The sequence below is a fragment of the Streptomyces sp. PT12 genome, from assembly GCF_003311645.1.
Classification (GTDB): Bacteria; Actinomycetota; Actinomycetes; order Streptomycetales; family Streptomycetaceae; genus Streptomyces.
In genome coordinates this window covers 55760-98559 of sequence record NZ_QEST01000141.1, presented here as the reverse complement: position 1 = coordinate 98559, position 42800 = coordinate 55760, and the positions used below count along the sequence as shown (strand labels likewise).

Sequence of the window (42800 nt, the reverse complement as noted above, 5' to 3'; positions counted from 1 at the left end):
GGGTCGGGAGCCAGCACAGCGCCAGCTGTTCGAACACCGGGGTGCCGAGATGGAGGCGGGCGCGCCTGGGGCGTCAGACGCCCGCGGGCTCGCGCTGCCGGTCGACGGCGTCGCGGCCCTTGCCGTTGGCCTCCAGGTAGCGCTCAAGGGACTCGCCCTCGACGTCGACGTTGGGCAGGATCCGGTCAAGCCACTTGGGCAGCCACCAGGCCCGCTCGCCGACAAGGCCCATCACCGCGGGAACGATGATCATGCGGACCACGAAGGCGTCGAGCAGGACGGCGATCCCGAGGCCGAAGCCCATCATCTTGATCATGGCCTCGGTGCTGGTGACCGCGAACCCGGCGAAGACGCTGATCATGATGACCGCGGCCGCCGTGACCACGCGGGCGTTCAGGTTGAAGCCGGTGACCACGGACTGGCTCGGGCCCTCGCCGTGGACGTGGGCCTCCCGCATGCGGGTCACCAGGAACACCTCGTAGTCCATCGCGAGGCCGAAGATCACGCCGACCATGAAGATCGGCATCAGGCTCATGATCGGCCCGGTCTCCTCGACGCCGATCAGCTCGGCCGCCCAGCCCCACTGGAAGACCGCCACGACGGAGCCGAGCGCGGCCAGCACCGAGAGCAGGAAGCCAAGGGCGGCCTTGAGCGGCACCAGGATGGAGCGGAAGACCAGGATCAGCAGGATGAACGCCAGACCGACCACGAGGGCCAGATACGGGACGAGCGCGTCGTTCATCACGTCGGAGAAGTCGATGTTGGCCGCGGCGGCACCGCTGACCAGCATCTCCGCGCCGCTCTGGCTCTCGATCTGCGGGGCGAGCTCGTCCCGCAGCTGGTGGACCAGCTCGGTGGTGTCGTGGTCGGAGGGCCCCGTGGTCGGGAAGGCGAGCAGCGTCGCCATGGTCCCGTCCTCGTTGTACATCGCCGGGGCCGAGGCCGCGATCCCCTCGATCTGCTCCAGCTCGCCGGTGACGGTCCCCGCGGTGGCCTCGAGGTCCGCGCCGTCGCGGCCGTCGAGGATGAGCATCAGCGGACCGTTGAACCCGGGCCCGAAGCCCTCGCTCAGCATGTCGTACGCCTTGCGCAGGGTGGTGTCCTCGGGCTGCGTGCCGTTGTCGGGCAGGCCGAGCTCCATGCTGGCCACGGGCACCGCGAGGACGCCGAGGCCGATGACGGAGGCGCCGAGGGCGAGGGCGGGGCGGCGCAGGAGGCCACGGGCCCACCGCGTGCCGCCGTTCTCCTTGCCTGGCTTGGTGAGCGAGGCGGGGACGCCGGTCTCGGGGTTCTGCTTGCGCAGGCGGCGGCCGAAGATCCGCTTGCCGACGATGCCGAGCGCCGCGGGCACCAGGGTGAGCGCCACCAGGACGGCGACCGCGACGTTCGCGGAGGCGGCCAGGCCCATCTTGGTCAGGACCGGGATGTTGACCACGGCGAGGCCCGCGAGGGCGATGATCACGGTGAGGCCCGCGAAGACGACGGCCGAGCCCGCGGTGCCGGTGGCCCGGCCCGCCGCCTCCTCGTGGCTGTGGCCCGCGATCAGCTCGGCGCGGTACCGGGAGACGATGAACAGCGCGTAGTCGATGCCGACCGCGAGGCCGATCATCATGGCGAGGATGCCGGTGGTCTCCGAGAGGCCGAGGGTGGTGCTCAGGGCCGCGATGCCGAGCACGCCGACCATCACGCCGATGAGCGCGGTGAGCAGCGGGAGCCCGGCGGCGATCAGCGAGCCGAAGGTGATGACGAGGACGATGGCGGCCACGACGATGCCGATGACCTCGCCACCGCCCATCTCGATCTCGCCCATGGCGACCTCGCCGCTGGCCTCGACGGCAAGACCGGCCTCACGCCCGCCCTCCATGGCGGCGATCAGCTCGTCGTGCATCTCGGTGGAGACGTCACCGCTCGCGATGTCGTAGTCCACCGTGGTGTACGCCGTCGAGCCGCTGACCGCGCCGCTCTGCTCGGCGAACGGGTCGGTGACCGAGAGCACCTTGTCGGCGCCCTCGAGCTCGGCCAGCACCCCGCCGACGGCCTGCCGCCACTCGGCGGCGGTGATGTCCTGGCCGTCGGGGGCCTGGAAGACGACGGTGGTCTCGACGGAGTCGGCGTTCGCCTCGGGGAACTCCTCTTCCATGAGGTCGAGGGCTTCCTGCGACTCCGTGCCTGGCAGCGAGAAGTCATCGGGGACCGCCCCGCTGGACGAGGCGGCGCCAGCCCCGATGCCGAAGAGCAGCGCCACCCACAGCAGCACAGCCCACCAGCGGCGCCGGAAACTCAGGCGTCCTAGCTTGTACAGAAACGTAGCCACGGGGCAGGTTCTCCTGTCCGGGTATCAGGGATCGTCAAAGTGTCAAGTCAGCTCATGGGACGAGACGCGCCCTCCGGCACGACAGGGTGAGCCCCGGACTGAAAAGTGATTCAGATCACAAAGACGGGCTCTTTGTGACTTGCCGGGACAATCCGCGAGCCGAAGCATGGAACCGTGAGCGACGAACTCAACTCTTCCGCCGTAACCCCGGGTGAACCACGGGAGTTTGACGGCTATCTGCGATTTCCGCATCTGCACGGTGATCTGCTGTGCTTTGTCGCCGAGGACGATCTCTGGCTGGCGCCTTTGCCCACCGGTGGCCGTCAGGCCGGACGAGCCTGGCGGCTCACCGTCGATCGTACCCGGACCGGCCCGCCCCGGTTTTCCCCCGACGGCCGACACATCGCGTTCACCAGCTGGCGCACCCTCGACCCCGAGATCCACCTCGCCCCGGTGGACGGCGGGCCGGTGCGGCAGCTGAGCCACTGGGGCTCCTACGACACGCGCGTGTGCGGCTGGGCGCCCGCGGACGGGGCGGGCGAGAGCCGGATCCTCGCGCTCGGCTCGCACCACCAGCCGTTCTCGCACTTCACCTGGGCCTACAACGTTCCCCTTGACGGGGGTCCTGGCGAACAGCTGCCCTGGGGTCCGGTTTCGGACATCGCCGTCACCGGGTGCGGGGCCGAGCGGCGCACGCTGCTGCTGACCGGGAAGGCGCCGCACGAGCCCGCGGCGTGGAAGCGGTACCGGGGCGGCGCGATGGGCAAGCTGTGGCTGCACGGGAAGCGGCTGCTGCCCGACCTCAACGGCCACATCGACAGCCCCATGTTTGTCGGCGACCGGATCGCATTCCTTTCCGACCACGAGGGGATTGGAAATCTCTATTCCTGTCGCCCGGATGGCTCCGAGCTGTGGCGCCACAGCGACCATGACGCGTTCTACGCCCGCCATGCCGCGACCGACGGCCGCCGGGTGGTCTACCAGTGCGGGGGCGATCTCTGGCTGGCCGACGGCCTCGGCCCGGGGTCCGTACCCCGTCGCCTCGACGTGCGGCTCGGGGGCCCGCGCACCGGGCGGCGCCCCTACCAGGTCCGCACCTCCCGCCATGTGGACGCGCTCTCCGTGGACGCCACGGGGCGGGCGAGCGCGGTGTGCGTGCGCGGCGCGCTGTACTGGCTCACCCACCGCGACGGCCCGGCCAGGGCCCTGGCGGCCACGCCGGGGGTGCGCGTCCGCGAGCCCGAGATGCTCGGCGACACCGGGCGGATCGCGTATGTCACGGACGCGGCGGGCGAGGACGCGATCGAGGTGATGCACCTGCCGAGGGCCAGCGGAGGCCGCGAGCCGCTGCGGCTCGCGCCGGGGGCGCTCGGGCGGGTCAGGGAGATGGCGTCGTCCCCCGACGGGCAGTTGCTGGCCGTGGCCACCCACGACGGGCGGCTGCTGGTGATCGCGGTGCCGGACGCGGCGGGGGGAACGGACGCCCCGGGCGCTGGTAGAACGGAGGGCGCGGAGGGGGAGGGCGCGCCACCGGACGAGAAGGCCGAGGAGGCCCAGGGAGGGGAGGCGGAGGCCGGAGAGGCCGAGACCGAGACCGAGGCCGAGACCGAGACCGACGGGGCGGCCGGGGCGGCCGAGACGCCAGGGGAAGCGCCCGAGCCGCCGAGCCCCGGTGATGTGGTCGAGGTGGTCCGCTCGCTCAACGGCCCGGTTCGCGACCTCGCCTTCTCCCCCGACTCCGCCTGGCTGGCCTGGGCCCACCCGGGCATCGGCCGCTCCCTCAGCCAGATCAGGATCGCCCATCTGACGGCCCCCGAGCGCCCCATCCTCGACGTCACCGACGGCAGGTTCGAGGACGAGGAGCCGGTGTTCACGCGGGACGGGCGCTATCTGGCGTTTCTGTCGTGGCGCGGCTTCGACCCGGTCTACGACGTGCACACCGGCGATCTGTCGTTCCCGCTGGGCAGCCGCCCCTATCTGGTGCCGCTGTCGTCGGCGACCAGGTCGCCGTTCGCGATCACGCCCGAGGGGCGCCCGGCGGCCGGAGGTCTTGACCCCGACGACGCGGGCGGCGACGAGGGCAGGGTCACGGTGGAGGCGGAGGGCCTCGCCAGCCGTGTCACGCCGTTCCCCGTGTCGGCGTCGAAGTACTCCTCGCTCCACCCGGTGAGCGGCGGCGGCCTGGTCTGGCTGCGCTGGCCGATTTCGGGCGCGCTCGGCGAGACGTTCGTCAACCCCGACGACACCTCGGGCAAGCCCACCCTCGAGCACTTCGACCTGGCCAAGGCCAAGCGCACCGAACTCACCACGCACGTCGACTGGTTCGCGCCGAGCGGCGACGGAACGCGCCTCGTGGTGTGCGAGGACGGCCAGTTCCGCGCGATGTCGGCCACGGAGAGCGGGGACGGCGACGACGGCGGCTATGTGGACCTGCGGCGCATCGTGCACGTGGCCGACCCGGGGGCGGAGTGGCGGCAGTCGTTCGACGAGGCGGGGCGGCTGATCAGGGACTACTTCTGGGAGCCCACGATGTGCGGCGTGGACTGGGAGGCGATCCTCGCCCAGTACCGGCCGCTGGTCGAACGGGTCGCCAGCCCCGACGAGTTCGCCGACCTGCTCTGGGAGACGCTGGGCGAGCTGGGCACGTCGCACGCCTATGTCACCCCCGCGCGGCGCAACGAGGGCCCGCCGCAGTACCAGCGCGCGCATGGCCTCCTGGGCGCCAACTTCACCCGCACGAAGGAGGGTTCATGGCAGCTTTCGCGCATCCTGCCCGGTGACTCGTCGGATTCCAGGGCGCGTTCGCCGCTCGCGGGCACCGGGGTGCGCGAGGGGGCGCTGCTGACCCATGTGGGCGGGCGGCCCGTCGACCCGGTGGCGGGGCCGTGGCCGCTGCTCGCCGGAACGGGCGGCACCAGCGTGGAGTTGACGTTCACCGACGAGGGGGACGGCAAGCAGCGGAGGGTGGCCGTCGTCCCACTGGTGGACGACCGGTCGCTGCGCTACCAGGACTGGGTGGCCCGACGCCGGGACCTGGTACGGGAGTTGAGCGAAGGGCGGTGCGGCTATGTGCACATCCCCGACATGGGCGGCTCGGGCTGGGCGCAGTTCAACCGGGATCTGCGCCTTGAGTTCTCGCGCGAGGCGCTGATCGTGGACGTGCGGGGCAACGCGGGCGGCCACATCAGCGAGCTGGTCGTCGAAAAGCTCAGCCGCACCATCCTCGGCTGGGACCTCACGCGCAACGCCCAGCCCGTGAGCTACGCCTCCAACGCGCCACGCGGCCCCGTCGTGGCCCTGGCCGACGAGGCGACGTCGTCGGACGGCGACATGATCACCGCCGCGTTCCGGCTGCTCGGCCTCGGCCCCGTGGTCGGCTGCCGCACGTGGGGCGGGGTGGTGGGGATCACCGGGGGGCACGACCTCGGCGACGGCACGGGCATCACCGTGCCGATGAACGCCGCGTGGTTCGACGCGTACGGCTGGGATGTCGAGAACCACGGCGTGATCCCCGACATCGAGGCGCTGCGCACGCCGCTCGACTGGGCGGAGGGGCGTTCCGTGGTGCTCGACACGGCGGTGCGCGTCGCGTTGGACCTGCTGGAGCGCCACCCCGCGAGCGCGCCGCCCGGCTATCGCGACCTCCCCGACCGCAGCCGCCCCCCGCTGCCGCCGCGCACGGTGGGCTATGGCGCGGCCGAGGCCGCCGGGCCCGCTGGCAAACCTGGGAAAAATGCCCCGGAATGCGAGGAAAGCGAGGCCGTGTAACGCTGGTCACAGCTCACCCGTTCACCCGTCTCACACTCCGAGGAGTACGCATGGGCATGTCGGACCAGTTCAGGGATAAGGCCCAGGAGCTCCAGCAGCGCGCCAAGGACGCCATGAACCAGCAGAAGGATGCGCAGCAGGACGACGAGGAAGGGCAGCAGGGACAGCAGCAGGGCAGCATGACCCAGCGGGCCAAGCGGGCCGGTAGGCAGGTCATCGACGAGACGAAGCGGCAGCGCGACCAGCAGGACTGACCGCGCGCCGGGGGGCGCGCGCCCCCCGGCCGCCGCCACGGCCCGCCCGTCCGGCCCGCCCGTCAACTCGGTGCGGGCTGTTCGGCGTTGAGCGGGGCAGTTGGGGTGCGGCAGTTGGGGTGCGGCGATCACTCCAGGGGTACGGTCGACACCGTGAGCGAGACGCGACCCCTGGATCCGGAGGCCCGCCGCGTGCGGGACCGCATCGCCGAGGTCTGCCGGGACCTCTCGGCCATCCGCGCGCTGCTGACGGCGCACGGCGACCTGGCCGCGCTCGACGCCCTGCTGGACGCCCTGCGCGAACGGGCCGACCCGGCGCGCCCGTTGGAACGCCTCGACGGGGCGGTGCGCGAGGCGGAGATCGCCCGCTCGCAGTACCAGGACACCGGCGCGCCCTCCGGGTACCGCCCCTCGGTGCCCGCGGGCTGGAGCGAGCTGCCGGTCCAGGGGCGGCGCGCCGAGGCCGTCTTCCTGTGCCCGGCTGGCGCGTGCTCGCGCAGCTGGCTGCCCACCACGCACGACACGGCGCCGCCCGTGTGCTCGGCCACGGGCGCGCCGCTGCGCTGGGAGCGCATCTGACGTGGGCAGCCTGCTGGGGGAGCTGGGCAAGCAGCTGGCCGAGCGCTGGATGGCGCTCCTCGTGCTGCCGGGGGCGCTGCTCGTCGCCGCGCTGACCGCGGCGCGGGAGCTGGGGCACGCGCACGCGCTCGACGCCGCCCGCCTCGGGGACCGGCTCGACGCGTGGGCCGCGTCGCCGCGCCTCGACTCCCCCGGCGGGGTGGCGCTCGTGCTGCTCGCGGTGGGCCTGGCAGCGGCGGGCGCGGGGCTGGCCGCGCAGGGGCTCGGCTCGGCGATCGAACGCGCCTGGCTCACCACGGGCACCAGGCCGCGGCGGCTCACCGAGGCGCGCGGGCGGCGCTGGGAGCGCGCGAACGAGGCGTACGAGCGGCGGCGCGAGGAGCTGGCCCAGGCGCGCGCCAGGGGCGAGGCGCCCCCGCCAGGGCCCGCGCTCGGGGAGGCGCGCGCCGCGCTCGAGGCGGTCTCGGCCGAGCGCCCCGAGCGGCCCACGTGGATGGCCGACCGGCTCAACGCCCCGGCCGTGCGCCTCGACCGCGAGTACGACCTGGACCTGGGCACGGTGTGGCCGCATCTGTGGCTGGTCCTGCCGGAGACCGCACGGCTCGAACTGTCCGCCGCGCGCGAGACGTTGACCCGCGCGGTCACCCTCGCCGGGTGGGGCCTGCTGCACGCGGCGGTGGGCGCGCTGTGGTGGCCGGGGCTGCTGGTCGGGGCGGTCACGGTGGCCACGGGCTGGCGCAGGGCGCGGGCCGCGACGGCCACCTACGCCCAGCTGATCGAGGCGGCGGCCCGCCTGCACACCGTCCGCCTCGCCCGCCACCACGGCCTCCCGACCACGGCACGCCTGACGCGCGCGACGGGCTGGCAGCTGACATGCCTGCTCCAGGGCCAGGGCCACCTGATCCCCCTCACTGACCCTCCGGGCGCGCGCCCTCCTGGCGGGTAGGCCGACGTTTCCCGCGCGTCGGTGGCACGTCGGATCGCCCTCCGGGCGGGGCGGGGCCATCGTGGCCGCGGCGGCGTTGATCGGCATCGCCCTGGGCGGGCTGGCTTTGGCCCGCCACCGCCACGCCGACCCGGCAGGAGCGCCGCGCCCCTACGACCGGAACTCGGCGGCGGCGCGGCGCAGGAACGTTCGCCACGGCCCGGCCGAGAAAACGGCGACCGGCCCGCCATCCCCCACACACTTGCTGTCCCGCGCAGCGAAACCGCGCCCAACACGGGCAACTTCGACGCACTCTCCGCCATTCGACCCGCTGTACGACGACGTGACCCAGCGGACGGCCGAGGGATCGAACTCGGTCATCATCTCTGCTCCTTCAGAACAATGTTGATCAGGTCCAGTGAGTCATCAGGTGATAGCGCATGTGCCCGCGAACGATCGTAAGCCGCTGACGCTCCGGCGACGACGCGCGCCGATTGGTGCAGGCTGCCACCGGTCGATCCGTCCGCCCAGACCACCGGAGATGAGTCGGTGAACTGCAACAGGGTGAAGGTCCACCGTCGCGGGGGCGTTGACCGTTCGAGCCGACAACACCGGGCTCGCCTACCGCGACGAGCGGTCCGAGGACCGGGACCAGCAGGGCGTGTTGTGGGCCCGCACGCGGCACGCGCCAGGGCGGGGGCGGCCCAACTTCCGCGCCATGCAGTCGGTTCGCCAGCGCACCACCCTGCTGAACAAGCTCTGTCAGGTCTGCGGTGGCCCGGCCAGCCGCACGGCGCAGGGCTGGCTGTTCCTGGTCCAACGCTCCGACGTGCCGAACATCCTGCGCGACGGACCCGAGGGCGCGCTGTGCGCCAAGCCGCCGGTGTGCCGCCCCTGCGCGGCCCTGGCCACCCGGCACTGCCCGCACCTGCGCGAGCCGCTCGCGCAAGCCGCGCATCTGGGGCGTCTTCGGCGGCTTCGTCACGCCCGACCCTGCCACGGGGAAGCCCGTGGCCCACCCCGAGGACCACCACCTCCCCCATGGGCACCCGGCCGCGCGGTGGTTCCTGGTGTCGCAGCTCGTCGTCGAACTGACCCGCTGCACGGTCGATACGGGCCTCACCGGCCGCCTCGCGGCATAGCCCGTAGGGCCCGTAGGATCGCCGGAAGAGGCGGAGACGGGCGGGAGCCGGAGCGGGGGAACGGATGAACGTCGGGCGATACCGGGACTTCGACGTCGCGGACATGCCGCCCGCGCTCGCCGCCGTGTTGGGCATCGGGCTGATCGCGCTGTTCGTCGTGCTGATCTGGACCCTGATGCGCCTCGATCACACCAAGCTCAGGGATCCCCGCGCCCGGGCGCGGGCGAAGCGGCGCGAGGCCAGCCAGAAGCGGCAGGGCGCGTTGCGGGCGCGGCGTGAGGCGCTGCAACGCAAGGCCGCCAGGCGGGGCCGAGCCGACAGCTAGGGCCTTGTCCGCCCGGCGTTCGACGCGCCGCGCGGGCCTCACGTCGGCTCGGGGGCCGAGAATGACGTCAGGGCGCGGACGCCCGCGCTGATCTTCTCGTGGTCAAGCGGGCCGAGCAGGGCGCGCTGGACCATGAAGCCCTGGGCGCACGCCGTCAGCACACGGGCCACCGCCTCGGCGTCGGAGCCGGGCGGGATCAGGCCGCGTTCGATGTATCCGCTCACCACCTCGCGCCAGGCGCCGAGCAGGCTGCTCACCACGTCTCTGAGCACCGCGGCCAGCCGTTCGTCGCGGAACGACTCGGCCCACACCTGGACCACCAGGGGCGGCGGGAACCTCAGCACCGACTCGACCCGCCGCAGCGCCTCGGACAGGATCTCGTCGGGGTGCGGCAGCCGCGACGAGGCGAGGGCGTCGGCGAACGCGCCGCGCACCGTGTCGATCACTTCGTGGGCCAGCGCGCCGATGATCGCCTCCTTGGCCGGGAAGTAGCGGTAGACCGCCCCGGCCGACAGCCCGGTCTCCTTGAACACGTCCTGCATCGACGTGCCGTGGAAGCCGTCCCTCGCGAAGCAGCGGGCGGCGCCCTGGAGGATCTGGCGTCGGCGGGCTTCGAGGTGTTCCTGGGATACGCGGGCCATGCCACGAAGCGTAAAACGAACGTTCCCTCTTGACAATCCGCGGGACCGAGGTCCACGGTGGGCGATGGAAAAACGAACGATCCTTCTCTGAGGAGTCTCGATGCCCTCCCCTCCCCCCGCGTCGCGCGCCGCCGTGATCGTGGTGCTCGCCGTCCCGGCGATCGTGGCGTTCGCGCTGTGGGCCTTCGCGTGGCCCGCGGCCAGGACGGGCCCCAACGACCTGCCGGTGGGCGTCGCGGGCCAGGGCGCGGCCGCGGAGCAGGTCGCCGAGCAACTGCGGGCGCGGGAAGGGGCGTTCGATGTCACCAGGTACGACGGCGCGGACGAGGCGGCCGAGGCCGTGCGCGACCGCGAGGTCTACGGCGCGTTCGTGGTGGGCGGGGACGGCGGTCCCGAGGTGCTCACGGCGAGCGCGGGCGGTCCCGCGGTGGCACAGCTGCTGACGGAGCTGGCGTCGGCGCAGGCCCCCGAGGGGGCGCCCGTCACGGTGACCGATGTGGTGCCCGCGCCCGAGGGGGATCCGCGCGGCGCGGCGTTCAACGCGAGCGTGCTGCCGATGGCGCTCGCGGGGATGGCGACGGGCGTGCTGGTGACGCGGCTGCGGCTCGGCCGGGTCCCGGCGCTGCTCGCCATGGTGGGCGCCTCGGTCACGGTCGGCCTTGTCGCGGCGGCGATCGGCCACGGGTGGCTGGACGTGCTGGGCGGCTCCTGGCTCGCGGTGACCGCGGCCCTCGCGCTGATCGTGCTCGCGGGCGCCGGTCTTGTGGCGGGCTCGGCCAAGCTGCTGGGGCCCGGGGGCATCGCGGTGGGGGCGCTCATCCTGATACTGCTCGGCAACCCCTGGTCGGGCGCGGGCTCGGCGCCGCAGATGCTGCCCGACCCGATCCCGGTGATCGGGCCCTGGCTGCCCACGGGCGCGGGGGCGACGCTGCTGCGGTCGGTGGCGTTCTTCGACGGGGCGGGCGCGGCGTTCCCCGCCGCGGTGCTCGGCGGCTGGGCGGCGCTCGGGACGGCGGCCCTGCTGCTGGCCCGCCGCCGCGCGCCCGCTCCTTCGGGGCCGCCCGACGCGGACGCCAGGATCCCGGCAACGGTGTGAGGCGGGCCGTTCAAGGGTCGTTCAACGGTCGCTCAACGGCCCGGTGGCACGGTGGCCCGGCAGGCGCGCGTCAGAGCGGCTTCGCGAAGCACCTGCTGTTCGGATACTCGCGGTAATAGCCGAACTTCCGCTCGACCGGGAGGAGTTCGTAGCCCGAGCTCTCATAGAGCGCGATGGCCTCGGGCTGCGCCACCCCGGTCTCGAGCACCATCCGTATCCGGCCCGCCTCGCGGGCGGTCTCCTCAAGGCGGGCCAGGATCCGGCGCGCGAGCCCCCGCCCTCGCGCCTCGCGGACGACGAACATCCGCTTGATCTCCGCGTCGCCCTCCTCGTACCCGTTCCCGGCGCCATGCGCCCGCCAGGCGCCCGTGCCGACGGGCCGCCGCGCGGGGTCGTAGGCCAGCAGGAAGAGGCCGGACGGCGGGTCGAACATCGCCGGGTCGAGCGGCGTCAGATCGCCCTCCCCGTAGCGCTCCACATACTCGGCCTGCACGAGGTCGTTGAGCTTGCGGGCGTCGGGGTGGTCGAACCGGCCGGGGACGATGTTCATGCGGTCATCCTACGATCGCCCCGTGATCAGCTATGTGTGGCGGGACGCCTTCGAGAACGACGAGGTGGAGGCACTTCACGCCGAGGGCTTCGGGCATGAGCCGCTCGCCTCCGACGACTGGTGGGGCCGTGTCCGACGTCACAGCCTCGGCTGGGTCTGCGCCCGGCACGCGGGCACGGGCGCGCTGGTCGGGTTCGTCAACGCGGTGTGGGACGGCGGCGGGCACGCGTTCCTCGTGGACACCGTGGTGGCCGGGTCGGCGCGCCACGAGGGCGTGGGAACGCGGCTGGTCGCGCTCGCCGCGGAGCGGGCCCGCGAGGCCGGGTGCGAGTGGCTGCACGTGGACTTCGATGAGCGCCTTCGCCCGTTCTACGTCGACGCCTGCGGCTTCACCCCGACCCCCGCTGGCCTGATCGCGCTGCGCACCTGAACGAGGCGCGGACCCGAACGAGGAGTTGGCGGCCCACCGGGCGAGGGGGCGCCACTTCACGGCCCCGGCCTCCTGTGGAAGCATTCCTGTCCTACAAAGCCTAGGGGGGCCAGGGCACATGAGTGGTGAGGAGCCATGGGGCGCCGAGGAAACGCCCGATCTGAGCGTGCGGCCGGACACCCTGCGGACGGTGTCGGGCGCGGGTGACGCGTTGGTAGGACATCTGGACGGCGCCGTGACGGGGTTACGGGCGGAGACGGTCTTCGCCGTGAACGGCGCCATGACGTTGCTCAGCCTGACCGCACTTGAGCGGGTGAGGACAAGCTGGGAGGAGCGGCTGACCGGCGTGCGCGAGGCGTGCGCCCGCCTGCGCGACGGGCTGGACGCCGCGGCGGACGACTTCGAAGGCGTGGAGGCGGACACCGAACGCGACCTGCATCAGACCCGGCGGGGCCTGAGCGATCTCACGGGTCAGGGGGAGCCGCGGTGACGCCCACGGTTTCCCAGCTCAGGGAGTTGGACCCGCCCGCGCTGCTGAGCCTGGCCGTTCCCTGGAACAGGGCCGCGCGGGAGGCGGCGGACGCCAAGGAGCTGATCGACAGGCAGATGCTCCCACCGATGCGCGGCCAGCGCGGGGAAACGGCCACCGCGTCCGAGGCGCAGCTCACACTGGTCGCGGAGAACTGCGAATACGCCCGGATCCAGTGCGGCCTGGTGGAGACGGCAATCAACGGCCTGGTCGAGGAGCTGAGCGAGGCCAAGAGCCGTTTACAGGCGGCGCTCGACGAGGCGGCCGAGTACGGCTTCACGGTCGACGAGGACGGTGCCGTCACCTACCCCGCGATGACCGGGGACGATGGATCGGTCCTGCGGGACGGTGGCACGGCTCTGCGCTCGGATGGCCTCTTCGAGCGCATGCTCGACTCCAGCGCCGCGGCCATCGGGGAGCATGTCGACTCGCACCGGGCGGCGGCCCAGGATCTCGCCAACCGCATCGGGCGAGCGCTGCGTTCCGCCGAGGAAGTGGACGCCGAGTACCATCGCGCCCTGTCCGAGCTTGACACCGTTCCCGGCCTCGAGGTCACGACGGACATGTGGGTGGACGCCAGCGCCGACACCGCCCGGGTGGGCGAGGCCGCGCTGGGGGCGCTGAGCCCCTGGGACATCCCGGGGGGCGGATCGCCCGAGCGGAACAGGGAGTGGTGGGACGGCCTGTCCCAGCGGGACCGCGACGCCTATCTCGCCCTCCACCCCGAGCGGATCGGCGCGTTGGACGGGCTCCCCGCCGAGATCAGGGACATGGCCAACCGAGGGGTCCTCCAGATGGAACAGGGCCGCCTCACCGAGGAGTTGGCGGCCCACCGGGCGAACGGGCCCGAGGAGTCGGGCTTCTTCGGATACCAGAGCTGGCTCGACGAGGAGGAGCGCCTGCTCGGGCAGCTCCGCGGAATGGAGGCGATCGAGTCGCGCTTCGACCAGACGGGGATCGACGGGCTGCCCGACGCCTACCTCCTCGGCTTCGACGCCGAGGGCAACGGCCGGGCGATCATCGCCAACGGGAACCCGGACACCGCGGACCACACCGCCGTCTATGTCCCGGGGACCGGGTCCCGACTGGCCGGGGCGGAGGGGGACATCAACCGGATGTCGGACATGTGGAGAACGAGCGCGGCCCTGGTTCCCGACCAGAGCGTCTCCACCATCACCTGGATCGGCTATGACGCGCCCCAGGAGATCGTCACGGAGGCCTCGCGCCGCGCCTACGCCTACGATGGGGCGCCCCTGCTGGGCTCGTTCACCGAGGGCCTCGAGGTCGCCCAAGGCGGCCCCGACGCCAGCCATACGACGCTGCTGGGCCACAGCTATGGCAGCACCGTGATCGGTGCGGTCGCCAAGGAGGGCAGCGTGACGGCCGACGACATCATCGCGGTGGGCAGCCCCGGCATGCTCGTGCCCTATGCGTCGGACCTCGACGTGGGCGCCGACCACGTGTGGTCGCTCGCCGCGGGCGCGACGGAGGATGTGGTGCCCAACGCGGGGCGCATGTTCCTCGGTGAGAACGACGTCGGCCTGGACCTCGGCCGGTTCGGCATCCCGCACTTCGACACGGACGTGGTGCCCAATGTCCCCTCCGACCGGGAGTTCGGCGGCCATCTCGTGGAGAACGACTCCACCGACCACAGCGCGTACTTCGACCACGATTCGCTGAGCCAGCGGAATCAGGCACGGATCATCACGGGGTTGCACGACAAGGTCGGTCTTGAATGAGGAGGAGCACATGCATGCGAGGGAGCGAGCGGGCCTTGGCCGGGCTTCTGGCGCTGGGCGCCACCGCCCTGCTGGGAGGCTGCGGGATCATGTCTGACGGCTCCGCCGCCGAGAACACCCCCAGGACGATCAGGTCGGTCGACGACGCCCGCCAGATGACCAGAGACATCTCCAGCGGCCTCCTCGACACCATCGCCGTACAGGGCCGCACCTCCGAACCAGGCCCCGGAGTCAGCCTCTGCGAGGAGGACCCGGAGCGGGAACGGCTCTTCAAGATGGGGCACACCTGGTCCCTCTCCCGCGCGTCCCTTGCCGACCTGGAGCGGGGGATGGACCGGCTCAGGCAGGAACTCCCGAGGCAGGGCTGGGAACTCGTCGGGGACGGCGTCGAGAACAACGCCGCCCAGACTCCCTATCTCACCTTCGACAACACGGACATCGAGTACTCCGTGAACGTCAGCCTCTCGACCACTCCCGTCGACGATCCCATGCTGGTCGTCACCGTGGTCTCGGCCTGCTTCAGCACCCCCGAGGGCGAGAGCCCCCGCGGCCAGCACTGAGGCGGTCTCGAATGGGGAGGGGCACATGGATGCGAGGGAGCGAGCGGGCCTTGGCCGGGCTCCTGGCGCTGGGCGCCGTCACCCTGCTGGGAGGCTGCGGGATCATGTCTGACGGCTCCGCCGCAGAGAACACCCCCAGGACCATCAGGTCGGTCCACGACGCCCGCCAGATGACCAGAGACATCTCCAGCGGCCTCCTCGACACCATCGCCGTACAGGGCCGCACCTCCGAACCAGGCCCCGGAGTCAGCCTCTGCGAGGAGGACCCCGAACGGGAACGGCTCTACAAGATGAAACACACCTGGTCCCTCTCCCAGGTGTCCCGCGCCGACCTCGAACAAGGAATGGACCGGCTCAGGCAGGAACTCCCGAGGCAGGGCTGGGAACTCGTCGGGGATGGCGTGGTGAACAACGCCAACCAGTCCCCCTACGTCACCTTCGACAACACGGACATCGAATACTCCGTGAACGTCCGACTCGCCACCACCCCGGACGACGATCCCATGCTGGTCGTCACCGTGGTCTCGGCCTGCTTCAGCACCCCCGAGGGCGAGAGCCCTCGCGGCCAGCACTGAGGCGGGGGCGCGGGTGGTCAGCGCCCGCGCCCCACCACGCGCGTCGGCGCGTCGGCGTGTCGCCGAACGCGAACGGGTGCGGTTCGCACTCGGCGATGAAGTCCCCGGAAAAGCCGAGCGAGAACTCCACCGCGCCCCCAAGGCGTTCGATCGCCTCATCCGGCAGGGTGAGATCCCAGGCCCTCGACGTTCTCGGCGGCTTGATCGACGCTGCTCATGCCACATAGCGGGATCACCGCGGAGGACCTGGCGCGGATCCAGGCGAGCGCCACCTGCGCGGGGCGCGCGCCGAGGTCGTTCGCCACCTCGCGCACGGCGCGCGCGGCGGCGCGTTCGCGCTCGGTGAGCGCCGCCTGGTCCACGCGGGACGAGCCGCCCCCGGCGAGCACGCCCGAGGCCAGCGGCGCCCACGCGGCCACGGTCAGTCCCAACTCCTCGGCCACGGGCAGCAGTTCGCGTTCCATGTCCCGGTTGAGCAGGCTGTAGGGCGCCTGGAGGCCCGCGAACGGCGTCCAGCCGCGCCACTCGGCGAGGGTGTTGGCGCGGGCGACGACCCAGGCGGGGGCGTCGGAGATGCCGACATAGAGCACCTTGCACCCGCGCGCACCGCGTCGTCGAGCGCGCGCATCGTCTCCTCGACGGGGGTGTGCCGGTCCCACAGGTGCACCCAGAAGATGTCGATGTGGTCGGTGCGCAGCCGCCGCAGGCTCCGTTCGAGCGACGACCGCGGGTTCTTGCGGTGGTTGCCAGAGGCGTTGGGGTCGGCCGCGTCGTGCGACAGCGTGTACTTGGTGGCGATGACGAAGCGGTCGCGCCGCTCGACGACCGCGCCGAGCAGGCTCTCGCCCTCGCCGTAGGCCGAGGCGGTGTCGAGGACGTTGCCGCCCGCGTCGGCGTAGGCGTTGATCACGCGCCGGGCCTCCGCCTCGTCGTCGAGGCCCATCGTGCCGAGGAACAGCTCCGAGACGCGCAGCCCGGTCCGCCCGAACAGCCGGTAGCGCAGTGGGTGAATCGATGTGCTCATGCGCACCAGCGTGGGCCGCCCGCGCGAGGGGAGGGAGTCCCCGAGAGGGTCCCTTTCGCGAACGAAGGACCCTAGACTCGCGGCCATGGCCGACAACGCTCTTGGCAGGTTCCTGCGGGCCAGGCGGGAGGCGATCGGCCCCGCCGACGTGGGGCTTCCGCCGGGGAGCGCCGCCGCACGCCCGGGCTGCGGCGGGCCGAGCTGGCCGCGTTGGCCGGGGTCAGCGTCGAGTATCTGACGCGCCTGGAGCGCGGCTCCGACCGCCACCCCTCGGGACAGGTGCTCGGCGCGCTGGCCGACGCCCTCCGCCTCACGCCCGACGAACGCGTCCATCTGCACCGGCTGGTCAAGGCCGCGAGCGGCGGGCCCTGCCCTCGTCGGTCCCCGCCGTGCGGACGGTGCGCCCCACCGTGCGCGCCCTGCTCGAACGCCTCGACCCCGCGCCCGCGTTCGTGGCCGAACCGTGGGGCGACGTGCTCGCGCACACCGAGGGGTTCGGGCTGCTCGCCGGGCCCCTGGGCCTGCTCGACGCCGACCCGCCGAACATCCACCGCTATGTGTTCACCGACGCGCGGGCGCGCGAGGCGTTCCCCCAGTGGGAGCGCGTCGCGGAAGAGCGGGCGGCGGCGCTGCGGGCCGCGGCCGACCTGGGGGACGCGGCGGTGGCCGCGTTCGTCGACGAGCTGTCCATCACGGCGGGCGGGGAGTTTGCGCGCCGCTTCGCCGCGTCCGCCGTCCTGCCCGCCTGGACGGGAGTCGAACGATGGCGGCACCCGGTGGTGGGGGCGCTGCGGCTCGCGTTCGAGAGCCTGGCGCTGCCGGGGACGGAGGAGCACCGCCTCGTGGTGCACCTCCCCGCCGACGCCGCCACCGCGGACGCGCTGGCCTCGCTGGCCTCGCTGGCCGCACAGGGCGTTCCGGGCGCGGAACGGGAAGCGGGTACGGTCGTGCGGTGCTGACCGTGACCACCGTGAACGTCAACGGCCTGCGGGCCGCCTCCCGCAAGGGCTACCTGAAGTGGCTCGCCACCTCGCGCGCGGACGTCGTCTGCCTCCAGGAGGTGCGGGCCGAGGAACACCAACTGCCCGACGACGTCCGCGTGCCCGAGGGCTGGCACGCGGTGTACGCCCCGGCGGACACGCCGGGGCGCGCGGGGGTGGCCGTGCTGACCCGGCGCGCGCCCGAGGCGGTTCGAGTGGGCTTCGGCGCCCCGGAGTTCGCCCACGCGGGCCGCTATCTTGAGGTGGACCTGCCGGGGGTGACGATCGGCAGCCTCTATCTGCCGACCGGCGAGGCGGGAACCCCCAAGCAGGAGATGAAGGAACGCTTCATGGCCGCGTTCCTCCCCTACCTGACCGAGCTGCGCGGCAAGGCGGCGGCCGATGGCCGCGAGGCGCTGGTGTGCGGTGACTGGAACATCGCCCATCGCGAGGCCGACATCAAGAACTGGCGCGGCAACCGCGACAAGTCGGGCTTCCTCCCCGAGGAACGCGCCTGGCTGGGCCGGGTCCTGGCGCCCGAGGACGGCGGCTGGACCGATGTGGTCCGCGCCCTGCACCCCGACCGTGAGGGGCCCTACAGCTGGTGGACCTACCGGGGGCGGGCGTTCGACAACGACACGGGCTGGCGCATCGACATGATCATGGCCACCCGGGGGCTCGCGGGGCGCGCGTCCGAGGCGTTCGTGGAACGCGCGCCCAGCCATGGCGAGCGCTGGAGCGACCACGCGCCCGTGACGGCGGCGTTCACGGGCTGGTGACGCGGGGGCGCGGGGCGGGCGGGGGCGCGGCGCGGCTCAGCCGCTGCCCGGCGCGTCGCCCGCCGACGTGAGGGCCGCGCGCGCCGCGAACTCCAGGGCGGCGGCGACAACGTCGGGATCGGGCCGCTCGGGCGCCGTGCAGGCGCCGAGCAGCGTGGTGACCGCGCGTTCGTCCACCGTGCGCCCCTCGGCGTGGTCGAGGAACGCGAACACCGCCGCGCTCAGGTCGGGCCCGCGCCCGGCCACCTCCCCCAGCTGGTCGACCAGCCGCCCGTCGTCGCCGACCCAGCCAGCCGCGGGCTCAAGCCCGTCGTCCACGAGGTCGTCGGGGTAGGGCGCGCGGCCCCAGCCGCCGTCCTGCCACCAGTACACATACCCGAGCGCGCAGCCGTCCTGCTCGTGGCGCAGCTCGCGCCACGGCAGCCAGTCGGGCCCGCCCGCGAGGAAGTCGACCGGCACGCGCCGCAGATGGCCATGGCTGCCGTCCACGTCCTGGCCGCGGAAGACGGTGCGCCCGCCCGGGTGCCGCGTCAGCCGCCACCAGTGGGTGCCGCCCGCGCCGTCGCACCGCAGGCCGCCCGCGCGCAGCTGGTACGCGTCCCCGTCGAAGCCCGCGGTGGCCAGCAGCGCAAGGGTGGCGGCGCGGGCCCACAGCCGCCGTGGATGGTCCAAGTCCCCTGGCACGCTCGGTCGGTGCGCCATGTCGTTCCCCGTTCGGTCCCACAGGAGCGAGTGGCGGCACCCTACGCCCTCCCCCGGGCCCCGGACAGCCACCCTCGCCCCGCACTCCCCGAACGGCCCAGTCCCCCGGCCCCTGGCCCACTCCGCGGCGGGGTCACTCCGCGGCAGGGTCACTCCGCGGCGGCGCCCGGCAACGCGTAGGCGTCCGCGATCAGTTCATAGCTGGCGAGGCGGAACGCGGGGGTGTGGGCGGTGGTGGTAAGCATCAACTCGTCGGCGCCCGTGCGCTTCGCGAGCGCGTCAAGCCCTTCGCGCACCGCGTCGGGCGTGCCGTAGACCACGTTGGCCAGCCACTCGTCGACGAACTCGCGCTCCATCGGGCTGAACGCGTAGGTCTCCGCCTCTTCTGGTGTCGGGATCAGGCCAGGGCGGCCCGTGCGCAGCCGGATCATCGAGAGCGCGCCGGTGAGCACCTGGCGGTGGGCCTCGCGTTCGTCCTCGGCAGCGAACGCGGAGACGCCGATGAGGGCGTAGGGCCGCTCAAGCACCTCGGATGGGCGGAACACGCGCCGGTAGAGGTCGAGCGCCGGGATGGTGTTGACGGCCGAGAAGTGGTGGGCGAACGCGAACGGCAGGCCGAGCCGCCCCGCCAGCTCCGCGCTGAAGCCCGACGAGCCGAGCAGCCACACGGGCGGCCTGCCGGGGGACGGCACGCCGCCCGGCACGGTGCCCTGGATGGGGCCGGGCACGGCGTGCACACGCGTGTACGGGTGGGCGTCGGGGAAGTCGTCATCGAGGAATCGGATCAGCTCCGACACCTGCGAGGGGAACTCCTCGGCCCCGTCCGCCCTGCCGCGCCGCAGCGCGGCCATCGTGGCGCCGTCGGTGCCGGGCGCGCGGCCGAGGCCCAGGTCGACACGCCCCGGGGCCAGCGCCTCAAGGGTGCCGAACTGCTCGGCGACGACCAGGGGTTGGTGGTTGGGCAGCATGACGCCGCCCGAGCCGAGCCTGATCCGCTCGGTCTGCCCGGCCAGGTGGCCGAGGATCACGGGCGGCGACGAGCTGGCCACGCCGGGCATCGAGTGGTGCTCGGCGACCCAGAACCTGTGGTACCCGCGCCGCTCGGCCAGGCGCGCCAGCGCGGTGGTCGCCCGCAGCGCCTCGGTGGCGGTCAGCCCGCTCCCCACGGTCGCGAGGTCGAGCACGGACAGCGGAACGGGCGCCCGCCCGTGCCGCACCCCGCGGATGTCGTCGCCACTTCCCGCTCCCGCTGCCGCCGCGTCGGCCACGTCCGCCCGCCTCCCTGATCGTCCTGTGTCGTACCTGGAGGGCAACCAGGGAGATCAGCGGTTCATTCCGGAACGGGCGGGGTCCCCGGGCGGCCTGGCCTCAGGGCAGGTAGCGCTCCGCCGCGGCGGGGCCCTCCTCCTCCAGGCGGCGCCTGGCCTCCTCGACCAGCTCGGGGGTCGGCTCCCGGCCGCTGAGCCGCACCAGGTCCTCGGGGTCGATCGGCCCCTCGGTCCCGGTGTGCAGCAGGTGGTCGGGCGTGGGCTGGCTGTCGTCGGGCGCGGACGAGGACGCGGATGAATCGGACATGACGGCACCTCCCTCACCTCAGCGTAGGCGCGCGCCACCGGGCCCGCACACGGACGGGGAAAGGCCGGGCGGGGCGGGCAGGGGCGGTGGCATGCTGGCGGGGTGAAAGGACCGCGGATCCATGTCACCCTCGCCCCCGAGCTGAGGCGTTTCGCGTCCGCCGAGCGCCGCGCGCCACGCGCCCCCGTGGTCACCGACGGCTCCTCCACCCTGGGCCATGTCGTGGAATCCCTCGGGGTGCCGCTGACCGAGGTGGGCCGCCTCCTGGTGAACGGCCACGAGGTCCCCTCGTCGCTGGTGCCGGGCGAGGGCGACGCCGTCGACGTGGGCCCGGTGGCCAGGCCGCAGCGGGTGCCGGGGGCGCCGCTGCGCTTCCTCCTGGACGTCCACCTCGGGCGGCTGGCCAGGCGGCTGCGGCTGCTCGGCGTCGACGCCGCCTACCAGAGCGCCGACCCGGGCGACCCGGCTCTCGCCGCACGCTCCGCGCGCGAGCGGCGCGTGATGCTGTCCCGGGACCGCGGGCTGCTGCGCAGGCGCGAGCTGTGGGCGGGCGCCTATGTCTACAGCGACAGGCCCGAGGAGCAACTACGCGATGTCCTCGGGAGGTTCGCCCCCGACCTGGCGCCCTGGACGCGGTGCACGGCGTGCAACGGGCCGCTGCGCCCCGCCGACAAGGAGACCGTCAGGTCCCGCCTCGAGGCGGGCACGCTCTCCACCCAGGATGTCTTCGCGCAGTGCGCCGACTGCGGCCGCGTCTACTGGCGCGGCGCCCACCACGCCCGCCTCAAGGGGATCGTCGAGAACGCCCTCGCGGAGTTCGGCGAGAGGACCCCGGCGGCCGGACGCGACTGAGCACGAGGCCCTGAGCACTGGGCACTGAGCACTGAGCACCGGGCACCGGGCACCGGGCACGGCGGTCGCGTCTAGCGATCGGCCTCACCTCCCCGCCGGGGCTGCCGGGGGACGCGGGCCACCAGCGCGTACCGCTCGTCGTCGACCGGCTTGCCCCACAGGTCGGGGTCGTCGTCAAGCTCCTCGACGCTGATGTCCTCCACCAGCGGCGTGACCGCGAGCGCGAGCTCCGTCGCGGTCACCCCGCCGTGCCACGGAAGCGCCGCGGCCTCGGGCACATACGGCCTGGCCGTCGCCGACTGCCGCCACCGCCCCTCCACCAGCACCAGCCGCCCACCGGGCCGCAGCCTGCCCGCCCAGGCCCGCAGCGCCGCCGTCGGGTCGGGCAGCGTCCACAGCAGGTGCCTGGCCAGCACGGCGTCGAACCGGCCCGCCCCCACCGGCGGGGCCGCCGCGTCGCCCACGACGAACGTCACCGCGACCCCGGCCGCCTCCGCCTTCTCCTCCGCCGCGGCCACCATGCGCGGCGCCACGTCCACGCCGGTGACGCGGTGGCCCCGCTCGGCCAGCAGGACCGAGAGCGTGCCGGTCCCGCAGCCGACGTCGAGCACGTCGGCTCCCCCGGGCGCGCCTGATGGGATCCAGTCGTCGAGGCGCCGCGCCCACGCGGCCCTGACCCGGGCGTCGCGCAGCCCGTGGTCAGGCTCGTCATCGAAGGCGGACACGGCGGCGTCCCAGTAAGCGGCGATCTCGTTCATGCCGACCATGCTCGCACCCGCCACTGACAGTCGCCCCTCGTTCGACAGAAGGTGAACGTCAGCGGGGTGAACGTCAGCGGGTGAACGCCTTGTCGTCGAGCACGGCGAGGAACGCCGACCACGAACCGGCCCCAAAGCCGAGTCTCGGCCCGGCGGGGGCCTTGGAGTCGCGGACCGCCAGCCCGTCGCGTACCGGGATCAGCACCTCGAGACAGGCGCCGGTACCCCCCGAGTAGGACGACTTCCTCCATGTGCGCGTCATGCCTTGCCGCATTGCCATGTTCACTCCGGCTCCTGACCGGTCGGTGTGTGGTGCGGCGAACGTACTAGCCGGGAGGCGACCCCGAGGGCGGGCTTCACCCGTCCGGGTGGCGCACCCGCTACTTCGGTGCGTGGCAAGGGAGTTGGGCGGTATCCTCTGCCCCGCGCCCCGGGCCTCCCCGCCTCAGCGGAGCGCGCTCCTGTACTCCTGGGCGAGCTGTCCGAGGACGCCGCGCGTCTGCTCGGGACTGAGCGCCTGCGCGCGCAGGTGCTCGTACATCACGCTGTAGTGCTGCACGTCGTGCGGCTTCTCCAGATAGAAGTCGTTCGTGCCGCCCTCCAGGTAGATCACCGTGGAGTCGCTCGCCTCGGGGAACTCCAGGATCGTGTATTGCCCGTTGACCGCGGGGTGCGCGCCCGCGGAGAAGGGCAGCACCTGGAGCGTCACATGGGGCAGCCGCGAGCACTCGGTCAGGCGGTGGATCTGCTCGAGCATCGTCGAGGGCCCGCCGACCTGCCGCCGCAGCGCCGCCTCGTCCACGACGGCCCACAGGCGTAACGGCGTCCGCTCGTCGTACAGCCGCTGCTGGCGCCGAAGGCGCACCTGGACGCGGCTGTTGACCTCGTCGGGGCCGACCTCGGGCAGCGCCCCCGATATGAGCGCGGTGGCGTACTCCTGCGTCTGGAGCAGCCCCGGCACCACCTGCGGCTCGTAGACCCGCAGCGACGAGGCGTCCGTCTCGAGGCCGATGTAGACGCTGTAGGTCGGCGACAGCTCGGCGAACGCGTGCCACCAGCCCTGCTGGCGCGACTCGCGCGCCATCTGCATCAGCGACTCGACGAGCTTCTTGTCCTCGATGCCGTAGACCTCGCACAGGTCCCGCACATCGCGCGGGCTGATGCTGCGGCGGCCGTTCTCCAGCCTGCTGATCTTGGACTGGGAGACAAGCAGCCGCTCGGCGACGCCCTCGGCCGTCATGTTGCGGTCCTCGCGCAGCCGTCTCAGCTCCTGGCCGAGCCTGCGTCGCCTGACGGTGGGATTGACGTTGCCGGTCACGGGACTTGCGCACCTCCGTCGATGTGGCCGGTCACAGACGACGGCCGCCTTTCAGCAGAGTGCCACCCGGCATGGTGCGCCCGCTCGGGATTCACGGGACGTGTCCCGGCGGATACGCGGCAGCGCGTGGCCGGGCACAAGCATGGGGTGCGGCGACGGCCGTCGTCTGTGGCCGCCGCCACACCCCGTGCTCGCATGCGGCTCCCGGGTTGGTCGGTCGGGTGCGCGGGCCACGACCCGCGGCGCGCACCTAGTGCGAGAGCGAAGGACGAACGACTGCGGCTCGCGTCCCTCCTCTCCGTCTGGGCTCGTCGGTGAGCTGCTGCGACTGGCCGACCACAGCCATGGCCGCCGCCGGCGCCGGTGCGCGCCCCGCCTTGCGGGTGCCGCCCTGCGCGGGCCGACGAGCCGCGGCCGCCTGACCGGCCACGCCGTTCTGCACATCCATGACGGCGTGCGCCACGAGGCCGCCCATCGGGTCGTGCCTGATCAGATCCCGGAGTCTGGAGCGGGACGACCGCCCCTCGTTCCCGGGATAGAGGTGCTTGCCGAGGCCCACCGCGTGGGCCAGGGCCGCCAGCGCCGCGGTCCGTGCGTCCGGTGGCGTGCCGGTGCGGATCGCGGTGTCGAGCCGAGCCCGGATCTGCCTGCTGACCGCGGTATCCGTCGCCTGGTACCTGGTCGTCGGCAGAACTCCGCACATCTGGTTCTCCACCGCGTGCACCATGCCGCAGCGCTCCAGATGCGAGAGATACGTTTGGCGAAGCCCGAGACGGGGCCCGCCGATCCAGTGGACCGCGCGTACTGGGCTGCCGCGTCTGCGCAACAGCTCCAGTGCGGAGTCCAGCGTGGGATCTCCGGTCGGCCGTGGCAGCACCACGGCTATTCGGTCCCCATCTGGGGCTATCCGTCCCGCCAAGGCCAGCTCGACGAGCTGTGCCCCGGCGAGGCCGAGGTCGAGCGACTGCGGCTGCGCGGTGGTACCCGTGGCCGGGTCCAGAGCGAGCAGCAGCAGCTCCTCCGGAATGGTTCTACGACTCCTGCCCATCCATGCCTCCCCGCGTGGATGACAGACAGGGTGACGCCTCTCACATTGTTCTGTCGAGGGTGCGTGGTTGTTTTGTAAGGGAACCCGTAGATATGTCGTTGTCGTCCCAGCCCATGAGACAGCGCCCTCCCACCGCTGATGGCTCGTCGCACCGAGGCGCGCGGGACCCGGCAAACTGGGGGGACCAGCGGCCCATTGGGTGAACGACGCGTAGGGAGGTACGGGTGGCGGGCGAGTCCCCGGACATGTCGGATCGGGAGCGGGAGCAGGAGTCATCGGAGAAGACGCCTGAGGACCCCGGAAGGGTTCCCCAGGTTGCCAAGGTTCCCGGGGACGAGGATCGGGCCACGGGCCCGGAGGAGAGCGAGACCGCCACAGGAAGCGGCACGACGGCACCACGGGCCCCGAAGGCCCCGAACACCTCTGAGGCCCCGAAGGCCCCGCCCATACCGGCGCAGCGGGATGCGGCGGTGCCGCGTGCGGCCGAGCCGGGCGAGGAGCCCGACGGCTCGGCGGGCGAGAAGAACGGGGAGAACGGGGAGAACGGGGAGGACAGGGAGGCGGCGGAGGCCGGGAACGCCGTGGACGCCCCGGAGAGCGGTGGCGACGGCGAGGACGAGGCCCCGGCGGCGGACGCGCCCGCCGACGCCTCAGCGGGCGACGAGAAGCCCGACAGCGGCGACGGCGGGACCGTTCACCTCCGCGTCTCGGGCGAGGAGTCGGGCGCGAAGGCGAAGGCGGACAGCGGCGATCGCGGGACGACCCAGCTTCGTGCCCGGGCCGAGGAGCCCAACGCCAAGCCCGACGCCAAGGGCGAGGACACGGACACGGACGCGGCCACGGACGACGAGCCCGCGCCGCGCGTCGACCAGCCCACCAGCGTGCTCCGGCTCCCCCCGGGGGACACCGCAGGGGACACCGCAGAGGACGCGCCCCCCGAGGGCGACACGAAGGCCGACGACGGCAGCGACGACGGCAGCGACGAGGACACGAAGGAGCCGGACAGGGAGCCGGACAGGGAGCCGGACAAGGAGTCCGACGACGAGCCCGCGCCGCGCGTCGACCAGCCCACCAGCGTGCTCCGGCTCCCCCCGGGGGACACCGCAGGGGACACCGCAGGGGACACCGCAGGGGACGCGCTGCCCGAGAAGCGGTCGGCCGGGCCCGCCGACCCCCGCGTCGCGCCGCCCCCGCCTCCGCTCGAACCGCCCGCGCCCTCGCCCGAATCCACGGCGGTCCCGCTGCGGCCCGCCGACCCGCCGCGCCCCACGGCCGCGCCCGATGAGGAGCCGCGCGACCCCCTCGCGCTGCTGGCGGCGCTCACCAACAAGCCCGCGCCCCCACCCACGCCGTTGCGCACCCTGCTGCGCCGCGTCAAGATCTGGACGCCGCTCGTCGTGCTCCTGCTGATCGTGATCGCGGTGGCGCAGTGGTTCCGGCCGCTCCCCGAGCCCTCGCTCGAGCTGACCGCGGCGCCGACGTTCACGTTCGACGGCGAGGCGCCGTCCGTGCCGTGGCCCGCCGAGGGGCAGGCCGCGCTCGAGGTCGAGGGGCTGGGCTCGTTCGGCTCGTCGGGCGAGCAGGAGCCGGTGCCGATCGCGTCCGTCGCGAAAGTGATGACCGCCTATGTGATCCTCCAGGAGCACCCCATGGGCGAGGACGAGGACGGCGCGGCCATCCCCGTCGACCAACTGGCCGAGGACGAGGCAGGACTCGCCGATACGGACAACGAGTCGACCGTTCTCGTCGAGGCGGGATCCACGATCACCCAGCGCGAGGCGCTTCAGGCGATCATGATTCCTTCCGCGAACAACGTGGCCCGGCTGCTGGCGCGTTGGGACTCCGATTCGCAGGAGGCGTTCGTGGAGAAGATGAACGCCGCGGCGGCCGATCTCGGCATGGACGACACCACCTACACCGACCCGAGCGGCCTCGACGAGACGACCGTCTCCACCGCGGAGGACCAGGTGCTGCTGGCCAAGGCGGCGATGGACGACCCGGTGTTCCGGCAGATCGCCCGCATGCCCTCGTACGAGGACAGCCAGGGCAACGTCCACGGCAACTGGAACGGCCTCGTGCCCGTCAACGGCGTGGTGGGCATCAAGACCGGCACCTCGACCGCCGCGGGCGGGAACCTGATGTTCGCCGCCCACCAGCAGGTCGGCGACGACACGCGCCTGATCGTGGGCGCCGTTCTCGATCAGGGACCCGATCCGCGGGACAACTCGATCCTGGTGCAAGCGCTCACCATGGGTGACCAGTTGATCAGGTTCGCCCAGGGTCAGCTCACCGCGGAGACGGTGATCGGCGAGGGCGAGGTGGTCGGCCATGTCGACGACGGTCTCGGCGGGCGGACGCCGGTCGTGGTCACCGAGGAGGTGCGGGCGGTCGGCTGGGCGGGCCTCGAGGTGTCCCTCCGGCTCAACGCGCCCGAGGACGGCGTGCCCGGCTCCGCGGACGCGGGCGCCGAGGTCGGCACGCTGACGGTCGGTGACGGACCCGACGGGGTCACCGTTCCGCTGGCGCTGGGCGAGCCACTCGGCGAGCCCGGCCTCGGCGACCGGCTGCTGCGCATCCTCTGACGGCCCGTGAGCCCCCGGCGGCGGTGCCCGCCGCCGGGGGCTGCCACGGGTGGTCGCCGCACGCTACAGTCGGATGCCCCGGGCTGGCGATGCGTGAGGGGGCAGCCGGTGGAATGTCCGTCGTGCGGGTCGATCAAGGGCCGCAGGCTCAACAACGGCAATTGGGTGTGCGACGACTGTGGCTCGGTCACCGCAGGATGAGGCCGCGTGGCGGGATCTCGACCCGGCCACGCGCGAACGGCTGAGCTTTCTCGACCCCGAGGACTTCACCGTGGGGCCCACGGCCGAGGCCGCGGCCCAGTGGGAGCGTTTCACCGCGATCCTGGACAAGGCGGAGAACTACCGGCCACCGCAGTAGCCGCCGCGCGGGCGCGTGGATGCACGCCCCGGCGCGCGACCCGGCTTGCGCGCTGTCGCGCGCGTCACTGCCTCCGGCGCCGCGAGCGGTCATCATCGTCCGCATGCCCCTCCCGATCACGCGCGCCCCAGCTGCCCTTACCCGCCCCGCCCCTGGGGGTACCCCCCGCTTGCGGGGGAGGGCGTCCGACCCCGTGAGCGCCCGATGAGCGCGCGGCCCGGCGCGTTTCCCCGCCGCCCCCTGGGCCGGACGAGCCTCGCCGTGCCCGAGATCTGCTTCGGCGGCGGCGCGCTGTCGAGCATGCCCGCGGCGTTCGGCTACGAGGTCCCCGAGGAGCGCGCGGTGGCGACCGTGCGCGCCGTGCTCGACAGCGATGCCGCGTTCCTCGACACCGCTGCTGGCTACGGCGACGACGGGCGCGGCGAGCGCGTCGTGGGCGCCGCGCTCGCCGAGCGCGGCGGCCTGCCGCCCGGCGCCGTGCTGGCCACCAAGGTGGACCGCGACCCCGCCACCGGCGACTTCTCGGCCGCCCAGGTCCGCCGCTCCTTCGAGGGCAGCCTGGAACGCCTGGGCCTCGACCATGTGCAACTCCTCTATCTGCACGACCCCGAGCACATACCGTTCGAGCGGGCGGTCGCGCCGGGAGGGCCGGTCGACGAGCTGGTCCGCGTCCGCGATGAGGGCCTGGCCGCGCACATCGGCGTGGCGGGCGGGCCCGTCGACCTGATGGGCCGCTATGTGGCGACCGGCGCGTTCGAGGTGCTGCTCACCCACAACCGGTGGACGCTGATCGACCGTTCGGCCGACGCCCTGATCGACGCGGCCCGCGCGGCCGGGCTCGCGGTGGTCAACGCCGCGCCGTTCGGCGGCGGCATCCTCGCCAAGGGCCCCGACGCGCACGGCAGATACGCCTATCGGGAGGCGAATGACGCGATCCTCGGCCGGGTACGCGAGATCGAGGCGGCCTGCGCGCGGCACGATGTGCCCCTGGCCGCCGCGGCCATCCAGTTCTCGACGAGGGACCCCCGCATCGCCTCCACCGCCATCGGCGTGACCCGCCCCGAGCGCGTCGGGGAAACGCTTCGCCTGGCACGCCTGCCCATTCCCGACGAGCTGTGGCCCGTCGTCGAAGGGCTCGCGGCGCCCCCGTCCCACTGGCAGCACTGAACGGCCCACCTGGCCACCGCATCACCCACCGAGCCACCGAACCGCCGAACCACCAGCGAAAGTCCGCACATGACAACTGACCCGAGCCCCGTCCGCTTCCCCGAGGGCTTCGCCTGGGGCACCGCCACCGCGAGCTACCAGATCGAGGGTGCCGTGACCGCCGACGGGCGCCTGCCGTCGATCTGGGACACGTTCTCCCACACGCCGGGCAAGGTGCACCTCGACCAGACCGGCGACCTGGCGGACGACCACTACCACCGCTACCCCGAGGACCTCTCGCTGCTCGCCGACCTCGGCGTCACGCACTACCGCTTCTCGCTCGCCTGGCCGCGCGTCCAGCCCGACGGGCACGGCCCGCTCAACGGCGCGGGCGTCGACTTCTACAGCCGCCTGATCGACGGCCTGCTCGAACACGGCATCCAGCCCTGGGTGACGCTCTACCACTGGGATCTGCCGCAGGCCCTCGAGGACGCGGGCGGCTGGCCGCACCGGGACACCGCGGAGCGGTTCGCGGAGTACGCCGCGCTGATCCACCAGCGCCTCGGCGACCGGGCGCCCGCCTGGACGACGCTGAACGAGCCGTGGTGCTCGGCGTTCCTCGGCCACGCGAGCGGCATCCACGCCCCAGGCCGCACGGATGGCGCCGCCGCGGTGCGCGCCGCGCACCACCTGCTGCTTGGGCACGGCCTCGCGGCGGGCGCGCTACGCGGGCAGGGCGCGGCCGACGTCGGCATCACCGTCAACCTGTATCCCGTCGACCCGGTGACGGACGGCGCTGCCGACCGCGACGCGGCCCGCCGCATCGACGGCCTGATGAACCGCTTCTTCCTCGACCCGCTGCTGCGCGGCTCCTACCCCGCGGACGTGGTGGACGACCTGGCGGGGGTGGTGGGCACCGAGCACGTCCACGAGGGCGATCTGGCCGTGATCGCCACGCCGTTGGACTTCCTCGGCGTCAACTACTACTCACGTCACGTCGTCCGCGCGGGCACGTCGGGCAATCCGGGAGCCGGGAGCGGCGGGCCTTCGCACTGGGTGGGCTCTGAGGACGTGGAGTTCGTCAGGCGCGGGGTGCCGCAGACGGCGATGGGCTGGGAGATCGACCCCGACGGTCTCTACGAGACGCTGACGCGCCTGACGCGCGAGTACGGGGCGCCGCCGCTGTATGTGACGGAGAACGGCGCGGCGTTCGACGACCGCGTCACCCCGGAGGGGCGCGTCGAGGACGAGGAGCGGCGGGCCTATCTGGAGGCCCACTTCCGCGCCGCGCACCGGGCGATCGCCGAAGGCGCCGACCTGCGCGGGTACTTCGTGTGGACGCTGCTTGACAACTTCGAGTGGTCTCACGGCTACTCGAAGAGGTTCGGGCTCGTGCACGTGGACTTCGAGACGCAGAAGCGGACGCTGAAGGACAGCGGGCGCTGGTTCTCGGAGGTCACCCGGGCGAACGCGCTGTAGAACGCACCGCCGAACGACATCGCCGCGCTCGTCAACGTGAGCGCGGCGATATCAACTTCGGGCGAGATCTCCACGGATTCGGTCTGGTCAGGACGTGCCGGACGCCTCATGCTGGTGAGCGTCCCATTACGGAGAGCGCGGGAGAGTCAGTCTTCATGACGACCAGCAGCCAGGAACCGCAGGCCCCGGAGCGCGACACAGAGGTCATCGACGCCATCGAGGTCATCGAGATCGGCGCGCTCGCCCAGGACACCCTGAGCGGCAGGGTGGGCGTGGTCGTGGCGCGCGAGGGCGCCACCTACCGGCTGCGGCCCATGAGGGGCGGAGCCGAATGGGACGCCGAGCCGGTCGATGTGCGCCCGGTGAACGCGAGCGACCTCCTCCGCGAGAAGGTGCGCCAGGCCAACCGCCGCAGCATCGGCGGCTTGCTGTAAACGAACGGAGGACCGAGGACTTGAAGTGCCCGAGCTGCGGCAGCATCAACGTGACCAGCACCGGGATGCCACGCCGCTGGCAGTGCATGGACTGCGACAGCACGTTCGCCAGGTAGCGGCCGCCCCTGGTGGGGCGCGGCGTGGGGCGCGGCATGGGCCGCCGCGCGCCGTCGTGGCGCGCCCCGCGCTGGGGCACGCCACCGTGCGGGGCATGCGGGCGTTCACCCGTTGGTGGCCGGGGGCGGCGCTACATGTGCTCGTCCGGCTGGGCGTTGAGGCGGGCCGCCAGGCCCTCGGCCGCCGCGCGGTCCTCGCCGAAGAACGCCGCGCGCGGGTGGCCGTCCTCGCCAGGGACGTGCACCAGGCTGCCGACCGGGTCCACGACGTACCAGCCGCGTTCGCCGCTGCGCCGGGCCTCGAAGGTCATCCGCCAGCCCATGTCGAAATCGTCCACGCCAGGATCATGCACCACCGCATGTGTCCAACAGCGCGTCCAGCTCCTGCCGTTCGGGCTCGGTGACGTTCAACTCGTAGGCCGCCTTCACCGCCACCCAGGCCCGCGCGTAGTCGCAGCCGTACGCCTCGACGGGCGGGAGCCACTGGTCGGGTGACTGGTCGCCCTTGGACTGGTTGACGCGGTCGCCGACCGCGATCAGCTGTGGCCCTTCGAGATCGTTGGCGAACGCCTCGCGCCGCTCGTCCGTCCACGCGTCGGCGCCCGAGCGCCAGGCGTTGGCCAGCGGGACGACATGGTCGATGTCGACGTCCGCCGGGTCGGTGTAGGTCTCGCCGTCGTAGGCGCTGTACCAGGACCCCGAGGTCGGCTGGCAGTCGTCGTTCGTCACCACGTCCTCGCCGTCGCGGCGCAGCACCTCCTGCCTGACCGTGCAGCCGTCCTGGCTCGACCAGTGCGGGAAGCGGTCACGCGAGTACCCGGTCATGGAGCGCTCATCGGCGACCGTCAGCCCGTCGAGGAGCTCCCTGGCCTCGTCGGGGGCGGGCAGCCCCTCGGGCGACGGCGGGGACGGCGAGCCGTCCCCGCCGTCGGAGGGGTCCGCGCTCCCCGAAGGCGGCGTGCTGTCAGAGGAGTCCGTGCCCTCCGCCTGACAGCCGCCCGTCAACGCCCCCGCCGCCGCCACCGCCAGGCAGATCCCGGCGAGCCGCCACCCCGCTCGTTCCACTCGTGCCGCTCGTTTCAGTTGTTCCGCCGCGTCGCGCATACCCCCACCATGCCCAACGGACCGGCTCACTCCACCACGAGGGTCACCGGGACGTTGCCGCGCGTGGCTCGGGAGTAGGGGCACACCTGGTGCGCCAGGTCGAGCAGGCGCCGCCCTGTCTCGCCCGCCAGCTCGTCGGGCAGCTCGGCGCGCAGGGTCACCTGGAGCGCGAAGCCCTCGTCGTCCTTGCCGATGCCGACCTCGGCGGTGATCGAGACCTCGCTCGTGTCGACCTTCTCCCGCCTGCCGACGCCCGCGAGCGCGCTGGAGAAGCAGGCGGCGTATCCGGCCGCGAACAGCTGCTCGGGGTTGGTGCCCTTGCCGTCGCCGCCGAGCGCCGGGGGCAGGGCGAGGGGCAGGTCGAGCTGCCCGTCGGAGCTGACGGCGCGGCCGTCGCGCCCGTTCGCCGTGGCCACAGCGGTGTACAACGCGTCCATCGTCGGATCGTTCCCTCTCGTTCGCCCGCGGTCGCCCGGCGGTTGTCCGCCCAGCGCCTGTCGAACGGAATTAGAGCACACAACTTAGTTGTGCACAACTCAATTGCCCGGCACTGAGCTACCCTGGAGCCATGAGCCCGGCCAGCCCCTCCCCCTCCTCCTCGCCCGCTCCAGTTCCCGCTCCCGCTCCCGCTGCCGCCCTGATGCCGCCCGAGCCGTTCGGCCTCGACGCCATGATCTGCTTCGCGCTGCACTCCGCCTCGCGCGCGTTCGGGGGCGTCTACCGCTCGGTGCTCAGGGACCTCGGGCTCACCTACCCGCAGTACCTGGTGATGCTGGTGCTGTGGGAGCGCGACGACGTGCCGGTCAAGCGGATCGGCGAGCAGCTGCGCCTTGACACCGGCACGGTGTCACCGCTGCTCAAGAGGCTCGAGGCGGCCGGACTGATCCGCCGCGAGCGCAGCGCGGAGGACGAGCGCTCGGTCACCGTGCGGCTCACCGACGAGGGGCGCGCGCTGCGCGCCGGGGCCGCCGAGGTGCCGCGCCGCATCGGCGAGGCGACGGGGCTGACCCTGGCGGAGGTCGCCGACCTGCGCGAGCGCCTGCACCGCCTGACCGCCACGCTGGACGCGGCAGAGCTGCCCGAGTAGCCGGTCAGGGGCGTCACCGCCCTGGGTCTTCAGGCGCGCCCCGCGGGCGACGAAGCCTTAGGCCATGAGGCCCGCGCACTTCCACGCCTACCACTGGCAGGGCGAGCGGCGCGTGTTCGACCAGGAGTCGGCACGGCGCCCCGGCACCCCGGAGTTCCTCACCAACCGCTGCACGCCCATGCGCCTCGCCGACTGGCTGCTGCGCCCGGCCACCTCGATCACCCGCACCTGCCAGGACGCGGCCGGGGCCGCCGCGTGGTTCCGCCGCGAGATGGCGCGCGCGGCGCCCGCGTTCGCCGTCGAGCACGACCGCGCGACGACCGAGCCTGTGGGCGCGGCGGCCGCCGACGCCCTCGCGCGCGGCCGCGATGTGCACGCGGGCTGGTATGTGCGCGGCACCGGCTTTCTGACCCTGGACGTGATCGCCTGCACCCCGAACGCGACCGTTCCCGATCACCCCTGTCCGCTGACGCGGCCCCAGGGCCTCCCGGTCACACCAGGAACGTGAACATCCGCGCCCCGGCCGCCAGCTCCTCAGGCTCGCCCGTGAAGCGGTGGACGCCGACCCCGAAGCCCCGCTCGGGCTCGGTCAGCCAGACGCGCTCGAAGCCGCGCTCCTCGAACCAGCGGCACACGTGCGGCACCAGATCAGGCTCCCCGCGGTGGCGCGTCCAGATCACCGTGCCGCCGCGCGCGCACAGCTGCGGGAGGAATCCGATCGTGCGCTCGACGTCCGCGTCCGTCACATTGCCGAAGATCCCGCAGGCCAGCACCAGATCAGCCGGGACCATCCCCGCGTAGCGGTCGGTCAGCGCCGCGTCGCCCTCCACGACCTCGACATGCTCGCCGAGCCCGGCCTCGGCGACGCCGCGCCGCGCCTCCCCGACATTGCGCGGGTCCAACTCCACGAGCCGCGCCGTCACATCGCTGCCCCGCGGGTGGTCGGGCAGCACCCCGAGCAGGTCGCGCCCCTGCCCGGCGCACAGGCTCACCACGCGCAACGGGCCGGGCGGCGCCACATCGAGCGTGAGCCCGATCCACTCGCGGACGATCCGCAGCCGCCGCGCGAGATACGAGTCGGCATCGTCGTAATCCCCGTGCCACGCATGCCAGTCCATGCGCAGGACCCTACTGTGCACGGCGGTGATCGCCCTTGCCCGAGGCGGACCGTTCCATTGCGCTGCGGCCGTCGCGGCGGAACTCGCCCACGACCCGTGGTGGTGACCGCCCCGCCCCGGGAGCGGCAGCGTGCGGCGGCGGCCCCGAGAGCAGCGGCCTCAACGCGGCCGGGGTGGGCGGCCAGGGATATCGCGCCGCCCGCGAGGAGCACCTGGTCCGCGGCCACGGAGCGCCGAGCGGGTGACATGGTCATGGCTCAACTATCGCCGCCGCCCCTGCCGTGCTCCAGCGGAGGGGCGTCCACCGCGCAGTGGTGGGCCCGCTCGGGGCGGTGGGTGCCCTCCTGTTCGAGGCGGCCCGGCATGGTGAGCGCCGAGAGCAGCCCACCGGCCACCAGCAGCCCCGCGCAGATCAGCACGGCCTTGCCGAACGCCGCGTCCACCGCCGTCGCGTCGCGGTACTGGTCGGTCGAGAGGCCGATCAGCAGCGGCAGGGCGGCCACGGCGATCAACTGGGCGACGCGCGCGGCCGCGTTGTTCACGCCGCTGGCCACCCCCGCGCGCCGGGTCTCGACCGAGGCCAGCACCGTCGCGGTCAGCGGGGCGACAAAGAGGCTCATCCCCAGACCCTGGATGGTCACCGCGGGAAAGACATCGGTCCAGTACGAGCCACCCGGGTGCACGCGGTGCAGCAGGACGAACCCCACGGCGGCGATCAGCGGGCCCACCGTCATGGGCAGCCGGGGCCCGATCCGCTGGGCCAGCGCGCCCGCGGGTCCCGAGAGCGCCGTCATCAGCAGCGTCACGGGCAGCGACGCCGCGCCCGCGCGCAGGGCGTCGTAGCCGAGGCCGTTCTGGAGCTGGGTGGGCAGCAGGAAGAACACGCCGCCGATCGCGGCGTAGAGGCACAGCGTCACCAGATTGGTCGCCGTGAAGAGCCGCGAGCGGAAGATCCCCAGCGGCAGCATCGGCCGCGGCGTGCGCCGTTCACGCCACACGAACAGCGCGCCGAGCACGACGCCGACCCCCAGCGCCCAGAACGCGGGCGCGTTGATGAGCGCGTAGGTGAGCCCGCCGAGCGCCAGCGCCGCGAGCACCGCGCCGAGCACGTCGAAGCGGCCCGACGCCTTCCAGTCGCGTGACTCGGGAACGCCCCTGGCCAGCCACAGCACGGCGAGGGCCACGGGCACGTTGATGAAGAAGATCCACCGCCACCCGGGCCCGTCGACGAGCCAGCCGCCCAGCATCGGCCCGAACGCGATGGCCACCCCGCCGAGTCCCGACCACAGCCCGACGGCCTTGGCGCGCTCGTCCGGGTGGAACGTCGACTGGATCAGCGCGAGCGACCCCGGCGTGAGGAGCGCCCCGCCCACGCCCTGGAGCGCGCGGGCGGCGATGAGGGCGTTGCCGTTCGGGGCGATCCCGCACAGCACCGAGGCCACGGTGAACGCCACGACGCCGACCACGAAGATCCTGCGGCGGCCGTAGCGGTCGCCGAGGCCGCCGCCGAGGAGGATCAGCCCGGCGAGGGTGAGCATGTAGGCGTTGAGGATCCACTGGAGGTCGGCGATCGGCACGTCGAAGTCCTTGCCGATGCGGGGCAGCGCGACCGTGACGATCGTGCCGTCGAGCTGGGCCATGCCGGAGCCGAGCACGGCGCACACCAGGACGCGCCGCCCGGCCCGCGAGCGCGTGATCAGCTCGCCGGGCCGCCGCCGGTCCTCCGCGGGGGAACGCGCCATGCCGCCATGATCGACCGATTCGCCCCCCGGGGCGCGTCGAGATCTGGCGCGCGGGGGCGCGCGCCCGCGCGCCGCTCAGCCCCGCACGCCCCCGCGCCACCCGGGCGCAACCCGGCCGTCGCGGGGCGGCCCTCCCGGGGACGCCGGGGCGTTCCCCCGGACCCTCATCCTTCTCCCATGCGACGGCTCCCCTGGCGGCAGATCTTCTGCGTGCTGCCGCTCGCCGCCGTCGCGGTCTGGGTGACGCGGCACTGGTCGGTCATCGCCGACGGCTTCGACGAGGTGCTCGCGGCCGACGCCGCATGGCTGCTCGCCGCCGTGGGCACGACGCTGCTCGGCTGGGTCGCCGTGTCGTTCGCGCGGCAGGGCACCGTGCTCGAACGGCTGCCCGCGAAGCGGCTCGTGGTCACGCAGTTCGCGGCGGGCGCGGCCAACCACCTGCTGCCCTCCGGCATCGGCGCGGGCGCGGTCAACATCCGCTTCATGGCCAAGTGCGGCCTGCCGCCCGCCCGTTACTCCGCCGCGCTGGCGCTCTACTTCCTCGCGGAAGGCGTCGCCCGTGGCTCGCTGCTGCTGGTGCTGCTGCTGGTCTTCCCCGAGGCGCTGCGCCTGGAGACGCTGCTGCCCGAGCGGATCGGGCTGCCGCTGATCGGCGCCGTCGCGCTCGGGACGCTGGCCGCCGCGGTGGTGACCGTGCTCGCGGTGCCGCGGCTGCGCGGCCTGGTCGGCGGCTTCCTGCGCACCGCGCTCACCGATGTCCGCTCGCTGCACGCCAGGCCGAGCCGGGTGCTCGCGCTGTGGGGCGGCTCGCTCGCGTTCCCCGTGCTCCAGGCGGCGGGGCTCGTGACGGTGGCGTTCTCGATGGACCTCGGGGTGCCGGTGGGGCACCTCGTGCTCGCCTACATGGCGGCCACGGTGGTCGCGGCCGCGGTGCCCTCGCCCGGCGGGATCGGCTCGGTGGACGCGTCGCTCGTCATCGCCCTTGTCGCCATCGGGGCCACGGTGGGCGCCGCCACCTCCACCGTGCTCGCCTACCGCGTGATCACGGTGTGGCTGCCGCTGCTGCCCGGCGCCCTGGTGCTCGGCGCGCTGGTGCGGCGCAAGGTGGTGTGAACGGCGCCCGTCCAAGCGGGCGTGCGCCCCGGCGCGTTACTGACCCACGCGCCCCGGCTGAAGCGTCTTGCTGAACAGCACGCGCCCGCCGACCTCGCGCAGGCTCACCGTCATCTCGCCGCTGCCGCCGTCGATGTCGACCTCGCCGAAGAACTGGTAGCCATCGGCGGGCGACACGTTGGCCGTCTCGGGCGCCTTCACGAAGACCCGCTCGGGCCCGAACGTCGCGTCCAGCGCGTTGGCCGGGAACGCGCCCGCGTTGAGCGGCCCGCTGACAAACTCCCAGAACGGCGCGAAGTCCGTGAACGCCGCGCGCTCGGGCCGGTAGTGCTGCGCCGACGTGTAGTGGACGTCCGCGGTCAGCCACACCGTGCCGGTGATGCGCCGGTGCTTGATGAAGCGCAGCAGCTCCGCGATCTGGAGCTCGCGGCCGAGCGGCGCGCCCGGGTCGGCGTTGGCGATCGCCTCGATGTCGCTCGCGCCGTCCGGCACCACCAGGCCGATCGGCATGTCCGCGGCGATGACCTTCCAGACCGCGCGGCTGCGGCGCAGCTCGTCCTTGAGCCACTGAAGCTGCTCGCGGCCCAGGATGCCCTGCGGGTCGTCGGTCTGGCGGCCAGGCGAGTTGGCGTTGCGGAACGTCCGCATGTCCAGCACGAAGACGTCGAGCAGCGGCCCATAGCGCACGACCCGGTGCACGCGCCCCTCGTTGCGCCCGCGCCCCCCGGCGCGCTGGAGCGTGGAGATGGGGAAGTACTCGCCGAACGCCTGCCGCGCGCGCCGCGCGAGCACGTCGACCGAAGTCTCGGTGTAGCGGTCGTCGGCCAGGATCTCGCCGGGGTACCAGTTGTTGGTGACCTCGTGGTCGTCCCACTGCACGATGGACGGCACCTGGGCGTTGAAGCGGCGCAGGTTCTCGTCGAGCAGGTTGTAGCGGAAGTTGCCGCGGTACTCGGCAAGGGTCTCGGCGACCTTGTCCTTCTCGGGGACGGTGACGTTCCGGTAGGTCCGCCCGTCGGGCAGCGCGACGCTCGCGGCCAGGGGGCCGTCGGCGTAGATCGTGTCGCCGCTGAAGAGGAAGAAGTCGGGGTCGCGGCGGCGCATGTCGTCGAACGCCAGGTAGCCGCCGATCTCGGGGTTGATGCCCCAGCCCTGGCCCGCGAGGTCGCCCGACCACACGAACCGCACGTCGTCGCGCCGCCGGTCGGGCGCCGTGCGGAACGTCCCGGTCACCGGCTCGCCCGCGCGCCGCGGGTCGTCGGGGTCGGCGAGCAGCACCCGGTAGTGGATCTGCTCGCCCGCGGGCAGGCCGCGCAGCGGCACCGTTCCCGTGAAGTCGGTGCCCTCGCCGAGCAGCGGTCCGCGCCAGCGCGCCGCGTTCCGGAACGACTCGGTGGGCGACGTCTCCACGACCATCCGCGCGGGCCGGTCCGACCGCACCCACACGAGGCCCGAGCTCTCGGTGACGTCCCCGACCTGCGTGCCCCACCGCGCCGCGGGCCGCCCCGACCGGGCGAACGCGGGCGGCGCGCCCACCACGAGACCTGTACCGACGACACCTGTGCCGACCAGGGCCGCACCGCCCCGCAGGACCGCGCGCCTGCCGGGTTTGCGCTGCTCCGCCATGACGAACCTCCGACGTTCCACCGTTCGACGGGCCCTTCTGGGCCTTCGGGGCCTTCGGGGCCTTCTCTGGCCTTCTCTGGCCTTCTCGGGCCGCAGTATCGTCCGGGCCCCGGGGGCCCGAGGGGACCCGACACCGGAACAGCCGACGAACAGCGGGCCAACGTTCGAACGCCACGGCGCCCGGCGGCGACTTCAGCCTCAGCCCGGCGCGTGACCCCCACGCGGCCGCTCGCGCGCCCCCTCGGCGTCCGCGCGCCCCCTCGGCGTCCGCGTGCCCCAGCTCGTCCAGCACCGCGAGCGCTCGCCCCACACCCGGTCCACGAGCCGGTCGGCGACGACCACGGCGTTCACATCGGCGAGCAACGCCGCGAGCACCCACCGCTGCCGGGCGGGCCCGACCTCGACCGACCGCCCGTCCACCCGAGCGCCCACGGGGCCGAGCAGCCTGAACTCAACACGCACGCCGCAGGCTAACAAGGCGGCCGACCGGCCGCGCACACGCGCGCAGGCCCCGGCCGGGGTCTTCCCGAACACCCGGCCGGGGCGCGCTCGATGCATACGGTAAGCGCTTGTTACAGGCGAGGGAACCCCTGTCGTTCCTTGTTCGCGAAGGGGAAGGGGATGGGGGTGCGACGGCGAACACCACCGGACCCTCCGTAGCCGCCGACCGCGCCCCGCGGGCGCCCCCCGCCAGGCCACCCGCGCCGCCCCGCCTCCGGGTGCGGGCTCCCCGCAGGGGTGCCAGCATGGGGAACGTGACCTCCAAGCGCCAGCGTGACCCGCTCGCGGACTACCGGGGCAAGCGGGACTTCGACGCCACCGCCGAGCCGGGCGGCGGGCGGGAGCGGCGTGGTGGGGAGCCGCGCTTCGTCGTGCAACTCCACGACGCCAGCAGCATGCACTTCGACTTCCGCATCGAGGCCGACGGCGTGCTCAAGTCGTGGGCCGTGCCCAAGGGCCCTTCGACCGATCCGCACGACAAGCGGCTCGCGATGCCGACGGAGGACCACCCGCTTGAGTACCGCGACTTCGAGGGCGTCATCGGCGAGGGCCAGTACGGCGCCGGGACCGTGATCATCTGGGACGAGGGGACATACCGGCACGACGGCGACCGCTCGGTCGCCGAGGATCTGGGGCGCGGGCACCTCTCGTTCGACCTCGAAGGGCGGAAGCTGCGCGGGGGTTACGCGCTGACCCGGTTCCGCAGGGGCGCGTGGCTGCTGGTCAAGCGGGACGACGAGCGCGCCTCGGGCGACGGGACGCCCGATCCGGCCCGCGCCAGGTCCGCCCGCACGGGGCGGACCCTGCGCCAGGTGGCCGACGACGCTCAGTGACGGCCGTGGGCCGTGTCCGACGCCCCGCCGAACAGGCGGGCGACCAGGCGGAAGGGCAGCGTCACGACCGTGGCGACGGCGCCGCCGGTCGCGCGGAAGACATCGGCGAGTGCTCGTAGCATCTCTGATACCTCCTTCGTCGGCGGCTACGGGTCACCGCGCGTGACCGCCGCCAACCATCCACCGCCAACCATCCGCCGCCAAACGTCCGCCGCCAAACGTCCTGAGCGCGTAACGATCTGCCAACACCCCCTTTTCACTCGGTTCACACACAAGGTGGAATGACGCACGACACAGAGGGGGGAACGTGGCGCGAATGACGCAGAGTGCACGGAGAGTTGCCCGCGCGGTGGCCGGAGGGGCGGATCCGCGGGCGGCGGTCGAGGGCGAGGTGCGCGGGCAGTTGGCCGAGTGGGGCGGCCCACAGGGGTCCCAGGGAATACCGGGCCCATCGGGCGCCCCCGGCTCGCCAGGCGCGGGCGTGGCGGCCGATTCCGGCGGGGGCATGGACGCCGCCGACTTCCCCGCGGCGCGCGACCAGGCAGGCGGCATCGACACGGTGATGACACAGCAGACGGTCGCGCTCGACGACGCGGGCGAGGCGTTGAACCGCAGCGAGCAACGCCGCGACAGGACGCGGCAGGTGCACGCGATCTGCCCGATGGTGCTGCCACGCGGGCGCTCGTTGCTGAGCATGCTCCCGGTGCTGACGCTGCTGGTCGCCGTGCTGGTGGGCGCGGCGGCCGTGGGGGCGAGCGGTTCGTCCGTGGCCACCAACCCCCTGTTCGGGGTGCACAGTTGGATCCTGGCGCTGCTCGCCGTGGCGTTCGTGTGGTGGCGGCAGGGCATGGTGATGGTGCCGGACGGCTGCCAGGCGTTGATCACGCGGTTTGGCAAGCTTGAGCAGGTGGTGGGCCCCGGCCGGGTGATCCTGCTCAATCCCTGGAAGCGCGTGTCCTACATCGTGAACACGACGCGCGAGTACCCCGTCAACACGCCGGTGCGGGAGGCGCCGACGAAGGGCGGGGTGAACGCGTCGATCGACCTGTTCATCCAGTTCCGCATCAGCGACCCGGTGGAGTTCGTCTACACGCTCGGCGCGGTGCGCGGGTTCGAGGAGAAGCTGAACAACGCGGTCAGCGAGACGATCCGCAGCCTCATCTACGAGCAGGAGGCGGCCGGCATCTACAACATGGTCGGCGAGGACAGCGGGCGGCTGATCGAGCAGCTCAACCAGCAGTTCCTGCCCGCCGTGATGCTGACCAACGCCAACATCACGCACGCCGAGCCGTCCGACCGCGCCTACCGCATGCACCTGGCCGCGCCCGAGATGGTGCGGGTGGCGAAGGAGGCGTACACGCACGAGTACGCGCTCCAGCTGCGCAAGGAGCAGGACGAGGGCGATCTGACCAAGGAGTTGGCGACGCGCCACGAATCGCTCTCCGCGATCCAGGCGGACATCGCCCAGTACCAGGCGCAGATGGACACGGCGGTAGAGCGGGAGACCAACAGGGCGGGCGCGCTGGCCAAGCAGCGTTATGTGCAGGCCGAGTCGGAGGCGCGGGCGAACGCGGCGCTGCTCGAGGCGCAGGCGCTCGACATCAGGGCGGTGACGGCGGCCGAGGCGCCCGAGATCCTGGAGTACCGCTACCAGCAGCAGGTGTTGGACACGCTGGAGCAGGTGGCGGACCACCTGCCGCGCCTTGTGCGCATCGGCGGCGACGGCGCCAACGGCGACGCGGGCGTCGACTTCCTGCGGCTGGCACGGGAGTTGGTGGGCGAGCACGGCGGCGAGCTGTTCTCCGAGGCCGACATGGCGGCGGTGCGCGACCGGCTGACCGAGGTCGGCGAGCGGATCGCGGCGCGCGAGGCGGAGATCGAGGCGCTGCTTGAGGCGGAACGGCCGACGGTGCCCACGGCCGACGACGGGACGGACGCCGCGGCGAACGGCGGGGCGGAGGACGTTCGATGAGCACGCCACGCACCCACCGCAGGTCGGTGATCTCGGAAGCGGTGGCGCCCTGGAGCGATGTCGCCCAGCTCCTGCGCGGCGGCGAGGCAGGGACGTTGATCCCGGTCATCATCCCGCGCCACCGCCGCAGGCTGTGGTGGCTGCTGCCGCTGTGGTTCGGCGTCTGGGCGGTGCTGGCGGGGGTGCTGCTCTCGTCGAAGGACGCGGACGGCGCGGGCGGCGTGGCGTACGGGACGCTCGCGGCGCTCTCGTACGGCGCGGGTCTGCTCGGCGTGCTGGGCGGGGTGCTGTGGTGGTGGCGCTCGTCGATCGTGGAGATCGAGCAGGGCACGCACGGCATCCTGACGCTGTACGGCGCGGTGGCGCGCACCCTTCAGGCGGGCCGCCACTATCTGTGGCACCCGTGGTCGCGCGTGGAGTTCGTGGTGGACACGGCGACCGAAATCCCTTATTCCGCACCGGTGATGGCGTGCCCGACGCGGGAGAACGTGCCGCTGCGGTCGATCGAGTTCTTCCTGAAGTTCCGCATCACGGACGCGGTGCTGTTCGTGCGGACCATCGGCGCGGGCAACTTCGACCTGGTGCTGTCCAACGCGGTGCAGGACGCGATCAGGCAGCGCGCCCGGCAGGTGCGGACCGAGCGCGCCTACGACCTGCGCGGCTCCGACGTGGGCGACATGCAGGACCTGCTCAACCGGCAGCTCTCGCACTACGGGGTGCGGATCACCGGCTGCAACATCCCCGATGTGCGGCTGCCCGCGCAGTACCAGCAGCACCTGGCGACCCGCGAGCGGATCGCGAAGGAGCGCGCGGCGTACGAGGAGGAGTGGGCGCTGGCGAGGAAGCGCCGCATCGACAGCCTCCAGATGGACATCGAGCGGGCGAAGAAGGTGCGCGACGCGCGGATCGTCGAGGTCAGGGCCGCGCTCAACAGGGCGCGCGAAGAGGTCGCCCAGCTGCTCGAGGAGCAGGAGACCAACGCGCAGCGCGTGCGGTTCGAGATCGAGACGGGCGGGCGCAGCGGGCTGATCGCGGCGGAGAACGAGGCGAGGGCGCAGCGCCGCCTGGCGCAGGCGTACCGGGACAACAGAGCGGTGCTGCAATACGAGTTGGCGCGCCGCAGGCT

General features: G+C 73.1%; 46 protein-coding genes and 2 pseudogenes (1 of these 48 cut by a window edge). 26 read left to right on the top strand and 22 right to left on the bottom strand.

Going from position 1 to position 42800, the window contains the following annotated elements; all coding sequences use genetic code 11:
- Positions 1-73: 73 nt before the first annotated feature.
- A complete protein-coding gene (locus tag DEH69_RS16365) occupies positions 74-2314 on the bottom strand; it encodes an MMPL family transporter (protein ID WP_113687712.1) in 2241 nt (746 codons plus the stop codon).
- A 174-nt stretch (positions 2315-2488) separates the two neighbouring features.
- Between DEH69_RS16365 and DEH69_RS16360 the strand changes: the two genes are divergently transcribed.
- The 4 genes from DEH69_RS16360 (at position 2489) to DEH69_RS16345 (ending at position 7861) form a co-directional block, all read left to right on the top strand.
- Positions 2489-6082, top strand: a complete 3594-nt coding sequence (locus DEH69_RS16360) for a S41 family peptidase (RefSeq protein ID WP_113687711.1) — start codon at positions 2489-2491, stop codon at positions 6080-6082.
- Positions 6083-6132: 50 nt separating this feature from the next.
- Positions 6133-6336, top strand: a complete 204-nt coding sequence (locus DEH69_RS16355; protein WP_113687710.1) for a hypothetical protein — start codon at positions 6133-6135, stop codon at positions 6334-6336.
- 153 nt (positions 6337-6489) lie between these two features.
- Positions 6490-6915, top strand: a complete 426-nt coding sequence (locus tag DEH69_RS16350; RefSeq protein ID WP_147255625.1) for a hypothetical protein — start codon at positions 6490-6492, stop codon at positions 6913-6915.
- Position 6916: 1 nt separating this feature from the next.
- The gene (locus DEH69_RS16345) at positions 6917-7861 is read left to right on the top strand and encodes a hypothetical protein (RefSeq protein ID WP_113687708.1); all 945 of its coding nucleotides are present in this window, start codon (positions 6917-6919) and stop codon (positions 7859-7861) included.
- 150 nt (positions 7862-8011) lie between these two features.
- On the opposite strand, the gene DEH69_RS16340 is transcribed toward DEH69_RS16345, so the two are convergent.
- Positions 8012-8224 carry a DUF397 domain-containing protein gene (locus tag DEH69_RS16340; RefSeq protein ID WP_113687707.1) on the bottom strand — a complete coding sequence of 71 codons (213 nt, stop codon included), beginning with the start codon at positions 8222-8224 and terminating at the stop codon, positions 8012-8014.
- A complete protein-coding gene (locus DEH69_RS32095; protein WP_220131277.1) occupies positions 8221-8883 on the bottom strand; it encodes a Scr1 family TA system antitoxin-like transcriptional regulator in 663 nt (220 codons plus the stop codon). The genes DEH69_RS16340 and DEH69_RS32095 overlap by 4 nt, the downstream gene beginning before the upstream one ends.
- Between DEH69_RS32095 and DEH69_RS32780 the strand changes: the two genes are divergently transcribed.
- The gene (locus DEH69_RS32780) at positions 8851-8982 is read left to right on the top strand and encodes a hypothetical protein (protein ID WP_258534712.1); all 132 of its coding nucleotides are present in this window, start codon (positions 8851-8853) and stop codon (positions 8980-8982) included. The genes DEH69_RS32095 and DEH69_RS32780 overlap by 33 nt on opposite strands.
- Positions 8983-9046: 64 nt before the next feature.
- Positions 9047-9307: a hypothetical protein gene (locus DEH69_RS16335; protein ID WP_113687706.1), complete on the top strand. Its 261-nt coding sequence runs from the start codon at positions 9047-9049 to the stop codon at positions 9305-9307.
- A gap of 38 nt (positions 9308-9345) precedes the next feature.
- On the opposite strand, the gene DEH69_RS16330 is transcribed toward DEH69_RS16335, so the two are convergent.
- Positions 9346-9948 (bottom strand): TetR/AcrR family transcriptional regulator, encoded by a 603-nt coding sequence (locus tag DEH69_RS16330; RefSeq protein WP_113687705.1) that lies wholly within the window; start codon positions 9946-9948, stop codon positions 9346-9348.
- A 100-nt stretch (positions 9949-10048) separates the two neighbouring features.
- Here DEH69_RS16330 and DEH69_RS16325 point away from each other — a divergent pair, with 100 nt between their 5' ends.
- Complete coding sequence (locus tag DEH69_RS16325) at positions 10049-11044, top strand: ABC transporter permease (RefSeq protein WP_113687704.1); 996 nt, start codon at positions 10049-10051, stop codon at positions 11042-11044.
- A 70-nt stretch (positions 11045-11114) separates the two neighbouring features.
- Here DEH69_RS16325 and DEH69_RS16320 read toward each other — a convergent pair whose 3' ends face one another.
- Positions 11115-11594, bottom strand: coding sequence for a GNAT family N-acetyltransferase (locus tag DEH69_RS16320; RefSeq protein ID WP_113687703.1), 480 nt, complete (start codon positions 11592-11594; stop codon positions 11115-11117).
- Between DEH69_RS16320 and DEH69_RS16315 the strand changes: the two genes are divergently transcribed.
- From DEH69_RS16315 to DEH69_RS16295, 5 genes are all read left to right on the top strand, one after another.
- Positions 11593-12024 carry a GNAT family N-acetyltransferase gene (locus DEH69_RS16315; RefSeq protein ID WP_113687702.1) on the top strand — a complete coding sequence of 144 codons (432 nt, stop codon included), beginning with the start codon at positions 11593-11595 and terminating at the stop codon, positions 12022-12024. The two genes, DEH69_RS16320 and DEH69_RS16315, sit on opposite strands and share 2 nt — an antisense overlap.
- Positions 12025-12142: 118 nt before the next feature.
- On the top strand, positions 12143-12514 hold the full coding sequence (locus DEH69_RS16310) for a type VII secretion target (protein WP_113687701.1): 372 nt from the start codon (positions 12143-12145) through the stop codon (positions 12512-12514).
- On the top strand, positions 12511-14292 hold the full coding sequence (locus DEH69_RS16305) for an alpha/beta hydrolase (RefSeq protein ID WP_113687700.1): 1782 nt from the start codon (positions 12511-12513) through the stop codon (positions 14290-14292). The genes DEH69_RS16310 and DEH69_RS16305 overlap by 4 nt, the downstream gene beginning before the upstream one ends.
- 14 nt (positions 14293-14306) lie before the next feature.
- Positions 14307-14852, top strand: a complete 546-nt coding sequence (locus DEH69_RS16300) for a hypothetical protein (protein ID WP_113687699.1) — start codon at positions 14307-14309, stop codon at positions 14850-14852.
- A gap of 29 nt (positions 14853-14881) precedes the next feature.
- Complete coding sequence (locus DEH69_RS16295; protein ID WP_181727457.1) at positions 14882-15427, top strand: hypothetical protein; 546 nt, start codon at positions 14882-14884, stop codon at positions 15425-15427.
- Positions 15428-15582: 155 nt separating this feature from the next.
- On the opposite strand, the gene DEH69_RS33480 is transcribed toward DEH69_RS16295, so the two are convergent.
- Entirely contained in the window at positions 15583-16017 is a 435-nt protein-coding gene (locus tag DEH69_RS33480) for an aldo/keto reductase (protein WP_309302816.1), read from the bottom strand.
- Between the two features lie 17 nt (positions 16018-16034).
- A pseudogene (locus tag DEH69_RS33475) lies at positions 16035-16451 on the bottom strand (aldo/keto reductase); the annotation flags it as partial.
- Positions 16452-16536: 85 nt separating this feature from the next.
- On the opposite strand from DEH69_RS33475, the pseudogene DEH69_RS16285 reads away from it, so the two are divergent.
- A pseudogene (locus DEH69_RS16285) lies at positions 16537-17410 on the top strand (helix-turn-helix domain-containing protein).
- Positions 17404-18210, top strand: a complete 807-nt coding sequence (locus DEH69_RS16280) for an exodeoxyribonuclease III (RefSeq protein WP_181727456.1) — start codon at positions 17404-17406, stop codon at positions 18208-18210. Before DEH69_RS16285 ends, DEH69_RS16280 begins: the two are co-directional and overlap by 7 nt.
- 36 nt (positions 18211-18246) lie before the next feature.
- On the opposite strand, the gene DEH69_RS16275 is transcribed toward DEH69_RS16280, so the two are convergent.
- The 3 genes from DEH69_RS16275 to DEH69_RS16265 all read right to left on the bottom strand — a co-directional run bounded on the left by DEH69_RS16275 (position 18247) and on the right by DEH69_RS16265 (position 20487).
- Complete coding sequence (locus DEH69_RS16275; RefSeq protein WP_113687697.1) at positions 18247-18912, bottom strand: hypothetical protein; 666 nt, start codon at positions 18910-18912, stop codon at positions 18247-18249.
- Positions 18913-19061: 149 nt separating this feature from the next.
- Positions 19062-20180 carry an LLM class flavin-dependent oxidoreductase gene (locus DEH69_RS16270; protein WP_113687696.1) on the bottom strand — a complete coding sequence of 373 codons (1119 nt, stop codon included), beginning with the start codon at positions 20178-20180 and terminating at the stop codon, positions 19062-19064.
- 100 nt (positions 20181-20280) lie between these two features.
- Complete coding sequence (locus tag DEH69_RS16265) at positions 20281-20487, bottom strand: hypothetical protein (protein WP_113687695.1); 207 nt, start codon at positions 20485-20487, stop codon at positions 20281-20283.
- Between the two features lie 102 nt (positions 20488-20589).
- Between DEH69_RS16265 and DEH69_RS16260 the strand changes: the two genes are divergently transcribed.
- Positions 20590-21339, top strand: coding sequence for a Mut7-C RNAse domain-containing protein (locus DEH69_RS16260; protein WP_113687694.1), 750 nt, complete (start codon positions 20590-20592; stop codon positions 21337-21339).
- A gap of 71 nt (positions 21340-21410) precedes the next feature.
- Here DEH69_RS16260 and DEH69_RS16255 read toward each other — a convergent pair whose 3' ends face one another.
- The 4 genes from DEH69_RS16255 to DEH69_RS16240 all read right to left on the bottom strand — a co-directional run bounded on the left by DEH69_RS16255 (position 21411) and on the right by DEH69_RS16240 (position 24463).
- Positions 21411-22106 (bottom strand): class I SAM-dependent methyltransferase, encoded by a 696-nt coding sequence (locus tag DEH69_RS16255; protein WP_113687693.1) that lies wholly within the window; start codon positions 22104-22106, stop codon positions 21411-21413.
- A gap of 64 nt (positions 22107-22170) precedes the next feature.
- Entirely contained in the window at positions 22171-22377 is a 207-nt protein-coding gene (locus DEH69_RS16250) for a DUF397 domain-containing protein (protein ID WP_113687725.1), read from the bottom strand.
- 165 nt (positions 22378-22542) lie between these two features.
- A complete protein-coding gene (locus DEH69_RS16245) occupies positions 22543-23415 on the bottom strand; it encodes a helix-turn-helix transcriptional regulator (RefSeq protein WP_113687692.1) in 873 nt (290 codons plus the stop codon).
- Between the two features lie 250 nt (positions 23416-23665).
- Positions 23666-24463 (bottom strand): GPP34 family phosphoprotein, encoded by a 798-nt coding sequence (locus tag DEH69_RS16240; RefSeq protein ID WP_230423767.1) that lies wholly within the window; start codon positions 24461-24463, stop codon positions 23666-23668.
- A gap of 470 nt (positions 24464-24933) precedes the next feature.
- Here DEH69_RS16240 and DEH69_RS16235 point away from each other — a divergent pair, with 470 nt between their 5' ends.
- The 5 genes from DEH69_RS16235 (at position 24934) to DEH69_RS16215 (ending at position 30462) form a co-directional block, all read left to right on the top strand.
- The gene (locus DEH69_RS16235) at positions 24934-27045 is read left to right on the top strand and encodes a D-alanyl-D-alanine carboxypeptidase family protein (RefSeq protein WP_258534710.1); all 2112 of its coding nucleotides are present in this window, start codon (positions 24934-24936) and stop codon (positions 27043-27045) included.
- A 178-nt stretch (positions 27046-27223) separates the two neighbouring features.
- Entirely contained in the window at positions 27224-27403 is a 180-nt protein-coding gene (locus DEH69_RS16230) for a hypothetical protein (RefSeq protein ID WP_113687690.1), read from the top strand.
- 204 nt (positions 27404-27607) lie between these two features.
- The gene (locus tag DEH69_RS16225) at positions 27608-28570 is read left to right on the top strand and encodes an aldo/keto reductase (RefSeq protein ID WP_113687689.1); all 963 of its coding nucleotides are present in this window, start codon (positions 27608-27610) and stop codon (positions 28568-28570) included.
- A 69-nt stretch (positions 28571-28639) separates the two neighbouring features.
- Positions 28640-30028, top strand: a complete 1389-nt coding sequence (locus DEH69_RS16220) for a GH1 family beta-glucosidase (RefSeq protein WP_113687688.1) — start codon at positions 28640-28642, stop codon at positions 30026-30028.
- A 155-nt stretch (positions 30029-30183) separates the two neighbouring features.
- The gene (locus DEH69_RS16215; RefSeq protein WP_258534709.1) at positions 30184-30462 is read left to right on the top strand and encodes a hypothetical protein; all 279 of its coding nucleotides are present in this window, start codon (positions 30184-30186) and stop codon (positions 30460-30462) included.
- Between the two features lie 247 nt (positions 30463-30709).
- Here the strand turns inward: DEH69_RS16215 and DEH69_RS16210 are convergent, their stop codons facing one another.
- The 3 genes from DEH69_RS16210 to DEH69_RS16200 all read right to left on the bottom strand — a co-directional run bounded on the left by DEH69_RS16210 (position 30710) and on the right by DEH69_RS16200 (position 32119).
- On the bottom strand, positions 30710-30916 hold the full coding sequence (locus tag DEH69_RS16210) for a hypothetical protein (protein WP_113687687.1): 207 nt from the start codon (positions 30914-30916) through the stop codon (positions 30710-30712).
- Positions 30917-30923: 7 nt separating this feature from the next.
- Complete coding sequence (locus tag DEH69_RS16205) at positions 30924-31643, bottom strand: HNH endonuclease family protein (RefSeq protein ID WP_258534708.1); 720 nt, start codon at positions 31641-31643, stop codon at positions 30924-30926.
- Between the two features lie 65 nt (positions 31644-31708).
- Positions 31709-32119, bottom strand: coding sequence for an organic hydroperoxide resistance protein (locus DEH69_RS16200; RefSeq protein ID WP_113687685.1), 411 nt, complete (start codon positions 32117-32119; stop codon positions 31709-31711).
- A gap of 203 nt (positions 32120-32322) precedes the next feature.
- Between DEH69_RS16200 and DEH69_RS16195 the strand changes: the two genes are divergently transcribed.
- Positions 32323-32769, top strand: coding sequence for a MarR family winged helix-turn-helix transcriptional regulator (locus DEH69_RS16195; RefSeq protein WP_113687684.1), 447 nt, complete (start codon positions 32323-32325; stop codon positions 32767-32769).
- A 64-nt stretch (positions 32770-32833) separates the two neighbouring features.
- Positions 32834-33277, top strand: coding sequence for a hypothetical protein (locus tag DEH69_RS16190; protein ID WP_113687683.1), 444 nt, complete (start codon positions 32834-32836; stop codon positions 33275-33277).
- Here DEH69_RS16190 and DEH69_RS16185 read toward each other — a convergent pair.
- Both DEH69_RS16185 and DEH69_RS16180 read right to left on the bottom strand, forming a co-directional pair.
- A complete protein-coding gene (locus tag DEH69_RS16185; RefSeq protein ID WP_181727455.1) occupies positions 33261-33887 on the bottom strand; it encodes a class I SAM-dependent methyltransferase family protein in 627 nt (208 codons plus the stop codon). The genes DEH69_RS16190 and DEH69_RS16185 overlap by 17 nt on opposite strands.
- Positions 33888-34144: 257 nt before the next feature.
- Positions 34145-35629 (bottom strand): MFS transporter, encoded by a 1485-nt coding sequence (locus DEH69_RS16180; protein WP_113687682.1) that lies wholly within the window; start codon positions 35627-35629, stop codon positions 34145-34147.
- 177 nt (positions 35630-35806) lie between these two features.
- Between DEH69_RS16180 and DEH69_RS16175 the strand changes: the two genes are divergently transcribed.
- Positions 35807-36742 (top strand): lysylphosphatidylglycerol synthase domain-containing protein, encoded by a 936-nt coding sequence (locus tag DEH69_RS16175; protein WP_113687681.1) that lies wholly within the window; start codon positions 35807-35809, stop codon positions 36740-36742.
- 36 nt (positions 36743-36778) lie between these two features.
- Here the strand turns inward: DEH69_RS16175 and DEH69_RS16170 are convergent, their stop codons facing one another.
- Together DEH69_RS16170 and DEH69_RS16165 are read right to left on the bottom strand one after the other, a co-directional pair.
- Positions 36779-38368: an alkaline phosphatase gene (locus DEH69_RS16170; RefSeq protein ID WP_113687680.1), complete on the bottom strand. Its 1590-nt coding sequence runs from the start codon at positions 38366-38368 to the stop codon at positions 36779-36781.
- A gap of 198 nt (positions 38369-38566) precedes the next feature.
- On the bottom strand, positions 38567-38830 hold the full coding sequence (locus DEH69_RS16165; RefSeq protein ID WP_147255622.1) for a hypothetical protein: 264 nt from the start codon (positions 38828-38830) through the stop codon (positions 38567-38569).
- A gap of 293 nt (positions 38831-39123) precedes the next feature.
- On the opposite strand from DEH69_RS16165, the gene DEH69_RS16160 reads away from it, so the two are divergent.
- Positions 39124-39702: a DNA polymerase ligase N-terminal domain-containing protein gene (locus tag DEH69_RS16160; RefSeq protein WP_258534707.1), complete on the top strand. Its 579-nt coding sequence runs from the start codon at positions 39124-39126 to the stop codon at positions 39700-39702.
- On the opposite strand, the gene DEH69_RS32775 is transcribed toward DEH69_RS16160, so the two are convergent.
- Positions 39696-39824 carry an LPFR motif small protein gene (locus DEH69_RS32775; RefSeq protein ID WP_258534706.1) on the bottom strand — a complete coding sequence of 43 codons (129 nt, stop codon included), beginning with the start codon at positions 39822-39824 and terminating at the stop codon, positions 39696-39698. The two genes, DEH69_RS16160 and DEH69_RS32775, sit on opposite strands and share 7 nt — an antisense overlap.
- Positions 39825-40009: 185 nt before the next feature.
- On the opposite strand from DEH69_RS32775, the gene DEH69_RS16155 reads away from it, so the two are divergent.
- Both DEH69_RS16155 and DEH69_RS16150 read left to right on the top strand, forming a co-directional pair.
- A complete protein-coding gene (locus DEH69_RS16155) occupies positions 40010-41674 on the top strand; it encodes an SPFH domain-containing protein (protein ID WP_113687677.1) in 1665 nt (554 codons plus the stop codon).
- Positions 41671-42800: the 5' portion of an SPFH domain-containing protein gene (locus tag DEH69_RS16150; RefSeq protein WP_113687676.1), read on the top strand. It continues 160 nt past the right edge of the window; the window shows 1130 of its 1290 coding nt (coding positions 1-1130); it begins with the start codon at positions 41671-41673; its stop codon lies beyond the right edge, outside the window. Before DEH69_RS16155 ends, DEH69_RS16150 begins: the two co-directional genes overlap by 4 nt.

Bases quoted from the DNA above. Each gene is read 5' to 3' on its own strand.
- DEH69_RS16355 (WP_113687710.1), top strand. From the start codon at position 6,133: ATGGGCATGTCGGACCAGTTCAGGGATAAGGCCCAGGAGCTCCAGCAG.
- DEH69_RS16340 (WP_113687707.1), bottom strand. From the start codon at position 8,224: ATGATGACCGAGTTCGATCCCTCGGCCGTCCGCTGGGTCACGTCGTCG.
- DEH69_RS32095 (WP_220131277.1), bottom strand. From the start codon at position 8,883: ATGGGGGAGGTGGTGGTCCTCGGGGTGGGCCACGGGCTTCCCCGTGGC.
- DEH69_RS16335 (WP_113687706.1), top strand. From the start codon at position 9,047: ATGAACGTCGGGCGATACCGGGACTTCGACGTCGCGGACATGCCGCCC.
- DEH69_RS16330 (WP_113687705.1), bottom strand. From the start codon at position 9,948: ATGGCCCGCGTATCCCAGGAACACCTCGAAGCCCGCCGACGCCAGATC.
- DEH69_RS16325 (WP_113687704.1), top strand. From the start codon at position 10,049: ATGCCCTCCCCTCCCCCCGCGTCGCGCGCCGCCGTGATCGTGGTGCTC.
- DEH69_RS16315 (WP_113687702.1), top strand. From the start codon at position 11,593: ATGCGGTCATCCTACGATCGCCCCGTGATCAGCTATGTGTGGCGGGAC.
- DEH69_RS16320 (WP_113687703.1), bottom strand. From the start codon at position 11,594: ATGAACATCGTCCCCGGCCGGTTCGACCACCCCGACGCCCGCAAGCTC.
- DEH69_RS16310 (WP_113687701.1), top strand. From the start codon at position 12,143: ATGAGTGGTGAGGAGCCATGGGGCGCCGAGGAAACGCCCGATCTGAGC.
- DEH69_RS16300 (WP_113687699.1), top strand. From the start codon at position 14,307: ATGCGAGGGAGCGAGCGGGCCTTGGCCGGGCTTCTGGCGCTGGGCGCC.
- DEH69_RS16295 (WP_181727457.1), top strand. From the start codon at position 14,882: ATGCGAGGGAGCGAGCGGGCCTTGGCCGGGCTCCTGGCGCTGGGCGCC.
- DEH69_RS16275 (WP_113687697.1), bottom strand. From the start codon at position 18,912: ATGGCGCACCGACCGAGCGTGCCAGGGGACTTGGACCATCCACGGCGG.
- DEH69_RS16265 (WP_113687695.1), bottom strand. From the start codon at position 20,487: ATGTCCGATTCATCCGCGTCCTCGTCCGCGCCCGACGACAGCCAGCCC.
- DEH69_RS16255 (WP_113687693.1), bottom strand. From the start codon at position 22,106: ATGGTCGGCATGAACGAGATCGCCGCTTACTGGGACGCCGCCGTGTCC.
- DEH69_RS16250 (WP_113687725.1), bottom strand. From the start codon at position 22,377: ATGGCAATGCGGCAAGGCATGACGCGCACATGGAGGAAGTCGTCCTAC.
- DEH69_RS16240 (WP_230423767.1), bottom strand. From the start codon at position 24,463: ATGGGCAGGAGTCGTAGAACCATTCCGGAGGAGCTGCTGCTGCTCGCT.
- DEH69_RS16225 (WP_113687689.1), top strand. From the start codon at position 27,608: ATGAGCGCGCGGCCCGGCGCGTTTCCCCGCCGCCCCCTGGGCCGGACG.
- DEH69_RS16220 (WP_113687688.1), top strand. From the start codon at position 28,640: ATGACAACTGACCCGAGCCCCGTCCGCTTCCCCGAGGGCTTCGCCTGG.
- DEH69_RS16215 (WP_258534709.1), top strand. From the start codon at position 30,184: ATGACGACCAGCAGCCAGGAACCGCAGGCCCCGGAGCGCGACACAGAG.
- DEH69_RS16200 (WP_113687685.1), bottom strand. From the start codon at position 32,119: ATGGACGCGTTGTACACCGCTGTGGCCACGGCGAACGGGCGCGACGGC.
- DEH69_RS16195 (WP_113687684.1), top strand. From the start codon at position 32,323: ATGCCGCCCGAGCCGTTCGGCCTCGACGCCATGATCTGCTTCGCGCTG.
- DEH69_RS16190 (WP_113687683.1), top strand. From the start codon at position 32,834: ATGAGGCCCGCGCACTTCCACGCCTACCACTGGCAGGGCGAGCGGCGC.
- DEH69_RS16185 (WP_181727455.1), bottom strand. From the start codon at position 33,887: ATGGACTGGCATGCGTGGCACGGGGATTACGACGATGCCGACTCGTAT.
- DEH69_RS16180 (WP_113687682.1), bottom strand. From the start codon at position 35,629: ATGGCGCGTTCCCCCGCGGAGGACCGGCGGCGGCCCGGCGAGCTGATC.
- DEH69_RS16175 (WP_113687681.1), top strand. From the start codon at position 35,807: ATGCGACGGCTCCCCTGGCGGCAGATCTTCTGCGTGCTGCCGCTCGCC.
- DEH69_RS16170 (WP_113687680.1), bottom strand. From the start codon at position 38,368: ATGGCGGAGCAGCGCAAACCCGGCAGGCGCGCGGTCCTGCGGGGCGGT.
- DEH69_RS32775 (WP_258534706.1), bottom strand. From the start codon at position 39,824: ATGCTACGAGCACTCGCCGATGTCTTCCGCGCGACCGGCGGCGCCGTC.